This is a genomic window from Nisaea nitritireducens (assembly GCF_014904795.1).
In the GTDB taxonomy this organism is placed as follows: domain Bacteria; phylum Pseudomonadota; class Alphaproteobacteria; order Thalassobaculales; family Thalassobaculaceae; genus Nisaea; species Nisaea nitritireducens.
On record NZ_JACZFS010000003.1, the window covers coordinates 1 to 42428 of the forward strand.

Sequence of the window (42428 nt, forward strand, 5' to 3'; positions counted from 1 at the left end):
TGCGATGACCGGCAAAATGCGGGTGGGTTTCATAGGGGCCGGATTGATGGGCCATGGCATGGCGAAGAACCTGATCGAGAAAGGGTTCTCCCTGACTGTCATGGGCAACAGGAACCGCAAGCCCATCGACCATCTGGTCTCTCTCGGTGCCCGGGAAGTTTCCTCGGCGCGTGCGGTCGCCGAAGCCTCGGATCTGGTCTTCCTGTGTCTGCCGAATTCCGAAATCGTGGGACGAGTTGTCCTCGGCGCCGAGGGAATCCTGGAGGGCGCTCATGATGGTCTGATCGTCGCCGATTCCACCACGGCAGATCCGGGCGAGACGAAGCGGATCGGCGCAGCGCTCCGGGAGAAGGGCGTCGCCATGCTGGATACACCGCTGACGATGACGCCGAAGGAGGCAGAGAGCGGTACCCTGAATGTGCTGGTCGGTGGCGCGGAGGAAGATCTTGAGACGGCGCGTCCGGCCATTGAGAGTTTTGCGAAGAACATCTTCCATGTCGGCCCGCTTGGGGCGGCGCACAGCCTGAAGCTGATCAACAATTTCATGTCCATGAGCATGGTCGCACTCTTCGCGGAAGCGGTCACCACTGCGCGCAAGGCCGATGTCAGTATCGCCGGGCTGCACGAGGTGATCTCCGCCGGTGCCCTCAATAACGGGCTCTTCCAGAAGGTCATGGACTGGCCGTTGAAGCAGGATGCGAGCGGGCTGCAGTTCGCCATCGAGAACGCTCTGAAAGATGTCTCCTATTACAACCGGGCCGCGGCGGATGCCGGGTCGACGGCCATGATCGGCTCGACCGTGCAGCAGATCTACGCCCTGGCCAATGCTCAGGGCGAGGGCAAGACCCATGTGCCCAAGCTGATGGACGTCATGGGGCGGCTGAACGGTCTCTGAAGCCGTGTTCCCGTCGCCAGAGAACGGTCACCCGGCATTCAGCGAGTGAGCCAATCGATCAGGAGCCGCGCCGCACGGGAAAGTGGGCGACTGTCGGGCCAGAGGATGAAATAGGATTGCTGCCCTTTCACTGCTGGCAAGACGGGGACCGGCTGCAAGTTCAGTGCATCGACCATGTCCTGACAGGCGGGCGCACGCGCCAGGGCCAGCCCAAACCCCGCATGGGCCATCATGAGGGCGAGTGGGGTCGTGTCGACGAAACTGAGATCCATTTCTCCGATATCTATCCCCTCAATATTGGCGAGGACCTGGTGCCAACCGGAACGATGGGGCGCGACTTCGATCAGGCGCATGGTCCTGATGTCTTCCAGTGCGGAAATCGAAGATACCAGGTTGGCATGACCGACCACGGACAGTGTCTCGTCGAGAAACCGGATCGCCGTGTCGGGAAAATCAATCGCCGAGCCGAAGGCGATTTGCAGATCCGGCTGCCCTCCTGAAGATGCCGTGCGGAAGTCCGGGATTGTGTTGCCGGTTGTCAGATTGACGCGGATACCCGGGTTGGATGCCTCGAACTCTTTCAGCTTTTCCGGAAGCCATCCCATAGCGAGAATTGTAACGGCCTGGAGGTTGACGATCTGACGGTCATGGCTGCCGAACAGCGCACCTGCCGTAGTGTCGACCGCAGCCAGTGACTGCTGGACGACGAGCATGAAAGCGCGTCCCTTTTCGGTCAGAACCACCCGTTGCGGCCGTCTTTCGAACAGCGCTTCGCCGAGATGGGTTTCCAGTGCGAGGATCTGCTGGCTCACTGCCGCGGCGCTAATGTTCAGCACCTCGGCTGCGCGCGTGAAGTTTTCCATCCGAGCGGCGACATCGAAAACGCGGAGCCAGTTCAGGGAGGGAATGCGGCGAGGCGACATGAGAGCATGTTAAGTAAAACTTATCCTATGGGGCAAGAACCATTGCTCTGCCGCGCTACCGCCGCCTGCTAGGCTGTCTCTAGTCGGTCAGGGAGGTTTTCATGAGCCAGGGCATCACGGCCAAAGAGGTCGATCAGTATCACCGCGATGGGTTTTTCGCTGGTGTTCCGGTTTTCGACAGCGAGACGGTCGCTTCGATACGCTCCGAAATCGAGGGCCTTGAGCGGAACCACCGGGACGGTATAGGCGGTCATGACCTCAATCAGTTCTTCCGGGTTAATGGCCATCTGGTGATCCCGCTGCTCGCGGATCTGGCGCGCCGGCCGGAGATACTCGATGCGGTCGAGGCGGTGTTGGGGACGAACCTGCTGGTCTGGTCGGTCGAGCTCTTCATCAAGGAGCCGGGCTCGAACAAGACTGTCTCCTGGCACCAGGACCTAACTTATTGGGGAATGGGGGAAACCGACGGCGAGACCACGGCCTGGATTGCGCTCAGTGATGTTTCCGTCGAGGCCGGGTGCATGCGGTTCATTCCAGGCAGCCATAAGAACGCCATCGTCGCCCACGAGGATACATGGGGGGACGAGAACCTGCTCTCGCGCGGCCAGCAGATCGCCGGAGTGGAAGAGGAGAGGGCGGCTTACGGTCCGCTGCAGCCGGGCGAAATGTCCCTGCATCACGGCCGCTGCTTTCACGCCTCCGGGCCGAACCGTTCGGCGGACCGGCGCATTGGCCTTGCCATTCGCTATGTGACGCCGGAAGTCCGCGATGAGGCGCCGGGGCGGGACTATGCAATGCTGGTGCGCGGTTGCGACAGTGCCCGGGGCTGGTTCAATGTCGCCGGCCCCCGCGGTCTTTTCGCCACCGAGGATATGGCGCTTTATGATAAGGTTCTCGCGGATCAGGCAGCGGCGCTCGCCGCCGGGGCAACCGGCGATGTTGCAATGTACGCGCCGACAGGAGCAGCAGGGATAAGTGTATGAACCGGCAGGATGAAACAGTGTCTTTCACCCAGATGAAGGATGGCACCAAAGCCGATTACGAGCTCCTACACGAACTTGAAAAGCCTTATCTCGCGATGACCGCGGACCGGGTGCTGGATGAGCTGCGGCGTCACGGCGAAGTGACGCTGCCGGGCTATCGGATCACCCGTCTCGAACACGGCCTGCAATCCGCCACCCGGGCGGAGGCAGAGGGCGCGGATATCGACTGGATTGTCGGGGCGCTCTTGCACGACATCGGGGATGGGCTCGCGCCGCAGAACCATGACCGGTTCTCTGCCGAGGTGATCCGGCCCTTCGTCCGTTGGGAAGTCGCCTGGACGGTGGAGCATCACGGGATCTTCCAGATGCTCTATTACGCCCATCACTACAATTGGGATCCGGATGCCCGAGACCGCTTCCGGGACCATCCCTGTTTCGAGACCTGCGCGGCCTTCTGCGAACGTTGGGACCAGGCCTCGTTCGACCCGGAGTATGACTCGTGGCCGCTGGAGCATTTTGAGCCGATGGTGCGTCAGGTCTTCGCCCGCAAGGCATACGATCCGGCCATCCTCCGCGAAGGCGAGGCCATCGGGCTCTAGGACCGGAGCGTCCGGTCCATTTTTGGCTCAACTCTTCTGAGGTTTTTGACGCGACTGTCGCGCTTTGGTGCGCAGGTGTGACCGGTCTCACCGTGACGGGCTGTCTTCTGCATTGGTTCTTGTGTCCTGATTTACAGGTCGAACACTTGCTTTCGGTCTGGACTTATTTCGAAAAGTCGCCATAAAGTACGCAGGATTTCGAGGTGATAACCTGACTTTAAGATGCTTAGGGGTATGGCATTGCGGTCCAACGAGGATCTTTTACCGCTGCAAAGCTGGCGGGAAACGGATTTCGTGGATGAAATCCCGGCGACAGCCATGGCCGCGCTCAGCCTCTATTATGAGCTTGCCCGAACAGATGACCGTGAAGCCGTTCTGACGGCCATCGCGTCTCAGCCATCGCTCTCCGGTCCCTGTCATGTGCTCTTCGGACTCACGGACAATCGGGTGCAGGTGCTCGAAAGCGGGGACTATGTCAGCGCCGAGGTCGCGGAGACGATTGTCAGGATTATTGAGAGCGAGATCACGCGCTCGGAAGACGGCGCACGCAGGTACACGATTAGCGCCGGCGCGCTGTGCGATGTAACGATCCTGCCGCTTTTCCAGAATGCAGGGATCTGTCTCGCGGTGGTGGTATGATCGCGGACGGTATGCGCCTCGATATCATCAAGGGTGAAGATCCGGCAGCAATTGTCACGTATGACAATCTGGATTTTCGCCTCGGGGTGGACAATCAGCTGGCTGAAGTCTTTACGCTGTCGGCGCGATCGGGAAGAACAGGTTTTCCGGGACTTCGCGGCGTCCCTTTTAACGAAGTTTCTCATCGCGCGCCTGATGTGCTGCCCTTCATTCACATCATTCGCACGTCGGACCAACCTGCAACGTTCGAATTCATGAAGGTTGGATACGGTACGAGAATGGACGGCGGTATGCGCCCGAGATATTTCGGCGAGCTGGTCCCCCATCTTGGGCCGAAGCTCTGGAGCAGTCTCGCCGAAATCTACGCAGACGCTGCCTTCCGAGGTCGTGCAAGCTTATCGGAAGTTCATGCGACGGCGGGCGGGGAGTGGTTCGCTTACCGGCGTCTGGTCATGCCGCTGTCGTCCAATGGCCGCCACATCGACCAAATTCTCTGCGCCGTGATCCATAATACGTTCGAGTTCCAGGGCCTGTTGCCGGGCGATCTCACTGGCATCGATGTCGATAATGAAGAGGCGCTCCTCTTGGCCCGTCGGCCGGAAATCGCCGCCCGATAGAGCCAGCCATGAGCGTGGGAAGCCGTAGATATGGCTTCCGAACCCTGCACTGGCGAGACCGGTGAGTATGATGCCGCAATGCCGGTCCACCCCCCAGTGAATGACGGATAAAGATCGAATAAGGCGTGGCAGAGCCCAGGACAGTCCGGTTTTGCGGCTGTTTGGATGGATCCAGAGGCCACCGGCATGACCGATGTTGCCAGAAAGTTGTTCTTCGACCGGGTGCCGAATATAGGGTTCTGAGAACATTCCGGTTTCTTCGACAAAACCGATGAAGTCAGGTGTCTGGACCAGGCGATCGCAGATTATTGCGACGGTTTCGGCCTGTTCATTGGACACTCTCAGCCAGAAGGCATCCGCAGGCTGGTAGTCCGCTTTCTCCGGGTCGAATATGCTGGATACTCCGGCAGTAGCCGGTGCGGTTTGCATGATGTGCTTCCATTGCCGCATGTCGTTTTCAATGGATATGCGGTAGCCGGACCGCACAATCAGCGTCATCATTTCACGATAGTAGGCACGTGCCGTTTCAATATGGGGTTGCATGCCGGTTCTCCTTTTTATGGCAAGGGAACGATAGCATGCGCCATGCGACGCCTTGGGGTATTCGAAAAGTGAATGATTTATATTGGACGGGCTTTGTTTTTTATTGTGCGGCTGCTCAACCCAGGTGACTTCTCGAATTATATGAATGGTTGCCGTTACCTGACGTGACTACTCCACGTCAACCTTCCGCATCCCCGGAGATTACGAAGTGGCGCCAGATTCCGTGTCGGACTGTATGGGAAGAAAAGTGGTGACCCCGACAGGATTCGAACCTGTGACCTACAGATTAGGAATCTGTCGCTCTATCCTACTGAGCTACGGGGCCGCCTAGGCGAACGTGATACAGGAGCGGGCCGCGATTGCCAATGGGGCGCGGCAGGCTAAGTGAGCGGAAAGAGGGCCGGTCGAGGATGGGTCAGGCAGGCAGGGAGTTGTTGTCGTTGTCCGAGACGTCCTGCAGCGGGCCTTCTGTGACCAGGCAGCTGATATAGTGGACCTTTTCCCGGAACAGGTTTGACAGCCATTCTTCGGCCACCTTGCGGGCGGCGGTCAGGCGGTGGCCGCCATCGACCAGAACGAAGCTGTCGTCGAGATAGAAGATGCGAAGCGGGTCGTTTGAGGCGTAGCCGTGATCTCGGATCGCACGGACCAGTTTCCAGAACCGCTCGTTTTCCCGGTCCATGCCGCGGTCGTCATTGATCAGGTGAAGTTTCTGAATCTGGTCAAGCGTCAGATCCACCTCGGCAAAGCCTTGGTGGCGTATCTGCTTCTTGATCGATTTCTTCACCTTACCCTTGATGACCATGTCGGCCGTCTCGCACCTTTCCCGCACGGGTTACATCTCAATGACTTAGTAGATAAGTTCGAACGAAATTAATTTCCAGAAAAAAATGCGCACTCATTGCGCTTTGGGTTTCGTTGAAACGCGATATCGCATACTCGTTTTCGTCTATGTTGCTGATAAATTACCATATTATTGGTTTAAGAATTCCTAAGGGCAGCGACAATTAATCCAATAAATTATGGTCGCGAATACCTTGCCATCGATCATGTTATTGAGCGTGACGGGCAGAATTTAACCCCCGATTCGCATAATGGTTTTTCTGAAATCCCCAAGAGAGCCGCCCGCTGTGGGAAATGAATAGTGGCAACCGGGTGATTGCGGCCGATGGCGGCGAAGGCGCTGATCGGGGAAAGTATGGGGAGTATTTTTCCGGAGACGGTGCGAGCTGCAATGCAAAGCTGGATGGCGAGGTAAACCGGAACGTTACGCCGCCGATTGGTCTGGAGGGTTTGTTCGAATGAAAGTTCGAATTTCCGGTGATAATGCGGATTTCGGTTTTCAGGACCCCGCAGGCTAGGGTGTCGTCACTACCAGTCTCCCGGATCTCATCGTCTGGTTCAGCACTGTCTTGAGCGACTGTCTGGGATGGGTGAGACTTGGCATCGTAACGACAAAAGGGGAAAGCGTCATGGCCGGGGCCGGTAGGGACTTGGAGAAGGAGCGGGCTGTGGCCCGGCATCTGCTGGAGGAGCATGCGAGCCGTGTGCCGTATGAGACGCTTTCCGGGAAACTGGCGCTCTCCGACATTGCGGAGGCCTACAGGGCCCAGGAGGCTTTCGTCTCCATGCGTCAGGAGCGCAGCGGCGCCAGCATCGCGGGGTACAAGATCGCGCTGACATCTGCCGCCATGCAGGCTTTTGTGGGCGTAGATCATCCGCTGCTCGGGGCGATCTTTGACGACACTCTGGTGGCGTCGCCCGCGGAGATTTCCCTGGCCGCATTCCAGCATGTCGGCATTGAGTTCGAGCTCGCCCTTCGGCTCGGCCGCACGGTTCCTTCCGGATCATATGATGCGGATTCAATTGCGCCGTTCGTGGATGCGGTGATCCCGGCTTTCGAGCTGATCGAGGATCGCAGTGCGGTTTATGAGAACTTCGATGCCCGTTCTCTGGTGGCTGACAATGCCTGGTCCGGCGGCGTCGTGCTGGGGGCGCCGGTGACGGACTGGCGCGGTTTCGATCTGACCTCCACACCGACGCGTCTGGAGGTTGGCGGGGAGATAGAGAAAGCGACAACCGGCGCGGCGCTTGGCAATCCGTTGACTGCCCTGGCCTGGGCCGCAAACGAGCTGTCCGCCCAGGGGCGGCCGCTTGAGACCGGCATGATCGTGATGACGGGATCGACCCTGAAGACCCGCTTCCCGGGTCCGGGAGAGTGTTTTATCTATGAAGTCGACGGGATCGGATCGGTCCAGATGTCGACCATCCCGTGACCCATATGCGTGGGCGGAGCCGACGACAGGTGCTGATCGGCGGTGCTCTCGCTGCCGTGCTTGGCGGCTGTGCCGGAGGTTTCCCGGGAACAGACCGGCCTTTCTCGCCGGGACCGGTGCGTCCGCTGGAAGAGTGGCGCGCCCATGCGCCGGGCTCCCGCCGGCTGGTGGATCATCGGCTCTGGGACAGGTTCCTCTCAAAATACAGGAGGCTGAGGTCAGATCACGTTCCGATGCTGCCCTATGGTGAGATCCCGACGGCGGAATGGGAATTGCTCGATACGTATCTGAGCACGCTGGCCGCAACCCCAGTCCACACTCTCGACCGGCCGGAGCAATATGCCTTCTGGCTCAATCTGCATAATGCCCTGGTGGTCCGTCTGATTGGCCGCGCCTATCTTGTGCTGTCGGTGCGCGACATCGATTTCGGCGACGGGACACCATGGGGCAGGCCGATCGTCGAGGTCGAGGGGCATCCTCTCAGCCTCTCGGACATCCGCAACGGCATCCTGCGCGCTTATTGGCGCGACGGCCGCGTGCATTACGGACTTTGCTATGGTGCGGTCGGATCGCCGGGCCTGTTGGCCCAGGGTTTTACAGGTGCCAACGTCGACAGGTTGCTTGACGAACAGGCGCTCGACTTCGTGAATCATCCGCGCGGTGTTTGGACCGATGGCAGGACGGCGACTCTCTCAAGTCTCTATGAGTGGTACGCGGAGGATCTTGGCGGCTCGCGCGGTGCCATACTGTCGCATCTTCGCCTTTATGCTTTGCCGGGGCTGCGCCGGAATCTGTCGGACGATGTCGCTGTAAACTATGCATATGACTGGTCTTTGAACGATGTGACGGGCAGTTTGGGTTAGAGTAGGTTTCCGCACTTCTGCTATGCTTTCTTTACCGCTCGGGTCTTTATTCGGTGCCGTGATCGACCTACGCTGCGGTATGAAAAGGGGACGCAATCAATGAAACAAATCCTTCTCCCGTTCGGGGCCGACAATGCCGATGTGACGCCTGTTTCCGCAGCCGCCCGCTTTGCGAGCCGGTTCGACGGACATGTCACGGCCTTGTTCTATCCGCGCTTGCCGGACCCGGTGATTGTTGATCCGATGAGCGGCGGTGTGGTGTCATACGAAGGCATCGATGAGGAGGTTGCCGCGCAGCGGGAGCAGGCAGAGACCCAGTTTCTTGCCATGAAACACGCGCTGCCGGCCGATCTTGGGGGACGGGTTTCCGTCGAGTTGGAGCGCTTGTCGAACTGGCGTCAGGTTGGCGAGGAATCGCGGATTTTCGATCTGACCGTTGTGGCGCGGGCGACCCGCAGCCCGCACTGGCAGACCCTGTTCGAGATGGCGCTGTTCGAAGGTGGACGTCCGGTCATGCTGACGCCGGAAGCCTGGGACAAGCCGTTCGGAGATACGGTCGTCGTCGCCTGGAACCGGAGCACCGAAACAGCGCGGCTGATCGGGCAGAGCCTGCCGATCCTGTGCTCCGCCAAGGCGGTTCATATCGTTGAGCTAGAAGGTTGGTACGCCTCGGGCCCGGATGGCAAGGCCCTGCAAAGCTATCTCGCCGGTCATGGTATCAAGGCCGAGCAGCACAAGAGCGAGGCGCCGAACGGACCGGGCGCAAAGATGGTCGAGATTTCACGCGATCTCGGGGCGGACCTGATGTTGAAAGGCGCCTATACGCAGAGCCGGCTGACCCAGCTGATCTTCGGCGGAGCAACCCGCCAGATCCTCGATCAGGCGGATATTCCTGTGATCTTCGCACACTGACGCGGGAAACGGTGCCGGTCAGAAGGCCGTGAGGTCGACCTCTCTGACCGGTCCGACATAATCGGAAAGATCGGCGATGGCCGGCCCGCTGAAATAGTCATACTCAAGATCTATCGCCGCGCGGACCAGGTCTTTCCGTTTCAGGTTCCGGACAAAGGTGCTGAGGCCGAACTTGCCCGCGTTCTTTTTGAAGGTGAGCATGGTCTCCGCCATTTTTGCAGATACTGGCTCGGCCTCGGGAAACTTGAACCCGACAATCTGGACGCCGGCTTCCTTGAGCGATTTCAAGCTGTTCGTCTCCGGATGAACCCGTGCGGCGACTCCTCTGACATTGTTTTTGATCAGATGAACATATTCCGCGAGCGTGCCTGTCGGAACGCCGTCCGGAAAGCCGGTCAAGGTAATGACGAGGTAGCGCTGCAATTCTGACGGGATCGTTTTCAATGCGGCCAGGAAATCCTGCCTGGAGCGTGGACGCGACAGGGTGGCGTAGCTGAGCGGGATTGAAACCAGCGCGATCCGTTTGCGCATGGTCATGTCCATCAGGCCGATTTTCGCGCGGGCCAGGGTCAGCAGATCCAGCTCAATGGCGGATTTCTCGTCACTGTTTTCCGAGAGCACGTCATGCCCGTTGATGATCCTGTCAAAGGAATCGAGGCGGACCGCCGCGCAATGGAAGATCGAAATGACTCCGCTCTTCAGGTTGACCAGAGGCAGGAAGCCGAAATCGACGTCGCCAAGCCCTGCATTCTTTTCCTCTTCCTGGAGGCTGAATGGATCTGCTCCAGGTTGCAGCGTCGACTTGATCGAGGCCCATTGTGCTTGATGGAAATTTTCTTTCTGTGTCTCGGAATAGTCAAACGCTTCGGCCGGATGTGATTCGCCCTTCATGCTCTCGGGTGCATCATCCGCCCTTGGGTCGGCGGATTTCTCCGACTTGTTGGCCATGGCCTTCTCGATCAGGTCCGAAAGGCTTGCGTTGCTCGTGCCGCCGCTTGCCAGGTCGCCGACTGATGTGTGCACATTGAGGCTGGCGAGCTCGTCGTCGCCTTTCAGCTGGCGAAGAATTTCCGCTTTGATCAGGCCGCATTTGATGGTCGCCGTTTCATCGTCAAGCTCGCCGAACAGGATGACGAAGCCGAGTTCACCATATTCCAGACAGAGATCCGATTTGCCGATATGCGGTTTTACTGTCCGTTGGCACAATGAGCGGATGAAGTCCTTCTTCGTCTCCCACCGGTCGCCAAGCTGCTGCTTAACCTCGTCGAGACCGAGAAATTGAAGCTGCCCCCCGAGCGGGCGGGATCCGCTTGAGAGCATGGATTTCAGTCGGTCTTTTGCGGTCAATTGTTGAACGGTCATCGGGGCGGAGCCTTCCGCAGGGTTGCACAGCAAATGCTCGATTTGTCGCGAGGTGCCGAGTATAAATCTTGCGAAATGTAGGCTCTTAACTCTGAAGATACGGTAAATGTGACAGCGGCCGCTTTGTCAGGAGGGGGAGGGTAAATAGCCATTCCCTAATTGTCGTTAATGACTTCAGGCGTCTGTCTATTCATGTTAAAATTTACCATAATATTTTACTGACGCCTTTTTGGGGAAGGCTGCCATGGGAATGCGTGTCCGCGAAGATTATCGGGGCATCACCGGTCCGGAAAAATCCGCCATATTGCTGATGTCGCTCGGCGAGGAGCAGGCCGGAAAGCTGTTTGCCTTGCTGGACGATGAGGAGATCAAGGAAATCTCCCAGGTCATGGCGGGGCTCGGAACCGTCAGCTCCAACATCGTTGAACGTCTCTTCGTCGAGTTCGCCGAGCAGGTGTCCTCCACCGGCTCCCTTGTCGGCTCGATGGATTCGACAGAGCGGTTGCTCACCAAGGTGCTGGGCAACGACCGTGTCAACGACATCATGGAAGAGATCCGTGGTCCGGCTGGCCGGACCATGTGGGACAAGCTCGCCAATGTGAACGAGCAGGTTCTGGCGAACTTCCTGAAAAACGAATATCCGCAGACCGTCGCTGTGATCCTCGGCAAGATCGGCCAGGCCCATGCCGGCAAGGTGTTGTCGATTCTGCCGGAAAACTTCGCCATGGAAGTTGTCATGCGCATGTTGCGCATGGAAGCGGTGAACAAGGAAATCGAGAAGGACGTGGAACGCGTGCTGCGCACCGAGTTCATGTCGAATCTGGCGCGCACCAACCGGCGGGACAGCCACGAGATGATGGCGGAAATCTTCAACAACCTGGACCGGGCGACCGAATCCCGCTTTCTCTCCGCCCTCGAAGAACGCAACAAGGACAGTGCGGAGAAAATCCGCAGCCTGATGTTTACCTTCGAGGATCTGGCCCGGATCGACCCGGCGGGGGTGCAGACGCTGCTGCGCGCAGTGGACAAGGACAAGCTCACCATCGCCCTGAAGGGCGCGTCGGAAGAGCTGAAGGACCTGTTCTTCTCCAACATGTCCGAACGTGCGGCGAAGTTGCTGCGCGAGGACATGCAGTCTCTCGGCCCGATGCGGCTGAAGGACGTGGAGGAGGCGCAGACCGCGATGGTCACGGCCGCGAAGGATCTTTCCGATCGTGGCGAGCTTGTGATCGGTGGCTCCGGTGGCGACGACCAACTGGTATACTGATTCTGCGCGTTGTACGGTTAACGCCATGAAATTCGATTTCGACCATTTTCGCGATCTCCTGCTCGCCCGGCGCGCTGAGCTGAAAGCGGTGATGGAAACTGCATCGGGAGACGCGAGCCCGGTAGAGCTCGACCAGACCAGGGTCGGGCGCCTTTCGCGCATGGACGCTTTGCAGGGACAGGCTATGGCCAAGGAAACGGAACGACGGCGCGGGATGGAACTGCAGCGCATTGCGTCCGCTCTTGCCCGGATCGAGGACGAGGATTTCGGCTATTGCGTCACCTGTGGTGAGGAAATTCCGCTGAAGCGGCTGGAGCTCGATCCTGCCGTGACCACTTGTATCGCCTGCGCCGGAAAATGATCCGGCTTGCGGCGTGACCGGTCCATTGGCACTCCCCCCCATTAACCCGATGAGAACGGACGAAGACGGATTTCTCCGCGATATCTGGTGCTTCCGGCTGGAGAAGTCATACGATTCTTGGCGCAAGGACGGCGGCAACTTCGATAATCCAGTCCACGATACGGTCTTGCGCTGGTGGAGTTGACGGCCCCAGTTGACGTTAAAGGCACGGCAGAGCAGCATGTGCGCCCCTGTTGCTTACCCGGACGGAAGTTATGGCAAAGATCGAAACGGTCGAGGCGCTGCGCGAAATCTATCGACCCGCCGCTGGGCGTGCGGTCGAGAAGGAGCTGAGCGCGCTTGATCCGCATTGCAAACGCTTCATAGAACTCTCACCTTTCCTGCTGCTGGCAACCCATAACGGGGATGGTGTCGTCGACATCACGCCACGCGGCGACGAGCCGGGATTTGTTGCGATTCCAGACAGCAACACCATCGTCATTCCCGACCGACCGGGAAATAACCGTCTCGATTCACTGACGAATATCCTCTCGAACCCGACTTGCTCGGTGATCTTCCTGATCCCCGGCGTGGATGAGACCCTGCGCATTCGCGGCACCGCCGAGATTCGTGACGATGCAGAGCTGCTTGCCGGCTTCGAGATGAAGAAACGGCTTCCGGCCACCGTGCTGAAGATCAAGGTCGAGCTCGCCTTCCTGCATTGCGCGAAAGCGCTGATGCGGTCGCGGCTCTGGGATCCGGAGGCACAGATCGAACGCTCGACGCTGCCGACCCTCGGCAAGATGATCATGGATCAGCTCGGACTGAAGGACGATGGTGAGAGCCAGGAGAAGATGGTCGAGCGTTACAAGGAAGCACTGTACTAAACCCGAGCTTCAATCGTCATCCCGACGCAGGTCGGGATCCACCGATCATGGGGTGGCGCGCGTTCTCCATGGACCCCGACCTGCGTCGGGGTGACGGCTGTGTGGGCGGGAAGAATTACTAGCCCGCAGCCCCCTCCAGCGCCGATTTCTCCATCTGAAACAGACGCGCTAGCTCATCCATCATGGCGCGGACGCGGGGCAGGGTGCGCAGGTCGCGATGCACCAGCATCCACTGGTCGGCGACCACGTCTTCCAGAACCGGAGTGGCGCGGACCAGGTTGCGGTCCGCATCGCCGATGAAGCAGGGCAGGACCGTGACCCCGGCACCCGCACTTACTGCGAGATGCAGGCTGTTGCCGTTATTGGCCCGCACCACCGGGCTGCGATTGCCGAGCATCTGCCGGAGCCAGGCTTGCCCGGGCATGTAGTGATGTTCCTCGTCGAAACCGATCCACGGCAGGTAGGCGAGGGAGCCGTTCAACGCATCCGCATCTTTCCCGGAACCGCCGATCTGACCGACAAGCTGTGGTGTGCCGTAGACGGCATAATGGAACCGGCCGATCCGGCGCGTGACCAGATCCGCCGCATCCGGCACCACCTCGCGGATGGAGATATCCGCTTCCCGCCGGGACAGGTTGGCCATCAGGTGGGTCACGTGCAGTTCAATCTCGATTTCCGGCAGCCGGTCGCGTAACTGGGCGAGGTGCTGGGTCAGAAAATGCATCATGTGCTCGCCGACAGATATCCGCACCGTGCCGCGCGCCGTGTCCGTCAGGCCGAGGCTGCGCCGCTCGATAGCTTGCGCCGCATCGTCCATTGCCTGCACGTCGGACAGCAATTGCTCGGCGGCGGGTGTCAGCACATAGCCATCCGGTAGCCGGTCGAACAGGCGGGCGCCGATGGCCTCTTCCAGCGATTTTACCCGCCGGGCCACGGTCGGGTGGCTCACATTGAGCGCCTTCGCGGCCGCCGTCAGGCTCCGCTCGCGCGCTAGGGTCAGAAATACCCGGTAATCGTCCCAATCGGTCAGCATGGCGGTACCTTAATGCGAGTGGCTCGCAATGTGGCGGTACAAAATTGTTCGCTGCGTTGCGAAATTTGTCCAGTCTCGGAATATTATCTTTCGGATATTCTGATCCCGATTGGAATAAGGGCCAGCCGGTCCGGACCGTCCGAAGGGAAATCATCATGCATTTCGAAACCAGACTGTGGCAGTTCACCGAAGGGGTTCGCGGCCGGATTTCATGGGCCATCCTGATCGGCTTGCTGGGGGTCAGTCTCGGTGTCGCCCGGCTCGGCCTTCTGGGTTGGCTGATCGGCCGGATCTTCTCTGGCGACGCGCTGGAAGATCTCTGGCCCTCTATCGCCGGTATCGCGTTGGTGATGATCGCCCGTGGCTGGGTCGAGCAATGGCGTAACATGGTGGCGCACGAGACGGCGGCCAAGGTGCAGGTCAGTCTGCGCCGGAAGGTCTATGACAAGCTGGCCAGTCTCGGCCCGGCATATGTCGGGCGGGAACGGTCCGGTGCCATCACGCTGGCCCTGACCGATGCTGTGGACCGGCTGGAAGTCTATTTCGGACAGTATCTGCCGCAGCTTGCGGTCTCCCTGCTGGCACCGCTGCTGATTTTCGCTTTCGTCGCCTGGATCGACCTGCCGGTGGCGTTGGTCATGCTGGTGTTTGCGCTGCTTGCGGTGTTCGCGCCGGCGCTCTGGCACAGCTCGAACGAACGCAGCGCACGCCGCCGGCAGGAGGCTTATTCATCCTTCGCCGCCGAGTTTCTGGATTCACTGCAAGGCCTCGCCACCCTGAAGGCCTTCGGGCAGAGCAAGGCGCGCGGCGATACGCTCGAGGTGAAGGCACGGGAAGTGTTCCGCAGCACCATGTGGGTGCTGAGCGGCAACGTGCTCGCCCGCGGCATCACCGACAGCTCGATTGCCTGCGGTGCCGCGGCCGCGCTCGGCCTCGGTGCCTGGCGGGTGACGGAAGGCCAGCTTGAGCTGACGTCTCTGCTGGTCATCATGATGCTCGGCGTCGAGGTGTTCCGGCCGATGCGTGAGCTGCGCAACGTGCTGCATGAAGGCATGGTCGGGCTGTCGGCCGCGAAAGGCATCTACCGGGTGCTGGACGGCAAGCCGGATGTTGAGGACGCGGTTGCGTCCGGCACAGCGCCGCTTGAGGCCTCCATTACCTTCGAAGAAGTCGGCTTCCATTATCCTGGCGCGCCGCGCACCGTGCATGACGGGCTCAGCTTCGCTGTGAAACCGGGAGAACGTATCGGCCTCGTTGGCCCCAGCGGCTGCGGCAAGAGCTCCGTCGTCCGCCTGCTGCTGCGGTTCTTCGATCCGACCGAGGGACGCATCCTGCTCGGCGGCAAGCCGCTCGATGCACTGTCCTTCGAACAGATCCGCTCAATGATCTCGGTGGTCAACCAGGACACGTTCCTGTTCCACGGCACGGTGGAGGAAAACATCCGCATGGGCCGGCCCGAGGCGGATCACGCCTCCGTGGTTTCAGCCGCTCAAGCCGCCAATATTCACGACTTTATCGAAGGCCTGCCTGAGGGTTACCAGACGGTGATCGGCGAGCGCGGCATCAAGCTTTCCGGTGGTCAGCGTCAGCGCATGGCCATTGCCCGGGCGCTGCTGCGCGACACGCCGATCCTCATTCTCGATGAGGCCCTGTCGGCGGTGGATGCGGAGAACGAGGCGGTCATTCAGGACGCACTCAACCGGCTGATGAAAGGCCGGACCACGCTGGTTCTGGCGCACCGTCTTTCCAGCGTTATCGATTGCGACCGTATTCTGGTGTTGAACGACGGCAAGGTCGCCGAGGAAGGGCCGCATGGCGCGTTGATGAAAGCGGGCGGGCTCTATGCCGGGCTGATGGCCGAGCAGGCCCGTGAGGCAGCCGCCGCCGAAGCGGCCGAGCCGGTGGTGCGGGATGCGGCGGCGAAACCGGCAGCGGAAAGCATTGCCGATGTGCCCGGCGGTGCCATGCAGGCGCCGACCGAAGGTATCATCAAGGCCGAGGGGCTGACCTGGACGCAGGTTGTCACCGAGCTGATGAAGGTCATCATGCCGTGGAAGGGCAAGCTGGTGCTGACCTTCCTGTTCGGCGTGCTTCGGGTTCTCGGGTTCATCGGTGTCGGCGTACTCAGCGCCTTCGTCGTGCTGGCCCTGAAGAATGGCACGGATTTCACGCCCTATCTCTGGGGGCTTGCGGTGGTGGCGCCGCTGTCCGGCGTGCTGCACTGGCTGGAATCCTGGCTCGCCCATGACATGGCCTTCCGGCTGCTGGCGGAAATGCGGATAGATACCTTCCGCAAGCTGGATGCGCTTGCACCGGCCTATCTCGTCCGGCGGCGCACCGGCGATTTGATGACGCTGGTCACCCACGATATCGAGTTGGTCGAGTATTTCTTCGCCCACACGGTGGCGCCGGCCTTCGTCGCCATCCTGGTGCCGGCCGGTGTGCTGGTCTGGCTCGGCATGGAAAACCCGGTGCTGGCTTTCACGCTGCTGCCGTTTCTTGTTGCTGTCGGTCTCAGCCCGTTCCTGATGCGCGGCCGGGTCGATACGCTCGGCTCGGAAGCTCGCGAGGCATCGGGAGAGCTTGGCGCCTTTGCGGTGGATAGCGTGCAGGGCCTCGGTGAGATCGTGGCTTTCCAGCAGGAAGGGCCCCGTGGGGACAAGCTGGACGAACTCGGCCAGCGCCATATCAATCTCCGCCTGCCGTTCTTCCGGGAGCTGACAGCGCAGCAGAGCCTGCTTGAAGCCCTGACAGGCCTTGGCGGTCTGGCGGTGGTGGTTGTTGGGGCCTGGCTCACGGCATCTGGAGTTATCCAGGTGGCTGTGCTGCCACTGCTCACCATCCTTGCCATGGCGGCCTTCCTGCCGGTCTCCGAGATCGCGCAGATCGGCCGTCAGCTCGCTGACACGCTGGGTTCGACCCGGCGGGTCTATGCCCTGAATAACGAGCCTGTGCCGGTGACGGACGGTCCGGGCGGTCCCGATCAGTCCGGGCCGGTGTCAATTACGCTGGAAGACGTTGATTTCCGCTATCCGGGGCAGAGCCGCCGGGCCATCCGGGACTTCAGCCTGACAATTCCGGCGGGCAAGACGGTGGCGCTGGTCGGCACGTCCGGCGCGGGCAAGACGACGCTTGCCCAGATGCTGATGCGGTTCTGGGATCCGGACGCTGGTCGGGTGCTAATGGATGGCACGGATCTGAAGGATTACAAGCTGGACGATCTGCGCGGCCGGATCGCGCTGGTGGCGCAGGATACCTACCTGTTCAACGACACGCTCCGCGCCAACATCATGCTGGCCCGTCCCGACGCCAGCGAAGCGGATCTGGCGGCGGCGGTGAGCCATGCATCGCTCGGCGATCTGGTCGACATGCTGCCGGACGGGCTCGACACCAAGGTCGGCGAACGCGGCACCAGTCTTTCAGGAGGTCAGCGCCAGCGGGTGGCCATTGCCCGGGCTTTCCTGAAGGACGCACCGGTGCTGATCCTGGACGAAGCCACCTCTCATCTGGATGCGGTGAACGAGCGGGCTGTTCGGGAAGCTCTGGACCGGCTGCAGAGCGACCGCACCACCATCGTCATCGCCCACCGGCTTTCGACGATCCGAAACGCGGACATGATCGCGGTGTTGAGCGAGGGCACGCTGGTCGAAACAGGTAGCCACGAGGAGCTGGTGGCGAAGGGTGGGCTCTACGCCCAGCTCGTCTCCCACCAGCTCGCCTCGGCAGTGGCGGCTGAGTAAAAATATCACCGTCATCCCGGACTTGATCCGGGACCTAGGGATGCAGGGGCCAGCCCATTGATCATCTAGGTCCCGGCTCTCCGGCCGGGATGACGGTTTTTACTTATTCCAGCGTTTCCAGCAGGCGAACCCACATTTTCGCGCGGGGTTCGAGGGAGGAGAAATAGATCTTCTCTTCCAGCGTATGGGCGCCTTCGCCGTCGGCACCGAGGCCATCTAGGGTCGGTACGCCAAGGGCTGCGGTGAAGTTGCCATCGCTGCCGCCGCCGGTTGTCTCGGTCGCTTCGAGCTCGAATCCGGCTTCTGCCGCGCAGGCCTTGGCATGCTCGAACAGTTTCATGCTGGCATCGGTGGCTTCCATCGGCGGGCGGTTCATGCCGCCGGTGACCTCGACAGTGACGTCCGGGTTCTGGGCCTTCAGGCCGAGGATTTTGGCTGTCATTTCCTCGCCGTCCGCCTTGGTCAGCACCCGGAGGTCGATTTCAGCGACAACGTCCCGTGCAACGACATTGACCGCGGTGCCACCACTGATGATGCCGACATTGGTTGTCACCCCGCGCTCGAGATCGACTAACGCATCGATAGCCTTGATCTGGTTGGCCAATTCGCTGATAGCACTGCGACCGTCTTCGTACCTGGCACCCGCATGGGCGGGGCGGCCGGTGATGGTCATGGTGAAACGGCCGACGCCCTTGCGCGCGACCACGACCTTACCGCCATCGCGGGCCGGCTCTGTGACCAGCACGTATTTCGCCTTCCGAGCCTCTTCCTCGATGAACTCTTGGGACATCGGGCTGCCGACCTCTTCCTCGGAGACATAGAGGAAGGTCACTGGCAGGCTGGTTTTTCGGCCTAGGCGCTGCAGGTGGCGGTAGGCGTAGTAGGGCAGGTAGGCACCCGCCTTCATGTCGTAGATGCCGGGGCCATAGACCTCGTCGCCTTCTCGGCGGATTTTCAGCGCGCCATCCTTCACACCGATCGGGTGCACCGTGTCGATATGGCAGAGGACCAGAATGCCTTTTTCGCCACTCGCATTCTCGGTCCGCGCCCGGATGATATCGCCGAAACCGTCCCGCCCGGGTGTGCGCTCGATGGCAAGTCCAAGGCCGTCATAGAGCCCCTGAACCTTGTCTGCGACCTTGTTGACTGCGTCCTTGTCTGTGGTCGGGCTTTCCGCCTCGACCCAGTCCAGGATGCCTTCGAGGATTTCTTCGGGTTCGATCTTTGGAGTGTTCGACTGTTGAGCGGAGTCCGGGCTCATCTGGGCGTGGCCTTTCGCGGTTGGTTTGGTCGTCGTCAGGTTGGTTTGTGCGCTGTGTCTTCCGGCGGGAGACGCCGGAACGTGACGGGATCCTTGAACCCCCTTATAGCGCGGCGATCCTGCTCCAACCAATGCGATTTGAGAACTTCCGCCGCCGCCGGATCGCTGGCGATAGCCTCACTGATGACGATCTCTCCCGCTCCGGCCTCGCCCTGCAGGCGGGCGGCCATGTTCACGGTGCTGCCGAAGTAATCGAGCCGCCCGTTCAGGGTGACGGCGATGCAGGGACCCGTATGCAGTCCGAGTTTCAGGCCGATCGGAGTGGCGGGATGTTGTTGGTTGAACTCCAGCACATGGTTACGGATATCGAGCGTGGCGCGCAGTCCGTTCTCCGGCTCGGCGAAGGAGGCCATCACCGCGTCGCCGATTGTCTTCACCACCCCGCCGTCATGCTCGCGCACGATGCGGGATAGGAAATCGAAATGTTCGCGCACGAGCCCGTAGGCCGGCGCATCGCCAATCTTCTCGTAGAGTGCCGTTGAGCCGCTGAGATCGGTGAACATAAGTGTGATATGGGCAATGCCGACCTCGTCGCCGCCACGCAACACGTCCTCGGCAAAGAGATGCCGGAAAGCCTGCATGGTGGTGACACGATGGGCCGTGAGCGCGTCCTCGGCCCAGTCCCGCGCCTCGACGATGACGACCCGGGGACGTTGGCAGCTGTTCTTCAGCATGATCGCCGCGTCAGCCGCTCCGTTTGTCTCCGATGCGATATCCTCTTCGTCGACCGCTATAGAAGGGAAGTCGCCACCTGAGACATCGAGAATCCGCTCCGGCCCCGGCTCCAGTGTCCGTATCCGGTAAGAGCCCGGTGCTAGTGCCGTCTCGACGCTCTCGCTTTCGCCCGGTGCGATCCTTACCTGCAGGCGGACATGGGGTGTCGACATCGGGCCGAAGAGACAGAATTCGCCGTGCACCACCTTGCGGATGCTGGCTGCCGGCTGGAAGGTCAGCTCGACATTGCGGGCGAAATCCCTGTCGTAGCTGACGTTGCAGGATGGACAGTGCGCGCCCTGCGGCAGCGCGTCGAGCGAGGATTCGGAAATCTTGGCGCCTTTGCAGCGTGGACAGAGCAGGTCCCAGCGGCTTTCCAGAAGCCCGTCCTTCACAGCTTGCAGGCACAACTCGATGACATGCCGTTCGTCCACTTCCCACTGCCGGGCGAGGCGCAGGGGGCGGATATGCATCAGGTCGACTTCCTGAGCGGAAAGCAACCAGTTCGCGAGCCTGCGCCCGAGGCCGTGGCCGTAGTGCGAGACGTTGAGACGGGTGAGCACACTCTCGAGGCGCTTGCTGTGCGCTTCGTCCAGTTCCATCGGTTCTGTCGGGTAGGGTGTCTCGATTTGCTCCTTTGCCCATTCCTCGATCCGGTTGGCTATGAGGATGAAGTTCCGTTCGTTTACCGGAAAGATGACGTTATGGGCGAGGATGCGGCCGATCAGGTTCCGCGGCTCTATATCGGTGCGGTAATGCACCGTACAGCCTTCGCCGTTCGGGCCGTCTTCGAAACGGACATGAACGTTGAGCTGTTTCAGCGGGCCCTTGAGGAAGAGACGGCGGTGCCGGAACCAGTTGCCGGTCGACCATTCCTGCGGGATGTCTTCCCAATTCAAGGTAAGGAAGCCGATCTTGGCGGTAGCGTAGAACCGGACGCTGCCGTCCGGCTGCGGCTCTTCGCGAATATCATGCTTTGGCAGGCCGACAGATTCGTTATAGCGAGCCGTGTCGGCCAGAGCTTCCCAAGCCTGGGCTCGGGATGCCTTGAGGTGGCGGACGAACTCTCGCGACAGCAACGTACTCACGGTGACGTGCCTTCGTCCACCTTCCGGGAGGCCAGAAACTCCTCGCCGAGCGGGACATAGAAGGCTGCTGCGAAACCGGCCAACTCGCGGGCCGGGATATTGAAGGGCGGTTTCACGCCGCCGCGAAAATGGGTGCGCACTAGATGCTGCCAGGTTTCGATCCGGGGCTTACCCTCCCGGTCGCAGACATGATCGAACCAGCGCTTGCCAACCGCGACATGGGTGATCTCGTCATCGAAGATGATCTGCAGGATGGCCGAACTTGCCTCGTCTCCGACCTCGCGCATCTTGGTGACCATCGCCGGGGTGACGTCGAGGCCCCGCGCTTCCAGCACCAGCGGCACGATGGAAAGCCGGGCCAGTAGATCGTGCGCGGTCTCTGTCGCCGCGCCCCAGAGCCCGTCATGGGCGTTCAGGGCGCCATAATGGGAGCCAAGCTCTTCCAGCCGGTCGGCGATCAGCAGGAAATGCTTCGACTCATCGTCCGCAACTTTCATCCAGTCGGTATAGAAGCCTTCGGGGAGATCGTGACCGGTATAGCGGGCAATGATGTCCCAGGAGAGGTCGATGGCGTTGAGCTCGATATGGGCCAGCGCATGCAGTAGGGCGATCCGGCCGGCGGGAGCTGCTGTGATCTTGCGTTTCGGCACCTCACGTGGCGGCCGCAGGGCGGGAAGGGGCGGTCGAGCCGGGCGGTCCGGCGGTGCCGCTTTGCCGATATCACTGATGGTTCCGTCTTTCCAGGCTGCGACCACGGCCCGGCCGAGCGTTGCCTTCTCACGGGTGTCGCCGGTTTCAAGCACGGCGACGGCGGCTTCGGCCAAACTCTGGAACTGTTTCACGCGGGACATGCCGATCCGGTCACTTTCACGATCCATTTCGATGGTTGTACGCGCGCGGTGTCCGGTTGGTCCACTTTTGGCGGCGTTGCAGGTACGCAGGGCGGCGGCCTATAACCGGATCTTGATCACGGAGCGATGACCATGATAGCGACTACCCTGTTTTCAGAGCGCGGCGGCAAGGCAGATCTTGAGGAAGGCTCGACCTTCCAGCCGAAATTCGACGCGGACGGCCTGATCCCCTGCATCACCCAGCATGCGGAGACAGGCGAGGTGCTGATGTTCGCCTTCATGAACCGGGAGGCGCTGACGAAGACGCTGGAGCTGGGCGAAGCCGTTTACTGGAGCCGCTCCCGGTCTGAGATCTGGCACAAGGGCGCGACAAGCGGGCATGTCCAGAAGGTGGTCGAGCTTCGGGTTGATTGCGATCAGGACGTGGTGCTGTTGCGCGTCCTGTCCGGCCCCGCCTGCCATGTCGGCTATGACAGCTGCTTCTACCGCGCAGCCAGGATCGAGGATGGCAAGGCCGTGCTGGATGTGGTCAAAGACGGCAAGGCCTACGATCCGGATGCGGTCTACGGCAAGAAGGGGTGAGCCGATGGCAGAGATCGAAATAGTCCTGCCTGCGATAGAGGCCGCCGATAGTGTGCTGGAAACGGAAGCTGGGCGGTTTCGCATTGCCGGTCAGCACATTCCGGAGAAACGCGTGATGGCGGACCCGGCTGTATTGCGTGATCTGGTGAAAAGCGCGCGTGCGGCGGCGAAGAACGCGCATGTGCCCTATTCGCATTTCCATGTCGGCGCTGCTGTCATCATGGCGGACGATCCCGCAGGAGAGGTGATCACCGGCGCGAATATCGAGAACGCTTCCTACGGCGCCACGATCTGCGGTGAGCGTAACGCCTTGCATGCTGCCGCCGCCAAAGGGTTCCGGCGTATCCGGTTTCTCGCCCTCTCCACGGCGGACAGCCTCGACGGTCCACTTCCGGACCGCTCGCCCTGCGGCATTTGCCGTCAGGTCATGCGGGAATTCATCGACCGCAACGAAGCCCAGGAAGCCGCCCTGATTCTGGTGGATACGGGCGACGCGGATTTCACCGCCGATATTCTCGATATCGACCGGCTGCTGCCGTATGGATTCCGGCTTTAGACCCTCGCCGGGATTCCAGATCTACTGGAAGAGCCCGAGCAGGGTTTGCGGGCGCTGATTGGCAATGCCAAGGGTCTGGACAGCGAGCTGCTCCTGCACCTGGAGAGCGGTCAGGCGCGCGCTTTCGCGGGCCATGTCGGCGTCGACGATATTGCCGAGGCCTTCCTCCACCGCGTCGCGCTGACTTTCCAGGAACTCGGTCTGCAGATTGAGGGCACGCATATCGGCCCCTAGCTCGCCAAGTGCCTCGCCGATCCTCTCCATTTCCTCTTCCCAGATGTCCAGGGCGGCGAGGGCATTTGCCGACGTGGTGACATCCTCGTTGTTGAGGCGGGCGTAGCTAAAATCGAGATGATGGCCCCGGACGGTCAGCGTACCGCCGTTGGTATTTGAGAGAACGTTGACGTTGTTCGGAGTGCCGAGGGCGAGGTTGAAGGCAATCGCGTTTTCAACGACGACGTTCTCACCATTAAAAGACGAATTTTCCAGGATCTGGCGGAACTGCGCGACCAATTCTTCATAATCGTTCTGAAGAATTTGCTGCTGCTGAGCGGTGTTGGCCGGATTGGCGGCTTCGGTGATTTTCTTCCGGATGTCCGCCATTAGGTCCGACACGGCTGTCGCGCCGGCGATGCCGACTTGGGCGACGCCCTTGGCGTTGTTCAGCCCCTTGATGACGGCATCAATTGCTCTGATCTCGGTCCTGATCCCCTGTGCGATGGCGAAGTTCGAGGCGTCCTCGACCGCACCGGTCACGCGCAGTCCGGTAGAGACATGATTCTGCACCATGTCCTTGGAGCGCTGGATGAACGACAGGTTCCTGAGGGCCGTCATCGCGGGTGGGTTTGTAAGCACCGAGTTCATGGTGTGTTAATAAGCAAAAGTTGTGCCGGAAAATATTTCCCAGATTAAATCCGGTGAAATTTTGCGGATTAGAGGGCTTTGACCGCCTCGAGCACGGCCTCGGCATGACCGGGGACCTTTACCTTACGCCAGACATTGCGCACCACGCCCTCGGCGTCGATCAGGAAGGTCGCCCGCTCGATGCCCATGTATTTCCGGCCATACATATTCTTCTCGACCCAGACGCCGAACTGCTCGCAGACATCGCTTTCCTCGTCGGAGGCCAGAGTGAAGGGCAGGTCGTACTTGGCCTTGAACTTGTCGTGCTTGGCGACCGGATCCTTGGAGACGCCGATGATTTCGGCATCGACACCGGAGAAATCGGGCATGGCGTCGCGGAAGGCACAGGCTTCCTTGGTGCAGCCGGGCGTATCGTCTTTTGGATAGAAATAAAGCACCGCTTTCTTGCCCTTGAGGCTCGCGAGCGAAACGGTGCCGCCACCATCGGTCGCCATGCTGAATTCAGGTGCCTTGTCGCCGACATCGACCATTCGAGAGTCTCCGGAAATTGGTAAATCGTGAGGATAAGAAACTATCTGGCGCAGCCATGGTGCCCGTCAAGCGGAGCTCGACAAATCATGGACTGAAGATCAGCATCAGATAGGCAAAGAACAGCACAAGATGGACAGCTCCTTGCAGCACGCTGGTCCGAATGCCGCCGAATGTCATGCTGCTGATCAGGAGGGTCAGCAGAAGCATGACCATCGATGTGTCATCTAGCCCGAGGGTGATTGGCTCGGACGTGACGAGACTGATGGCCAGCGCCGCTGGGACCGTCAGGCCAATGGTCGAGAGGGCGGATCCGAGCAGCAGATTGACCGACCGCTGAAGTCTGTTGGCGCGCGCTGCACGGAGAGCGGCAAGTCCCTCCGGCATCAGAACAAGGAGCGCGATGATAACGCCGCCGATCGCCGGCGGTGCGGCGACCTCGACGATTCCGAAATCCACGATCTTCGCCAGCCTTTCTGACAGGAGGATGATGGGTATCAGGGTCAGGATCAGCAGGACCGCGTGAAAGGCGAATGTCGGCTTCTTTTCCTCGATATGATCCGGATCGAAGGGATCGACTGTATTTGAATCAGGGGTCAGCTGATCCGGCTCCTCGAAGAACGTCCTGTGCCGGACGGTCTGGATGCCGAGAAAGACGGCGTAGAGCAGGACCGTGATCAGGGCGAAGAAGCCGGCTTGGAAGGCATCGAATGTGGGACTGGGCGTCGATTTGGTGAAATTCGGCAGAACGAGAGCGAAAACGGCCAGTGGAACGAGAACCGCGATAAAAGCGCGCGCGCCGGGCAGATTGTAGTCCTGTTGCCCATGGCGTAGTCCGCCGAGCAGCAAGGAGGCACCGGCAAGTCCGTTCAATACGATCATGAGAACCGCGAACATGGTATCGCGGGCAAGCGTCGGGGATGCATCGCCGGTAAGCATTACGGCGGCAATCAATGCGACTTCAATGCCAATGACCGCCAGCGTCAGAACAAGGGTGCCATAGGGCTCGCCCAATGCTTCTGCCAACCGGTCTGCGTGCCGGACCACCCCGAAGGCACCCCAAAGGATCGCGCAGAACAGCCACAGGAAGAGCAGGCCGGCCATAACCGGGGCCTGCATCGCTCCGATCAGATGGTCAGCGCCGAACTCGAAGGCCGCAAGGGTGGCTACCCCCGCGATGAGGGGGAGGACATACTTAAGTGTCTGTGTAACGCGCGACGCATATCTGGGCGCAGTGGCGGGCACGTAAGCGCTCCGAAAGGTAGGGGAATAACTGGAACTACCAAGATATAAGGACGAAGGCCTAATATTCAAATTCTGATCTGTCGTGGATCAGGTGCTGTTTTGCTTCAAAATCAGGTCGATAAACGGCGCGGCGAATTTCTCCAGCTTGGCGGCTCCGACACCGTGAATACCTGAAAAACTTTCCGTGCAAGTCGGGCGCTTGGCGGCCATGTCGGCGAGGCTGCGGTCGGTGAAGACCACATAGGCAGGCACGTTGCCTTCGCGGGCGATTTCCGAGCGGAGCTGTTTCAGGGCCTTGAACAGTTTCAACTCCGAGCCGCTCATGGTTTCTGTCGGAACACTGGTGGAGCGGGCGGTCTTTCCCTGGCGTTCGCGGCGCAGGCTGTCTCGGCGATAACGGAAAGGCAACTCGCCGCGCAGCAGGGCGTGGCCCTTGTCGCTGACCGAGAGGCCGCCGAAGCCCTGAATGTCGAGGGTGAGGAACCCGTTGGCGACGAGCTGGCGGATCAGGGACTGCCAGTCCTTCGCGTTGTGCGCGGTTCCGGCGCCGTAGGTCTCGACGCTTTCATGTCCGAACTTGCGGATCCGCTCCGTATTGCCGCCGCGTAGCACGTCGACGATATGTACCGTGCCGAAGCGTTGACCCGTAGCCTGAATGGTCTTCAGTGCGAGCACGGCTTCCTCCGTGCCGTCGACCAGATCCATCGGCTCCAGACAGGCGTCGCAATTGCCGCAAGGTTCCGACTCTTCGCCGAAATAGCGTAATAGAGACTGGCGTCGGCATTCCGCTGCCTCGCAATAGGCGATCAACGCGTCCAGCCGCTTGTGCTCACGCCGCCGCCGGTCGCCGTCCTCATGCTCCTGATCGATGAACATCCGCCGCATGCGGATATCGTCGAGGCCATAGAGCATCAAAGCCCGCGCGGGAGCTCCATCGCGTCCGGCGCGGCCGAATTCCTGGTAATAGGCCTCAACACTGCCCGGCATGTCCGTGTGCAGCACGAAGCGCACATCCGGCTTGTCGATACCCATGCCGAAAGCAATCGTGGCCACCATGATGATCGCGCTTTCGGACATGAAAATATCCTGATTGCGGTCCCGCTCTTCCTTCGCCAGTCCGGCATGGTAGGGCAGGGCATTGAAGCCTTTGTCCCGCAGAAACGCGGCAGTTTCCTCGGTTTTTTTCCGGGAGAGACAGTAGATCACGCCGCTCTCACCATCATGCATGCCGAGGAAATCCAGCACCTGGCGTTTCCAGTCCGAGCGCAAGGTCACATCGAGGCGGATATTCGGCCGGTCGAAACCATGCACGAACATCTCCGCATCGCTGCGGAACAGCTTCTCTGCAATGTCGAGGCGGGTGACTTGATCGGCTGTGGCGGTGAAGGCGGCAATCGGCACGTTCGGAAAGATGTCCCGCAGCCGGGCGAGATCGTCATATTCCGGCCGGAAGGAAGCACCCCATTGCGAGATGCAGTGCGCTTCGTCAACCACGAGGAAGGAGAGCGGCAGCTTGCCGATGGCCGCCAGCATGCGGTCTGTCATCAGCCGTTCCGGAGAGAGGTAGAGTAAATCGACTTCTCCGGCCGCGACACGGCGCCAGATATCGACATTCTCCGCCCGATCCTTCGCGGAATTGATGGTCTCTGCCCGCACGCCTGCCAGTTTAAGAGCCGCGACCTGATCCTGCATCAGGGCGACGAGCGGAGAGACCACAATTGTCAGGCCGCCTCTGACGAGCGCCGGAAGCTGGAAGCAGAGCGACTTGCCGGAGCCGGTGGGCATCACCGCGAGGGCGTTTCGTCCTTTCAATATCGCATCGACCACAACTTCCTGGCCGGGGCGAAAGCCGTCGAACCCGAATATCCCCTTCAGAACGCGGTATTTCTCGCTCTCAGGGTCCGGGCGAACGGCATGCATCATCAGGAAACAAGTCCAAGTCTGGTGGGGTCGCGCATCTATTGCGTCAAGATATTGTGATCTTGGTACAGGAGGACGGAGAGGCCCGCAACCATGTCCGGGCTCATTCCTGTGCTTCCTGATCGGGATCGGGGAGCGCCGCTGCCGGGGTTTCGATCAGGCTGGTAAAAGCCTCGCGCACATCGGCGCCGCGTTTCTCGATGATCCGGTCCAGATCCTCGAAAGTTTCGACACGGGCAATTTTGGCCAGCCGCGTCTTGAGAGCCTCGGGGGCGGTTTCGGGATCGAACTTTTCTTCCACGGTGAGGCGGAGGACCCACTGGATCGCCCGCCAGAGCCGGGTCGTCGCCGACAGCCGGTCGGCCAGTTCTGTATCCATCAGGCCTTTTTCGGCCAGCCGGTCGAACACATCCGCCGTATTGCCGGTAATCAGGTCCGGGTGTTCGCGGCAATGTTTCAGCAACAGGTATTGCGCCAGGAACTCCAGATCCACCAGACCGCCCCGCCAATGCTTGATTTGCCAATGGGAGGTGGCGGCATGTTCTTTCGCGATCCGCTCCCGCATGACGGCCACCTCGCGCAACAGCCCGTCAGAATCGCGCGCGGCGCAAAGCACTTCCTTGAAAAGTGAATTGAGTTTGTCGGCGAGTGGCGGTGACGCGGCGATGACCCGGGCACGGGACATTGCCATTCGCTCCCACGTCCAGGCGTCCTCGCGATGGTATTTCTCAAAGCCCTCACAGTTGGGCACCATGGTGCCCTTATTGCCGTTCGGGCGAAGCCTCATGTCGACCTCGAACAACCCGCCCTCTGCTGTCTGCGCTGTCAGGGCTGCCAGCAGGCGCTGACCGAGCCGGTTGAAATAGGTGCTTGCAGGCAGCGGTCTTTCCCCATCGGACTCGGCATCGAACGGGGCGTCGTACAGGAACACCAGATCGAGGTCGGATCCGGCGGAAAGCTCCCGGGCGCCGAGCTTGCCATAGGCGATGACGGCAAGCGCAGGAAGCGGGCAGTCCGGGATTCTGCCGTGTTGCCTCGCGAACTCTGCCTCGACCCGTGGCAGCAGCACGGAAATGCCGGCATCGACGATGTCTGAAAGGCAGATGGCGGCGCGCGAGGCAGGGACGCGGCCCTGCATGACCTGAATGCCGACGAGGAAGCGCTGGTCGTTGATCCAGCGTCGGGAGATGTCGAGAACGTCCTCGTAGAAGGTTGCCCGTTTCAGGTCGCGCTCAAGTTCAGACGTAAGGCTGGCCCTGTCGCCCAGACGATCCGAGGGATCATGGGTCAATACACCTTCGAAGAGGGAGGGGTGCTGACCGAGCTGACGGGCGAGCGATGGCGCCATACCCATAATGTCCGCCAGCATTGCCAACAGGGGCGGATTGGCCTGGAACAGGGAGAAGAGCTGGACGCCGGCGGGCAGGCCTTCGAGGAAGCGGTCGAACCGCCTGAAAGCCTCGTCCGGTTCCGGTGCCTGTCCGAACGAGGACAGCAGCGCCGGAGCAATCTCCGTCAGGATCTGCCGGGACCGCTCGCTGCGTGTCGCCCGATAGCGGCCGTGATGCCAGGCGCGGATTCTGGTGGCAACGGAATCCGGGTCTCTGAAACCCATATCCGCCAGTGTTTTAAGCGTTTCCGGGTCGTTCTCGACGCCGGTAAAGACGAGACTGCCTTCGATCTCGTTGCCGGAGGAGAGCGGTGCGCTTTCCTCGAACAGGTGGCCATAATGATGGGCGACGGTGGAGAGCTGGTGGATCAACTCCCGGCGGAACCGGTCCGCATCGGCGATACCGAGGAAGCCTGCGATTTGTGCGAGGCCCTCGGTCGTCTCGGGCAGGGAATGGGTCTGGGCATCATCCACCATCTGCAGCCGGTGCTCGACCGTGCGCAGGAAGCGGTAGGCATCCATCATGGCCTTTGCGACGTCAGGCTTCACCCGGTCAAGCTGGACGAGCGCTTCCATGCCCTCGCTGGTCTTCATGCCGCGCAGCCGGGCATCGCGGCCGCCCCAGATCAGTTGCTGGGTCTGCACGAAGAACTCGATTTCGCGGATGCCGCCGCGGCCGAGTTTCACATTATGGCCCTCGACTTTGATCTTCGTCCCGCCCTTGTGAGCCGCGATCTGGCGTTTGATCGAGTGAATGTCCTCGATGGCCGCGAAATCCAGATGCTTGCGCCAGATGAACGGGCGGATGCGGGTCAGGAATTCTTCCGCCGCTTGTTTGTCCGACCCAATCGGCCGGGCCTTGATCAGCGCGGCGCGTTCCCAGTTCTGGCCCTGGCTCTCGTAATAGATTTCGGCCGCGGCGGTGGAGACGGCAAGCGGCATGGCGCTCGCATCGGGGCGCAGCCGCAGATCCGTCCGGAACACATATCCGTCGGACGTCCGCTCATCGAGCATGCGGACAACCAGCCGGGTCATGGTGACGAAATGCTTCTGCAACTCATCGACATCCTGATAGAGCGGGATTTCATTGTCGAAGAAAACGATCAGATCGATGTCGCTGGAATAGTTCAGCTCTCGGGCGCCGAGCTTGCCCATGCCGAGGCAGATCACGCCTGAGCCATCGAGTATGTCATCACCGCCCGCAGCGGGGAATTTGCCGGTGCCGGTCTGCACATGCAGGGCGTGCCGCCAGGCAGTGGCAATAGCAATGTCGGCAAGTTCGCTCAGTGCCCCGGTCACCCGTTCCAATGGCCAAACCCGGGTGATGTCGGCAATGGCCGTGGTCAGAGAGTAGTGGCGCTTCAGAACCCGCAGAGCGGTCATCAGTTCGGCCGTGCTCAGGGCGGCGGGATCGAGAGCGTCGGCGTCCGCCTTCAGGCGTGCTTCGGTTGCGTCCGGCCCCTCTTCGAGAAGGGAGGCGGCGAATTCGATATCCCGAATCATCAGCCGGGTCAGATAGGGGCTGTTCGCAAAGAGCCCTTGCAACAGCCGTCCACCGTTCCGATGTTCGGCTATGAAGCGAGTCCGGTCGGCGAGGGGCTGGTCTGAAAGCAGGCCGGGCTGTTCCTGCCAGCGCTCCAGGCCGATACGGGCCGCCTCGGTATCCGTTATTTCCGGGAAATGCTCTATCTGGTCCAGAAACACCGACGCCCCCCGGTTCTGGTTAAATTCGGTGAAGGGTGCGCACGGTCAGGACGAACGTCAACCGGACAGACGCCCGGGTCACGTCGGATCACGATGATTTATCGTCTTTAACGTCGCCAGTCGGCATACCCTATGATAAGCGGAACAACCCTGAGCCAAGAGTGCCCCGCGTGCTGATACGAACCACCAAGATCGCCCTAGAAATCGCAGCTGCGATCTTTGCCGGTATTGTTGTGCTCGCGGCTCTGGTGTTCTGGCGCGCCAGCACGCAGCCGGTCCCGCTCGAATTTTTGAAGTCACGGGTTGCCGAAGCCCTGATTCCTGCCGAACGCGGGACAGCGTCGATCGGCGAGCTCAGTATGGAATGGCGGGGCTGGAGTCGGCTGTTCGAGGTCCGGGTGACTAGCCTGCGCCTGAACAATCAGTCCGGCGGCGTCATTCTGTTCGCTCCGTCCGCGGATATCGCCCTGTCGGGGCCGCAGCTTCTGCTAGGCGAGATTGCACCCGTCCATATCGCCGTCGATCAGCCCGTGCTCAATATGGAACGGCAGGTGGACGGCTCTTACGCGCTTTATGGCGCTGCGCCGTCCGGCGGCGATGCAGATGCCGGAAATCTGTTGTCGGTGCTGCAGGAGCCTCCGAAGAGCGGGCAGCAAGGACTGGCTGGTCTGGAACGACTTGAGCGGTTTTCCCTGAGACGCGCCACCGTCCGCGTTAAAGACGATGCAGGGCAGTTCGGAAATATCAGGCTGTCGGGGTTCGACGGCACGTTCGAGCGCGAGCGCAATGGCTGGCGCGTTGAAGCACGGGCCGATCTCACGGTTGGCGGAGACAGTGTTGAGATCCGGGGGGATGGCAACTATTTTTACCGCAGCCGGACGCTTGACGGAGCCGTTCTGTTTCAGGGGCTGGCGCCGGACCTTGTTCTCTCCCGGCTTCCGGAGCTCCCTGTCGATTTCACGGTGTCGAGCAGGCTCAGCGGCAGTATCGCTTTTGCACTGCAGGATTTTCGTGCGCTGGAAAGCATCGATGTGATCGCGACGGCGACCAACGGCGCGATCGCTCTCGGCTCCGTTCTGCCAGCCCCTCTGCCTTATGACAGCCTGCGCTTCCAGATCGGCTATGACGGCCGTGAAGATTCTGTCGCACTGCGCAATTTCGTCCTTGAGCGGGGCGGCATGGTTGCCGTGCTGCAGGGATCGCTCAAGGACCTCTCCAACCCGGCACTGGAACTCTCGACAAAGATCTCCGGTCTTCCGGTGGACAACATCAAGGATTACTGGCCGCCGGAACTGTTCGAGATGGCGCGTGGCTGGACCACGGAAAATCTGCAGGACGGAACAGTCACGGAGATCACGGCCCGGGTTACCGGGCATATGGATGTCGATGTCGGTAAGGAAACCCGGTTCAGGGAAGTCGCCGTCGATGGCGAGCTGGCGTACGAAGACGTCACGGTGCATTACCTGCCGCCACTCCCGCCGGCACTCAAGGTTGGCGGCACGTTGAGCTTCACCGAGAAGCGCCTCGATGCGGCGGTGACGACGGGGTATTTCGACGGGATCAAGCTGAAAGGGGCGAAGGTCTCGCTCACCGGTATTCACACCGTCAGCGATGATTACGCGATGATCGACGCCGATATCGACGGGCCGATCTCGGATATTCTCCGGGTGCTTGATACGGAGCCTTTCGGCTACGCCCGGGCACTCGGCGTCTCGCCGGATGAGGTCACGGGAACCGCTCAGGGGCGCATGCATTTCGAGATGCCGCTGCTGCGGGTCATGACGTTCGACATGGTCGATCTATCGGCGGAGGGGCAGCTTTCGGATGTCTCGCTGCCCACGCGGACGACCCGCCTGCCGTTCGAGCAGGGAGACATGTCCCTGAAGCTCGACAAGAACGGCATGCTGCTGGACGGCAGCGGCACGCTCTCCGGGCTGCCGATGCAGCTTGGCTTCCTGCAGTCCTTCGACAAGGAGGCTGAGATCCGCCGCCGGACTCACGTCATCGTCCGGCCGGATACGGACAAACTGGCGGATCTGGGCCTCGACATCCGGCGCTTTGCCAGCGGTGAGGTAGAGCTCGATGCGACCATCGAAGAAGAAACCGACACCGAGGCGACGATCGACCTCGTCCTGGGATTGCAGAATACCGAACTTGAGGTTGCTGAACTGGCCTGGGAAAAGCCGTCGGGTTCTGCTGGAACATTGCGGGCCAGCCTGCAGACGCGGAACGATGTCCTGACATCGATCGACAGCTTTCAGGTCGCAACCGGCGATCTCGCCGCATCCGGGTCCGTTGAGTTTTCCGAACAGACGAATTTGCCGCGCCGTCTGACGGTCGAGCGACTCCAGCTCGGCAAGACTGATCTTTCAGGCGTGATCGCAGCCGATGGAACGGGTGGCTTCACCGCAAATATCGAAGGCCCGTTCGCCGACCTGCGCCCTCTTGTCGACCAGTTCGACGGGCATTCAGGGGATATTGATCTGCCGCTTGTCGTCAACGCGCGGGTCGATCAGGTGGTGATCGGAAACCTCGATCCGATGCGCGATGTTACCGTGCTTCTGGAAAATGACGGCGCCGGGACTCTGTCCCTGGCGGCGAATGGCTTGCTCGGAATGGAGCCGGTCGATGTGTTCTATTCAACCGCTGACGATAGCCCGCATTTCGAAATCAGCTCCCAGAATGCCGGAAACTTGCTGAAGTCGTTTGAGGGATTCGATTCGATCGTGGGCGGGAAACTTGCCGCGACCGGTTTCCGCGAGGAGCTGGACGGCCGTGTGGGGTGGAATGTTTCGCTATCGGTGCTTGATTTCAATCTCACCGACGCACCGGTCATGGCCCAATTGCTGAGCGCCGCGTCGATTGCCGGGCTGCCATCCGTTGTGCAAGGGCGGGGTATTCATTTTGCCAACCTCGATGCCAGCATGCATGTCTCCGAGGAGCTGCTGGTTCTGGAACGGCTTCTGGCGCAGGGCGCTGCGCTCGGAATTTCGGCATCCGGATCGATTGATCGCGTCGGGGGCGAGATGGACCTGACCGGCATGCTCGTCCCTGCCTATGTACTGAACGAGATCATCGACGCAATCCCGCTTATCGGCACGTTGTTGACCGGCGGTGAGGGCGAGGGGTTCCTGGCGTCGGAATTCGGAGTGAGCGGACCGCTGGTAAAACCGGTGGTGACGGTCAACCCGCTGACAGCACTGACCCCGGGTATCTTCCGTAACCTGTTCCGGCTGTCGGATGCCCCGCCGAAGGACCCGGAACCTGCGGAGCCTCCCCCGCAGGATACCAGTCCTTAATCTGTGGCAGCTCTGGCAGCCCCGTAAATCAGACTTCCAGCAACACGTGCCGTTTTTTGCCGGACGACAGCTTGATCACGCCGTCGGCGAGATCGGCATCGCAGAGCTTCAGTGTCTCGTCGGAGACCGCAACGTCATTGACCCGGGCGCCTCCGCCCTTGATCAGACGGCGGGCTTCGCCGCTGGTTCCGGCGAGGCCGGCGAGACGCAGCGCATCGACGATCCAAAGTCCTTCGGAAAGCTGCGCTGCCTCAACGGAGACGCGCGGCAGACTATCGCCGAGAGTGCCTTGCTCGAACGTCTTGCGTGCTGACTCGGCCGCTGTGTCGGCTTCGTCCCGGCCATGCAGAAGGGCGGTCGCTTCGTTCGCGAGCACCTTCTTGGCATCGTTCAGCTCGGCGCCTTCCAGCTTTTCCAGCCGGGCGATTTCGTCCAGCGGCAGCTCGGTGAAGAGACGGAGGAATTTGCCGACATCTGCGTCCTCGGTGTTCCGCCAGAACTGCCAGTAATCATATGGCGAGAGCCGTTCCTTGTTGAGCCAGACGGCGCCTTTCTCCGTCTTGCCCATTTTCTGGCCGGAGGCTGTTGTGAGCAGCGGCGTAGTCAGGCCGAAGACAGACTGCTGGTCGACTCGCCGGGTAAGTTCGACGCCGTTGACGATATTGCCCCACTGGTCCGAGCCGCCCATCTGCAGCTGGCAGCCATAGCGCCGGCGCAGCTCAAGGAAGTCGTAGGCCTGCAGGATCATGTAGTTGAATTCGAGGAAGCTCAGCGACTGCTCGCGTTCCAGACGCGTTTTCACGCTGTCGAAGCTGAGCATCCGGTTGACCGAGAAATGCTGACCGATCTTGCGCAGGAAAGGAATGTATTCGAGCCCGTCCAGCCATTCGGCATTGTCGCACATGATCGCATCGCTGGCTTCTTCCCCAAAGCTGAGGAAGCGCTGGAACACGGTCTTGATACCGGACTTGTTGTGCTCGATATCATCATCCGAGAGCAGCTTGCGGGCCTCGTCCTTGAACGACGGGTCGCCGATCTTGCTGGTGCCGCCGCCCATCAGCACGATCGGCCGGTGACCGGACCGCTGCAGATGGCGCAGCATCATGATCTGGATAAGGCTGCCGACATGCAGGCTGTCTGCGGTGCAGTCAAAGCCGATATAGGCGGTTACGACCTTGTTGTTCAGCAGCTCGTCGAGCGCTTCGTTGTCCGTGCACTGATGCACGAAGCCGCGCTCGCTCATGGTCTGCATGAAGCCCGATTTGAACTGGCTCATGGTCGTGTTCCCGGTGAAGATGTGTCAGAATCCAAGGCGCGAGCACTTAGCACATGGGCACCCCGGTCTCAACTGGAACCGCCGTATTGTGGGGCTTTGTGCGTTGAGAATGGGTTTTCGTGGAGATATTGGGGTGAGCGGGCAGGCGACATACCGGGCAATCGGCCTGATGAGCGGGACCTCGATGGACGGAATTGACGCGGCTTTGATCGAGAGCGACGGAGACGGCATCGTGCACCGGTGCGGCTTTCTCAGTACGCCGTATCCCGACGATTTCCGAACCCGCCTGCAATCCGTCATGGGCAATGTTGGCGATGTGGCCGGTGTCGCGTCCGAACTAACCGAGCGTCATGCGGAGGCTGTGTCTGCTCTGCTCACCGCGGAAGGCGTGGCTCGCACTGAAATCGATGTTATCGGTTTCCACGGGCAGACGATTCTGCACGAACCGGAGAGACGCCGGACAATCCAGATCGGGGCTCCGGATATGCTGGCGCGCATGACAGACCGTCCCGTTGTTTTTGATCTGCGCCTTGCTGATGTTGCCGCCGGCGGGGAAGGCGCACCGCTCGTGCCGGTCTATCATAGGGCGTTGACGCGACGGCTCGGCTCCACGGCCGCGGTCCTCAATCTTGGCGGGGTCGGGAACGTGACCTGGATCGACGGGGACGAAAGCGCTGGCCCGGAAGCAATGCTGGCTTTCGATACGGGCCCGGCGAATGCCTTGGTAGATGATTTCGTGCGGGTGCGGCGCGGTGATCGTTTCGATGCTGGCGGCGCGCTGGCGGCAACGGGGAAGGTCGACGAAGCACGCTTGGCGGACCTGCTTTCTGATCCCTATTTCGATCGGCAACCTCCAAAATCTCTGGACCGGGACCATTTCGCCCGTCGCGCAACGGCGGCTGTTGATGGTCTGTCGGACGCAGACGGTGCGGCGCTTCTTACGGCATTTTCGGCAGCTTCAGTCTTCCTTGCAGAGCGTTGGTTTCCACATCCGGTCGGGCAATGGATCGCCTGTGGTGGCGGGCGTCACAATGCAACGCTCATGGCCATGTTGGCAGAGCGACTGGGTGCGCCGATTGTGCCGGCGGACGATCTGGGCTGGAACGGCGATGCCGTTGAGGCGGAGGCCTTTGCCTATCTGGCAATTCGCAGCCTGCAGGGAAAGCCGTTGACCTTCCCCGGCACGACCCGCGCGCCGGTGCCGCTGTCAGGCGGCACCTTGCACAAGCCGAACTGATCCGAAGTTTTATTTCGAGGCTTCGGGGAGCTGCTCGCTCTCCGGCAGGGATTTGTTCAGGTAGCCGGTGACAGCCTTGTTCACATCTTCCAGGTGTTTGGTGAAATAATGGTTGGCGTTTTTCACCACGACATGGTCGATGACGATGCCCTTCTGGGCGGACAGTTTGTCCACCAGCTTTTTCACGGAATCCGGCGGTACGACATCATCTGAATCCCCATGCACCATGATGCCCGAGGCCGGGCAGGGGGCGAGGAAGGTGAAGTCGAACATATTGGCCGGCGGGGCAATGGAGATGAAGCCGGTGATCTCCGGGCGGCGCATCAGAAGCTGCATGCCGATCCAGGCGCCGAAGGAAAAGCCGCCGACCCAGCAATAGGGAGCGTTCGGATTGTAGGTCTGCAGCCAGTCCAACGCGGAGGCGGCATCGCTGAGCTCGCCCTCGCCACGGTCGAATACACCCTGGCTTCGTCCGACTCCGCGGAAATTGAACCGCAAGGTCGAGAACCCGCGATTCACGAAGTTCTGGAACATGGAGTAGACGACTTTGTTATTCATGGTCCCGCCATGCTGCGGATGCGGATGCAACAGCAAGGCGATGGGAGCATTTTCTTTCTTGCTGTGGACGTAACGTCCCTCAAGGCGCCCCTCGGGACCATTCATAATGACTTCAGGCATACGATCCGTTCCTCAACCGCCGGTATTCCGGCTCACCCGATCCGGTCGGGCGGATAACTGCTGACTGCTCTTCACAAGCATATCAGGGTAATCCGTCTCTATCCCGGTTTACATTTATTGTGTGTTAGCTGTAATCTCAATCTAACAGCAAGAGTCTGGCTTTAGCTTACTCGGGCTGTAAAATTCAAGTGTAGCATTGCAGCCCGTACGCGGATGCATAGGTCGATGCACACTGTGGCCATAGAAAATCGGCCGCTATTTCGTAACTGAACGGACGGGACCTCCGTTCTGCTGCAACGTTCACCGTTTGTTGGGGCCTCGGTGAGCAGTGACCATATCGGCACGGGGGTCGAATAACGTGAAGTTCAGTACTAAGGGGCGCTACGCAGTCATGGCTGTCTGCGACCTGGCCCGACATGATGATGGTCGGCCAGTCTCTCTCGCCGAGATTGCCTCAAGACAAAAAATCTCTGTCTCATACCTTGAGCAAATGTTCGCCCAGCTCCGAAAGGCGCGGTTCGTGAAGAGCGTGCGGGGGCCGGGTGGCGGCTATCTTCTTGCAATTGAGCCGACTCAGATAAAAATCTCCGAGGTAATGACGGCGATTGAACATCCGGTACGGGGCAATCAGGACGACGATGGCATGTTTGCAACCCGGGGATGTTCGGACGATCCGACAAAACCCCTCTGGGAAGAAGTCGGGCGACAGGTTCTCGGCTATCTGGACAAGGTGACCGTTGCGGATCTGATGACGGGGCGCGTGCCACACTGACGCGCTCCTTTCTTGACGGTTTTGTCCCGCCTGCTTATCTCGGCTGTGCGACCAGCCGGGATTTGGGGCAGCAATGTCAAACAGAGTTTATGCGGATTATAACGCGACAGCGCCGTTGAGGGTTCAAGCCCGCAACGCGATGGCCGGTGCGATGGATGCCGTAGGCAATCCATCCTCCGTTCACGGAGCGGGCCGGGAGGCCCGTGCGCTAATCGAGATGGCCCGCCGCCAGGTGGCCGGCCTGATCGGTGCGGCGCCGCAATCGGTCGTGTTCACCAGCGGCGGCACCGAAGCCTCCGCCCTGGCACTCAAAGGCTGCGGGCGGTCCCGGATTATTACCAGCGCCATCGAACATGAAGCGGTCCTCGCGGCCGAACCGGAGGCTGTCCGCCTGCCGGTCGATGCGCAAGGCGTTCTTGACCTTGATGCCCTGCAAGCAGCGCTTTCAGGTGGCGGAGAGGATCGCCTCGTCTCTGTACAATGGGCGAACAATGAAACCGGCGTGCTGCAGCCAATCGATCGAATTGCCGAAATAGCTCACGAACACGGAGCTCTTTTTCACAGCGATGCGGTGCAGGCTGCGGGCAAGATTCCCGTCGACATGAAGGCCGCCGGCGTCGATCTGCTGTCTCTGTCCGCTCACAAAATTGGCGGGCCGGCGGGGATCGGTGCCCTGGTGGTGCGCGAGGGCCTGGACCTCAAGGCTGTTCAGTCCGGTGGCGGGCAGGAGAAGGGGAGACGCTCGGGCACCGAGAACAAGATCGGCATTGCCGGTTTCGGCGCCGCAGCCGAAGCTTCCTTGAACGCGCTTGGCGATTGGCAGAGGGTTTCGTTGCTGCGCGACCGGTTCGAGGAGGCGGTTCGCGAAGCCGGGAATTGTGCCCGGATCTTTTCGTCAGGAGCTGCGCGCCTGCCCAATACCAGCTGTGTGTCGATCCGCGGCGCCCGGGGGGAGACGCAGGTGATCGCGATGGATCTTGCCGGGATCGCCGTCAGCTCGGGCTCTGCCTGCTCGTCGGGGAAAGTCCGGCGCAGTCATGTGTTGGACGCTATGGACCCTGGATCGCCGGATGCGGAGACTGCTATTCGCGTCTCGATCGGCTGGGAAACCACGGAAGAGGATATCGACAGGCTTGTCGCGGCTTGGTGTGATTTGTACAACCGCTCGTCAGCCGACCAACAATAATCCGCCGGACAAGCGGATATCGAACGGAGAGTGATTTGCCCCGCATGACATTCATCGGCCGTGACGGTACCCGTCAGGAAGTCGATGCCCCGCTCGGATATACGCTGCTGCAGATAGCGCGCGAAAACGATGTCGATATCGAGGGAGCCTGCGAGGGGTGCCTCGCCTGTGCTACCTGCCACGTGCATGTTGCAGCGGAATGGTATGAAAAAATCCCTGCGCCGAGCGATGACGAGGAAGACATGCTCGATCTCGCCTTCAATATCGTCGATACCTCCCGTCTCGGCTGCCAGGTCCGGATCACTGAAGAACTCGACGGCCTGGTCGTGACCTTGCCGCCGGATGGCACGGCGTGAGCGATCTCGTCCCCGAAGGCGGCTTCCTCGACCGGTTGATCGCCGCCGCGCCGGATGCGTGGCGGGATTACACTGCGCATCCTTTCGTGGCGGGTATGGCGGACGGCACGCTGCCGGAAGCGGCATTCAAGCATTATCTCGGCCAGGATTATCTGTTCCTGATCCATTTCGCCCGGGCCTATGGTCTTGCGGTTTACAAGGCGGACCGGCTTGAGGATATGCGTGCGGCCTCTGCCGTCATCTCCGGCATTCTCGATGTGGAGATGGACCTGCACGTCAAATATTGCGCGGACTGGGGCCTGACCGAAGCGGAGATGGCCGCACTTCCGGAAGACCCGGCCTGTATGGCTTACACGCGCTATGTGCTGGAACGCGGCATGGCGGGCGACATGCTCGACCTGCATGTGGCCCTGGCGCCCTGTGTGGTCGGCTATGGCGTGATCGGCGCCCGGCTCGCGGCGGACCCGGCGACGAAGCGGGACGGCAACCCCTATCTTGCCTGGATCGAGATGTATGCAGGCGAGGAATATCAGGATGTCGCGCGCGGTGCTGCGGCGCATCTCGACGCTCTCGCGGCCCGGCGTGGCGGGGAAGACAGGTTCGCCGGTCTGGCCAAAACCTTCGAAGCGGCAACCGTGCTGGAGCGGGATTTCTGGCAGATGGGACTGAATGCCGTCTGATCGAAACACAGCCATGCGCTGAGTTTTCTTGTTTCCGCCGCCGCTTTTCCTATATTGCGCCCATTATGACAGCACACACGCTCAACTCGCTCGGCATTGCCAAGGCCCCGAAGGACACGCGGGTCGTCGTCGCCATGTCCGGCGGTGTCGACAGCTCCGTGACTGCCGCGCTGATGGCGGAGCAGGGCTACGATGTCGTCGGCATCACGCTGCAGCTCTACGATCATGGCGCGGCGCTGGCCAAGAAGGGCGCCTGCTGCGCCGGTCTTGATATCCACGATGCGCGCAATGTCGCCGATGCCCTGGGCTTCCCGCACTATGTGCTCGATTACGAGAGCCGGTTCCGCCAGGAAGTGATCGACGATTTCGCCGACAGCTATCTGCGTGGCGAGACCCCGATCCCCTGTGTGCGCTGCAATCAGACCGTCAAGTTCCGTGACCTGCTGGCGACCGCACGGGAGCTGCAGGCCGATGTGCTCTGCACCGGTCATTATGTGCGCCGGATCGAGGGAGAGAACGGGGCGGAACTGCACCGCGCCATCGATCCGCAGAAGGATCAGAGCTATTTCCTGTTCGCCACCACGCGAGAGCAGCTCGATTTCCTGCGCTTCCCGCTCGGCGGCATGGAAAAAGAGGAAACCCGTGAGCATGCGCGCAGGTTCGGCCTTGCCATCGCGGACAAGCCGGACAGTCAGGATATCTGCTTCGTGCCTAACGGGCGCTATGCCGAACTGGTCGAGAAACTGCGCCCCGGTGCGGCCGAACCGGGCGAGATCGTGCATCTCGACGGCACCGTTCTCGGGCGCCACAAGGGCATCATTCACTACACTATCGGTCAGCGGAAAGGCCTCGGTATTGGTGGCCGCCGCGACGAGGACGGCAATCCGGACACAGACGCGCTCTATGTGGTCCGGCTCGATCCGGCGGCAAGCAAGGTGGTGGTCGGCCCGCGTGAGGCGCTGGGCCGCGAGATCGTCTATGTGGAGCAGCTGAACTGGCTCGGCGATGCCCTGCCGGGAGAGGCCGGCATACCGATCGAGGTGAAGCTGCGCTCCGCTACCCGCCCGGCAACGGCGCGGATCTATTCGGATAGCGAAGGACGGGGCCGCATTCTGCTCGATACGCCACAGCATGGTATCGCGCGGGGACAGGCCGCCGTCTTCTACACGCCGGGCGAATCGACACGCGTACTCGGCGGCGGCTGGATTACCGGCACCGAAGAGAGTGCCGCCGCAGCCTGACCTCCGTCAGAAGCCCGAAGAGTATCAGCTCAGGAATTTGATCAGCGCGAAACCGCCGACCAGAAGCAGGAAGCCGGCGGTGGTCCAGAGTCCGAGATTTTTCTCGATGGTCTTCTGCACGGCCGGCCCGAATTTCCAGCACAACGCGGCGACGAGATAGAACCGGATGCCCCGGGCCAGCACCGAGGCGATGACGAAGACCGCAAGATCGAGATGGGCCACGCCGCTGGCGATGGTGATCACCTTGTAGGGAAATGGCGTGATCCCGGCACCGAACACGATCCAGGCACCCCATTCATTATACTGATCGGTGAAGGAAGCGAACTTCTCCGCATAGCCGTAGAATTCGAGCAGCGGCAGGCCGATAGCCTCATAGAGCAGGGCGCCGATAGCATAGCCGAGCATACCGCCGAGGACGGACGCGACGGTGCAGATGCCCGCAGCGCGCCAGGCATTGCGCCGGTCGGCCAGCACCATCGGGATCAGCATGGTGTCCGGCGGGATCGGGAAGACCGAGCTTTCGATGAAGGATATCAGCGCCAGCCAGTAATTTGCCCGCTTGTGCGCGGCGGCCCGCATCAGTCGCTCGTAGGTCGCTTGCAGCATGCTGTCAGATGTCCCGGAAATCGGGCCGGGTTGCCTCCGGCATAGGGATCGCTTTAGCAGCGGTCGCGGTTGCCGCGCAAGGTGCCGGTTGCGGATTGACCGGCCCTTGCTTTTGGCTATGATGCGCGCTCCTCGCCAAGCGGGGCCCCTGTGGCGGAATCGGTAGACGCGGCAGATTCAAAATCTGTTTCCGGCAACGGAGTGGGAGTTCGAGTCTCCCCGGGGGCACCATTTCATATCAAACAGTGCTTTCCCTCTGGCTGGATTTTTAATCGGCGCAGGTGATTGTAGCCGGGTGATTGCCGGTATTGCGCCGGGCACCGACCATGGCCCGATAGACGCGCGCGAACAAAGGCTCCAACTCGTTGCGGGCCTCGTCGAAGCCGGACCATTCTTCGAGCGCGGCCCAGATCATTTCCGGGGTGACCTCGATATCGGTAACGGCCGCCCGGGCG

The 42428-nt window shown here is 60.8% G+C and carries 38 protein-coding genes and 2 tRNA genes; 22 read left to right on the forward strand and 18 right to left on the reverse strand.

All coding sequences use genetic code 11. The features are described from left to right. On the forward strand, positions 1–895 hold an 895-nt coding region (locus tag IG629_RS00240; RefSeq protein WP_193169991.1), incomplete at its 5' end, for an NAD(P)-dependent oxidoreductase. A 38-nt stretch (positions 896–933) separates the two neighbouring features. Here IG629_RS00240 and IG629_RS00245 read toward each other — a convergent pair. Beyond that, complete coding sequence (locus tag IG629_RS00245) at positions 934–1818, reverse strand: LysR family transcriptional regulator (protein WP_193169992.1); 885 nt, start codon at positions 1816–1818, stop codon at positions 934–936. A gap of 101 nt (positions 1819–1919) precedes the next feature. Here IG629_RS00245 and IG629_RS00250 point away from each other — a divergent pair, with 101 nt between their 5' ends. From IG629_RS00250 to IG629_RS00260, 3 genes are all read left to right on the forward strand, one after another. Continuing rightward, on the forward strand, positions 1920–2801 hold the full coding sequence (locus IG629_RS00250) for a phytanoyl-CoA dioxygenase family protein (RefSeq protein WP_193169993.1): 882 nt from the start codon (positions 1920–1922) through the stop codon (positions 2799–2801). Next, positions 2798–3400 carry an HD domain-containing protein gene (locus IG629_RS00255; protein ID WP_226886340.1) on the forward strand — a complete coding sequence of 201 codons (603 nt, stop codon included), beginning with the start codon at positions 2798–2800 and terminating at the stop codon, positions 3398–3400. The genes IG629_RS00250 and IG629_RS00255 overlap by 4 nt, the downstream gene beginning before the upstream one ends. 234 nt (positions 3401–3634) lie before the next feature. After that, complete coding sequence (locus IG629_RS00260; protein WP_193169994.1) at positions 3635–4039, forward strand: hypothetical protein; 405 nt, start codon at positions 3635–3637, stop codon at positions 4037–4039. A 395-nt stretch (positions 4040–4434) separates the two neighbouring features. On the opposite strand, the gene IG629_RS00265 is transcribed toward IG629_RS00260, so the two are convergent. From IG629_RS00265 to IG629_RS00275, 3 genes are all read right to left on the reverse strand, one after another. Then, positions 4435–5199, reverse strand: coding sequence for a hypothetical protein (locus IG629_RS00265; protein ID WP_193169995.1), 765 nt, complete (start codon positions 5197–5199; stop codon positions 4435–4437). Between the two features lie 248 nt (positions 5200–5447). Then, positions 5448–5524: transfer RNA gene (locus IG629_RS00270), tRNA-Arg, on the reverse strand. A 90-nt stretch (positions 5525–5614) separates the two neighbouring features. Beyond that, positions 5615–6004, reverse strand: a complete 390-nt coding sequence (locus tag IG629_RS00275) for a ParB N-terminal domain-containing protein (protein WP_193169996.1) — start codon at positions 6002–6004, stop codon at positions 5615–5617. Between the two features lie 332 nt (positions 6005–6336). On the opposite strand from IG629_RS00275, the gene IG629_RS00280 reads away from it, so the two are divergent. The 4 genes from IG629_RS00280 (at position 6337) to IG629_RS00295 (ending at position 9250) form a co-directional block, all read left to right on the forward strand. Then, a complete protein-coding gene (locus IG629_RS00280) occupies positions 6337–6504 on the forward strand; it encodes a hypothetical protein (protein ID WP_193169997.1) in 168 nt (55 codons plus the stop codon). Positions 6505–6671: 167 nt separating this feature from the next. Continuing rightward, positions 6672–7475, forward strand: coding sequence for a 2-keto-4-pentenoate hydratase (locus IG629_RS00285; protein WP_193169998.1), 804 nt, complete (start codon positions 6672–6674; stop codon positions 7473–7475). Between the two features lie 29 nt (positions 7476–7504). Further along, a complete protein-coding gene (locus IG629_RS00290; protein WP_193169999.1) occupies positions 7505–8338 on the forward strand; it encodes a DUF547 domain-containing protein in 834 nt (277 codons plus the stop codon). A gap of 99 nt (positions 8339–8437) precedes the next feature. After that, positions 8438–9250, forward strand: a complete 813-nt coding sequence (locus tag IG629_RS00295; protein ID WP_193170000.1) for a universal stress protein — start codon at positions 8438–8440, stop codon at positions 9248–9250. A gap of 18 nt (positions 9251–9268) precedes the next feature. Here IG629_RS00295 and IG629_RS00300 read toward each other — a convergent pair whose 3' ends face one another. Continuing rightward, the gene (locus tag IG629_RS00300) at positions 9269–10612 is read right to left on the reverse strand and encodes a hypothetical protein (RefSeq protein ID WP_193170001.1); all 1344 of its coding nucleotides are present in this window, start codon (positions 10610–10612) and stop codon (positions 9269–9271) included. Positions 10613–10856: 244 nt separating this feature from the next. On the opposite strand from IG629_RS00300, the gene fliG reads away from it, so the two are divergent. The 3 genes from fliG to IG629_RS00315 all read left to right on the forward strand — a co-directional run bounded on the left by fliG (position 10857) and on the right by IG629_RS00315 (position 13106). Beyond that, positions 10857–11879 (forward strand): flagellar motor switch protein FliG, encoded by a 1023-nt coding sequence (fliG, locus tag IG629_RS00305; protein ID WP_193170002.1) that lies wholly within the window; start codon positions 10857–10859, stop codon positions 11877–11879. Positions 11880–11904: 25 nt separating this feature from the next. Continuing rightward, entirely contained in the window at positions 11905–12240 is a 336-nt protein-coding gene (locus tag IG629_RS00310) for a TraR/DksA family transcriptional regulator (RefSeq protein ID WP_193170003.1), read from the forward strand. A gap of 254 nt (positions 12241–12494) precedes the next feature. After that, entirely contained in the window at positions 12495–13106 is a 612-nt protein-coding gene (locus IG629_RS00315) for a pyridoxamine 5'-phosphate oxidase family protein (RefSeq protein ID WP_193170004.1), read from the forward strand. Between the two features lie 118 nt (positions 13107–13224). Here IG629_RS00315 and IG629_RS00320 read toward each other — a convergent pair whose 3' ends face one another. Beyond that, a complete protein-coding gene (locus IG629_RS00320; RefSeq protein WP_193170005.1) occupies positions 13225–14139 on the reverse strand; it encodes a LysR family transcriptional regulator in 915 nt (304 codons plus the stop codon). A gap of 155 nt (positions 14140–14294) precedes the next feature. On the opposite strand from IG629_RS00320, the gene IG629_RS00325 reads away from it, so the two are divergent. Beyond that, positions 14295–17879: an ABC transporter ATP-binding protein/permease gene (locus IG629_RS00325; RefSeq protein WP_193170006.1), complete on the forward strand. Its 3585-nt coding sequence runs from the start codon at positions 14295–14297 to the stop codon at positions 17877–17879. A gap of 103 nt (positions 17880–17982) precedes the next feature. Here the strand turns inward: IG629_RS00325 and IG629_RS00330 are convergent, their stop codons facing one another. The 3 genes from IG629_RS00330 to IG629_RS00340 are packed head-to-tail and all read right to left on the reverse strand — an operon-like array spanning position 17983 to position 21880. Further along, entirely contained in the window at positions 17983–19140 is a 1158-nt protein-coding gene (locus tag IG629_RS00330; protein WP_193170007.1) for a M20 family metallopeptidase, read from the reverse strand. Between the two features lie 35 nt (positions 19141–19175). Further along, positions 19176–21002, reverse strand: a complete 1827-nt coding sequence (locus IG629_RS00335) for an adenylate/guanylate cyclase domain-containing protein (RefSeq protein WP_193170008.1) — start codon at positions 21000–21002, stop codon at positions 19176–19178. Next, entirely contained in the window at positions 20999–21880 is an 882-nt protein-coding gene (locus IG629_RS00340; protein ID WP_226886341.1) for a ferritin-like domain-containing protein, read from the reverse strand. The genes IG629_RS00335 and IG629_RS00340 overlap by 4 nt, the downstream gene beginning before the upstream one ends. 105 nt (positions 21881–21985) lie before the next feature. Here IG629_RS00340 and hisI point away from each other — a divergent pair, with 105 nt between their 5' ends. Both hisI and IG629_RS00350 read left to right on the forward strand, forming a co-directional pair. Then, entirely contained in the window at positions 21986–22435 is a 450-nt protein-coding gene (gene hisI / locus IG629_RS00345; RefSeq protein ID WP_193170009.1) for a phosphoribosyl-AMP cyclohydrolase, read from the forward strand. A gap of 4 nt (positions 22436–22439) precedes the next feature. Then, positions 22440–22991: a cytidine deaminase gene (locus tag IG629_RS00350; RefSeq protein WP_226886342.1), complete on the forward strand. Its 552-nt coding sequence runs from the start codon at positions 22440–22442 to the stop codon at positions 22989–22991. 21 nt (positions 22992–23012) lie between these two features. Here IG629_RS00350 and IG629_RS00355 read toward each other — a convergent pair whose 3' ends face one another. The 5 genes from IG629_RS00355 to IG629_RS00375 all read right to left on the reverse strand — a co-directional run bounded on the left by IG629_RS00355 (position 23013) and on the right by IG629_RS00375 (position 30642). After that, positions 23013–23855: a flagellin gene (locus tag IG629_RS00355; RefSeq protein ID WP_193170010.1), complete on the reverse strand. Its 843-nt coding sequence runs from the start codon at positions 23853–23855 to the stop codon at positions 23013–23015. Between the two features lie 68 nt (positions 23856–23923). After that, a complete protein-coding gene (bcp, locus tag IG629_RS00360; protein WP_193170011.1) occupies positions 23924–24385 on the reverse strand; it encodes a thioredoxin-dependent thiol peroxidase in 462 nt (153 codons plus the stop codon). An 85-nt stretch (positions 24386–24470) separates the two neighbouring features. Further along, entirely contained in the window at positions 24471–25628 is a 1158-nt protein-coding gene (locus IG629_RS00365; RefSeq protein WP_319024983.1) for a calcium:proton antiporter, read from the reverse strand. Positions 25629–25715: 87 nt separating this feature from the next. Next, positions 25716–27551: a DNA helicase RecQ gene (gene recQ, locus IG629_RS00370; protein ID WP_193170012.1), complete on the reverse strand. Its 1836-nt coding sequence runs from the start codon at positions 27549–27551 to the stop codon at positions 25716–25718. A 100-nt stretch (positions 27552–27651) separates the two neighbouring features. Then, positions 27652–30642 carry a bifunctional [glutamine synthetase] adenylyltransferase/[glutamine synthetase]-adenylyl-L-tyrosine phosphorylase gene (locus tag IG629_RS00375; RefSeq protein ID WP_193170013.1) on the reverse strand — a complete coding sequence of 997 codons (2991 nt, stop codon included), beginning with the start codon at positions 30640–30642 and terminating at the stop codon, positions 27652–27654. Between the two features lie 170 nt (positions 30643–30812). Between IG629_RS00375 and IG629_RS00380 the strand changes: the two genes are divergently transcribed. Continuing rightward, positions 30813–33941 (forward strand): YhdP family protein, encoded by a 3129-nt coding sequence (locus IG629_RS00380; protein WP_193170014.1) that lies wholly within the window; start codon positions 30813–30815, stop codon positions 33939–33941. A 28-nt stretch (positions 33942–33969) separates the two neighbouring features. Here the strand turns inward: IG629_RS00380 and tyrS are convergent, their stop codons facing one another. Next, the gene (tyrS, locus tag IG629_RS00385) at positions 33970–35217 is read right to left on the reverse strand and encodes a tyrosine--tRNA ligase (RefSeq protein ID WP_193170015.1); all 1248 of its coding nucleotides are present in this window, start codon (positions 35215–35217) and stop codon (positions 33970–33972) included. Positions 35218–35326: 109 nt separating this feature from the next. Between tyrS and IG629_RS00390 the strand changes: the two genes are divergently transcribed. After that, positions 35327–36454 (forward strand): anhydro-N-acetylmuramic acid kinase, encoded by a 1128-nt coding sequence (locus tag IG629_RS00390; protein WP_193170016.1) that lies wholly within the window; start codon positions 35327–35329, stop codon positions 36452–36454. Between the two features lie 9 nt (positions 36455–36463). Here the strand turns inward: IG629_RS00390 and IG629_RS00395 are convergent, their stop codons facing one another. Beyond that, entirely contained in the window at positions 36464–37132 is a 669-nt protein-coding gene (locus IG629_RS00395) for an alpha/beta hydrolase (protein WP_193170017.1), read from the reverse strand. 358 nt (positions 37133–37490) lie between these two features. Here IG629_RS00395 and IG629_RS00400 point away from each other — a divergent pair, with 358 nt between their 5' ends. The 5 genes from IG629_RS00400 to mnmA all read left to right on the forward strand — a co-directional run bounded on the left by IG629_RS00400 (position 37491) and on the right by mnmA (position 41367). Further along, positions 37491–37904, forward strand: coding sequence for an RrF2 family transcriptional regulator (locus tag IG629_RS00400; RefSeq protein ID WP_193170018.1), 414 nt, complete (start codon positions 37491–37493; stop codon positions 37902–37904). 73 nt (positions 37905–37977) lie between these two features. Then, positions 37978–39090, forward strand: a complete 1113-nt coding sequence (locus IG629_RS00405; protein WP_193170019.1) for a cysteine desulfurase family protein — start codon at positions 37978–37980, stop codon at positions 39088–39090. Between the two features lie 35 nt (positions 39091–39125). After that, positions 39126–39446: a 2Fe-2S iron-sulfur cluster-binding protein gene (locus IG629_RS00410; RefSeq protein ID WP_193170020.1), complete on the forward strand. Its 321-nt coding sequence runs from the start codon at positions 39126–39128 to the stop codon at positions 39444–39446. Next, positions 39443–40126, forward strand: coding sequence for a thiaminase II (gene tenA, locus IG629_RS00415; RefSeq protein WP_193170021.1), 684 nt, complete (start codon positions 39443–39445; stop codon positions 40124–40126). The genes IG629_RS00410 and tenA overlap by 4 nt, the downstream gene beginning before the upstream one ends. A gap of 65 nt (positions 40127–40191) precedes the next feature. After that, positions 40192–41367: a tRNA 2-thiouridine(34) synthase MnmA gene (gene mnmA, locus IG629_RS00420; RefSeq protein WP_193170022.1), complete on the forward strand. Its 1176-nt coding sequence runs from the start codon at positions 40192–40194 to the stop codon at positions 41365–41367. A gap of 24 nt (positions 41368–41391) precedes the next feature. Here mnmA and IG629_RS00425 read toward each other — a convergent pair whose 3' ends face one another. Next, positions 41392–41973 carry a YqaA family protein gene (locus IG629_RS00425; protein ID WP_193170023.1) on the reverse strand — a complete coding sequence of 194 codons (582 nt, stop codon included), beginning with the start codon at positions 41971–41973 and terminating at the stop codon, positions 41392–41394. Positions 41974–42117: 144 nt separating this feature from the next. Here IG629_RS00425 and IG629_RS00430 point away from each other — a divergent pair. After that, positions 42118–42204: transfer RNA gene (locus IG629_RS00430), tRNA-Leu, on the forward strand. A gap of 37 nt (positions 42205–42241) precedes the next feature. Here the strand turns inward: IG629_RS00430 and IG629_RS00435 are convergent. Further along, a partial coding sequence (locus tag IG629_RS00435; protein ID WP_193170024.1) for a hypothetical protein occupies positions 42242–42428 on the reverse strand: 187 nt, incomplete at its 5' end.

Excerpts from the sequence above, each read along its gene's own strand:
- IG629_RS00265 (WP_193169995.1), bottom strand. The coding sequence starts at position 5,199 with ATGCAACCCCATATTGAAACGGCACGTGCCTACTATCGTGAAATGATG.
- IG629_RS00260 (WP_193169994.1), top strand. The coding sequence starts at position 3,635 with ATGGCATTGCGGTCCAACGAGGATCTTTTACCGCTGCAAAGCTGGCGG.
- tyrS (WP_193170015.1), bottom strand. The coding sequence starts at position 35,217 with ATGAGCCAGTTCAAATCGGGCTTCATGCAGACCATGAGCGAGCGCGGC.
- IG629_RS00295 (WP_193170000.1), top strand. The coding sequence starts at position 8,438 with ATGAAACAAATCCTTCTCCCGTTCGGGGCCGACAATGCCGATGTGACG.
- IG629_RS00275 (WP_193169996.1), bottom strand. The coding sequence starts at position 6,004 with ATGGTCATCAAGGGTAAGGTGAAGAAATCGATCAAGAAGCAGATACGC.
- IG629_RS00245 (WP_193169992.1), bottom strand. The coding sequence starts at position 1,818 with ATGTCGCCTCGCCGCATTCCCTCCCTGAACTGGCTCCGCGTTTTCGAT.
- IG629_RS00315 (WP_193170004.1), top strand. The coding sequence starts at position 12,495 with ATGGCAAAGATCGAAACGGTCGAGGCGCTGCGCGAAATCTATCGACCC.
- hisI (WP_193170009.1), top strand. The coding sequence starts at position 21,986 with ATGATAGCGACTACCCTGTTTTCAGAGCGCGGCGGCAAGGCAGATCTT.
- IG629_RS00320 (WP_193170005.1), bottom strand. The coding sequence starts at position 14,139 with ATGCTGACCGATTGGGACGATTACCGGGTATTTCTGACCCTAGCGCGC.
- IG629_RS00280 (WP_193169997.1), top strand. The coding sequence starts at position 6,337 with ATGAATAGTGGCAACCGGGTGATTGCGGCCGATGGCGGCGAAGGCGCT.
- IG629_RS00300 (WP_193170001.1), bottom strand. The coding sequence starts at position 10,612 with ATGACCGTTCAACAATTGACCGCAAAAGACCGACTGAAATCCATGCTC.
- mnmA (WP_193170022.1), top strand. The coding sequence starts at position 40,192 with ATGACAGCACACACGCTCAACTCGCTCGGCATTGCCAAGGCCCCGAAG.
- IG629_RS00350 (WP_226886342.1), top strand. The coding sequence starts at position 22,440 with ATGGCAGAGATCGAAATAGTCCTGCCTGCGATAGAGGCCGCCGATAGT.
- IG629_RS00285 (WP_193169998.1), top strand. The coding sequence starts at position 6,672 with ATGGCCGGGGCCGGTAGGGACTTGGAGAAGGAGCGGGCTGTGGCCCGG.
- IG629_RS00250 (WP_193169993.1), top strand. The coding sequence starts at position 1,920 with ATGAGCCAGGGCATCACGGCCAAAGAGGTCGATCAGTATCACCGCGAT.
- IG629_RS00395 (WP_193170017.1), bottom strand. The coding sequence starts at position 37,132 with ATGCCTGAAGTCATTATGAATGGTCCCGAGGGGCGCCTTGAGGGACGT.
- fliG (WP_193170002.1), top strand. The coding sequence starts at position 10,857 with ATGGGAATGCGTGTCCGCGAAGATTATCGGGGCATCACCGGTCCGGAA.
- IG629_RS00405 (WP_193170019.1), top strand. The coding sequence starts at position 37,978 with ATGTCAAACAGAGTTTATGCGGATTATAACGCGACAGCGCCGTTGAGG.
- IG629_RS00390 (WP_193170016.1), top strand. The coding sequence starts at position 35,327 with ATGGGTTTTCGTGGAGATATTGGGGTGAGCGGGCAGGCGACATACCGG.
- IG629_RS00330 (WP_193170007.1), bottom strand. The coding sequence starts at position 19,140 with ATGAGCCCGGACTCCGCTCAACAGTCGAACACTCCAAAGATCGAACCC.
- IG629_RS00255 (WP_226886340.1), top strand. The coding sequence starts at position 2,798 with ATGAACCGGCAGGATGAAACAGTGTCTTTCACCCAGATGAAGGATGGC.
- IG629_RS00325 (WP_193170006.1), top strand. The coding sequence starts at position 14,295 with ATGCATTTCGAAACCAGACTGTGGCAGTTCACCGAAGGGGTTCGCGGC.
- recQ (WP_193170012.1), bottom strand. The coding sequence starts at position 27,551 with ATGATGCATGCCGTTCGCCCGGACCCTGAGAGCGAGAAATACCGCGTT.
- IG629_RS00425 (WP_193170023.1), bottom strand. The coding sequence starts at position 41,973 with ATGCTGCAAGCGACCTACGAGCGACTGATGCGGGCCGCCGCGCACAAG.
- bcp (WP_193170011.1), bottom strand. The coding sequence starts at position 24,385 with ATGGTCGATGTCGGCGACAAGGCACCTGAATTCAGCATGGCGACCGAT.
- IG629_RS00310 (WP_193170003.1), top strand. The coding sequence starts at position 11,905 with ATGAAATTCGATTTCGACCATTTTCGCGATCTCCTGCTCGCCCGGCGC.
- IG629_RS00340 (WP_226886341.1), bottom strand. The coding sequence starts at position 21,880 with ATGGATCGTGAAAGTGACCGGATCGGCATGTCCCGCGTGAAACAGTTC.
- IG629_RS00355 (WP_193170010.1), bottom strand. The coding sequence starts at position 23,855 with ATGAACTCGGTGCTTACAAACCCACCCGCGATGACGGCCCTCAGGAAC.